Source organism: Aneurinibacillus thermoaerophilus, assembly GCF_900099925.1.
GTDB lineage: Bacteria > Bacillota > Bacilli > Aneurinibacillales > Aneurinibacillaceae > Aneurinibacillus > Aneurinibacillus thermoaerophilus.
Genome location: NZ_FNDE01000031.1, coordinates 1 through 46,331 on the forward strand (window position 1 = coordinate 1; position 46,331 = coordinate 46,331).

Below are 46,331 nucleotides of genomic sequence, written 5' to 3' on the forward strand. Positions count from 1 at the left end.
CGGCGTCTTTGTCGACGATGATGGCGTCTTTTCCGCCCATTTCGGCAACAAGGCGCTTCATCCAGATTTGACCCGGCTTCACTTTAGACGAACGTTCATGAATGCGCAGGCCCACCGCGCGAGAACCCGTAAAGCTAATGAAGCGTGTTTTCGGGTGATCAACCAGGTAATCACCAATCACTTCCGGACGGCCTGGCAGGAAGTTGACCACGCCCACCGGAAGACCGGCTTCCACCAGCAGTTCATAAAACTTATAAGCAATCACAGGCGTTTGGCTGGCCGGCTTCAGGATCACGGTATTTCCTGTTACAATCGCGGACGTTGTCATTCCTACCACAATCGCCAGCGCAAAGTTCCACGGCGGAATAATAAAGCCAACGCCAAGCGGAATGTAGTCCAGATGGTTGTCTTCGCCCGGAAGATGGACGAGCGTCTGACGGCCACGGTCTTGCAGTTCGATCATTTGTCGGCCATAGTATTCCATAAAATCGATCGCTTCCGCTGTATCAGCGTCCGCCTCCGCGCGGCTTTTGCCGGCTTCGAGCATCAACCAGGCGGAGAATTCATGCTTTCTGCGGCGCAGGATGGCTGCGGCTTTGAAAAGATACCCCGCACGTTCTTCGGCCGGAACGCGAGACCATGTTTTGAACGTTTCCCATGCTGCGTTCATCGCTTTATCGGCCAGCGCCTGATCGGCAGCGGCTACGCGGCCAATTACCTCATGTTTGGCGGACGGGTTTATCGATACGATTTTGTCTTCGGTCATGATTTCCTCGCCGCCGATCACGAGCGGATAGTCGCGGCCAAGCTCAGCCGATACTTTCTCCAGCGCTTTGTTAATCGCTTTCATATTCTGTTCATCAGCGAAATTGGTAAACGGTTCAGGACGATATGGAATCATCGGAACAACCTCCTGTTGTGTAATCCTTCCAGATTTTATGTTTGATTCAAAATGAGTTCATTCTACTTTTGTTTGTATTGCAACAAGCATGCCAAAATTAAAATTACTTTCTTCATTCAAATTTTTTTCACTTAACTGTTAAATAAGTGTTAAAAAATATACAAATATGTAAATCGAATAGCATTTAATTTAAACAATTATGTAAACCTATTCCCTTTTCCTCCCCGTTCCATTGGAGACAATAACTTTCTTTCTAATTAGCAACCTGTTATACTAAAGTGTACATGTTTTATATGCATCCGATTCAATATATCAACATCCTTTTGTGGTTTGGGAGAAACGCTTCCCACACTACGATACAAATATCTAAATACATATTAAAAAGTGATGTATATAGTTCGGTTTGAAAGAAGGTCACTTTCATGGCAAGAATACTTATTTCAGGGTACTACGGATTTGACAACGCTGGGGACGACACGGTGTTGTACGGAATTATTACATCCCTTACAAAACATATGCCTGACGCGCAGCTTGCCGTCCTATCAAATACGCCGGCTGAAACACAGGCCCTGTTTGGAATCCCAGCATTTAACCGCTGGCGAATGAGCGCGATTATTCAACAATTGAAAAAATCCGATCTTCTTGTCATGGGAGGCGGGAGCCTGTTACAAGATGCAACAAGTCCCCGCAGCGTCATCTATTATCTCGGAATCGTCATGATGGCGAAAATGCTTGGAAAACCAGTCATTTTCTACGCGCAAGGAATCGGACCTATCACGCGGGCCATCAGCAAGCGATTGATCCGTGCGATTGTAAACCGTGTCGACGTCATTACGGTACGTGATGAACAATCGGGAGAAGATTTGAAATCGTTCGGAGTCGTCAAAGCCCCGATATATGTCACAGCGGACCCGGCAGTAACCATTAACCCCAGCCAGGTGGATACATCATTCGGACAAAATATAATTAAAAAGTATAAACCCGGCACTACCAAACCCGTAATGGCTATCTCGGTACGCGCTTGGAAGAATGAGCAACAATATAAAACCGCCATTGCCCGTTTCGCTGATGAAGCGCTGCGCAGGGGATGGGAAGTGTTTTTTCTTCCGATGCAGAATCCTGCCGACTTGGCTCCTTCAGCAGATATTATTAGACTAATGGAGGAACCAGGCGCTGTATTGATTGAAGAAAAAATGAATTTCAAGCAAATTTTTAGCTTTATTGGCGCGTCTCAGTTCGTGCTCGGAATGAGGCTCCACTCGGTCATTTTGGCCGCGGTCATGAACATTCCATTTGCAGGAATTTCTTATGACCCGAAGATGGATCGTTTTGTGCAACGCCTTGGTATGGAATCAGCGGGTCACATTAAGGGTTTGGAATACGAAACTCTGCTGGCTAATGTAGAACCTTTGCTAAATGACTTGACAGGCACACAAGAAAAAATCCGCCGCAATATTGGAGCTCTTATACAGGAAGCGGAGAAAAGTAGCCTCCTTGCCGTGGAACTTCTAAAACGGCGGCACAAGTAAAAATATGTCGAATGCAAGCGCGAAATTTCACTTCTTTTGCCTGTTTACCACTACTTTTGTAAGACGGGCAGGAATCAGCCAAAAAACAAAGAATTCCCCCTTCACATAGCAGTTTACCTGTGAAGGGGGAATTTTTATGAAGAAGTATGACCAGGCCAATGTGCAGATTTTGTTCGACCTGTTTTCCTGGAAAAAACGCGCCGGCGAAATCATTCGCTTCGAAATCACCGCGCGCGGCCGTTATTGGATCATTTCCTTTGTTTCCTGCAGCACGACATCATCCCACGAGCATCGGTTTGCAAGCTTTATAGGCGACAGCCATGATGAACTGTACACCTGGGCGCTTAATCTTCTGACCGAATTTACTTTGACATTTGATAAAAATGCAGCGTCTTTTCCAACCCCTGTCGCAGTGAATATTGAGGCTTCCAACCAAGCTTTTCTGTAGCTTTTGTATTATCCAAATAACTGTTCACAATATCGCCTTCGCGCGGGGCCTTGTATTTAACCGCGAGCGTCGTGCCAAGCACCTCGTTCATAAGTTGAATAAGCTGATTTACGCTTGTTTCCTGATTCGTGCTAATATTGAGGATTTCGTTATCTCCCCCAGCCAGAGCCATAATATTGGCTCTGGCTACGTCTTGTACGTACACAAAATCCCGCGTCTGTTCCCCGTCGCCAAATACAACTAATTCCTGGCCGGCCAGCGCACGGTCCACAAAAATGGATACAACGCCCCCTTCCCCTTTCGGATCCTGTCTTTCCCCGTATACATTCGCATAGCGGAACGCCGTATATGTTAGGCCATACAAATGGCGATATACATCAAGATAAAATTCTGGCACATACTTGGATACACCATACGGCGACAACGGATGTTTCGGATGTGCCTCATCGATCCCCATGTATTGTGGCTCCCCGTATACAGCCGCAGATGATGCGTATACAAATTTTCGAACGCCATACTGACGTGCCGCTTCCAGCAAATTGACCGTACCGACAATATTGGTCATTGCGTCTCCTACCGCATTTTTTACCGATACAGGAACAGAACTTTGCGCCGCCTGGTGAATGACAAAGTCCGGCTTTTCATTTTTAAAAACCTGTTGTATATCCGGTGACGCGATATTCATTTCATAGAATGCAGCCTGAGGGTTAAGCTGCATTTTTTTTCCTGTCGACAAGTCGTCGATGACGCATACCTCATACCCAGCCTCTAACGCCTGATCAACAATATGGGAACCAATAAAACCGGCCCCGCCCGTTATCAACACTTTCATTTTCTATTATCCCCTTTTTCTTTTTACTATTTTTCCAGAAAAACGTCCAATAATTTGTACTGCCAGCGGTTCGCGCATCATAACAAGCGTCGCGAAAAACACGCCTGCTCCCGCCGCAATCAAAAAGATAATATACATTTTTTGAACCCAAACTCCTTGAAACACAAGCAAAGAAGTCGCTGCATACAAACCAACTCCCATTACCGCAGCGGCAACCACCGTTTTCCCTGCCGTCATCCAAAACTCGCGTTGTACAAACGAGCCGATAGACCTGCGCAAAAAGAATGCAAGCAACAGCATGTTGGCTAACGAGCCGAGCGATGTGCCAAGCGCTACCCCTCCATGACTAAGATACGGAATCAACGCAAGGCTAAAAACAACATTGATGATAATACCCACAACGGCAGCGATAACCGTAATTTTCGTGTTTTCCATCGCATAAAATGCGCGGGTCAATAAATCGCGCACCGCCAGGAAAAACAGTCCTATTCCCATATATAACAGCGCCGTAGCCGTCAATTCAATGGACTGCAGATTAAATTCTCCGCGAGGCCCCGTGTAAAAAAGAAGCGAAACCAGTTCGTCCGGAATGATGGCCATCGCGACAGTAACCGGAACCAACAAAATAAACAAATACCGCATCCCTTCGGTAATGGACTGTTTCATCTTGTCTAATTCGCCTTTAGTAAAATATTCAACAAGATAAGGGTATATCGGTAGCGTAAACGCCGCAACAAAAATTGCCATCGGAAGCTGGTAAATCGTATTAGCATATCCAAGCGCCGCCACGCGTCCCGGGCCCAGTCCGGAGGCAAGCACCGGATAAATAAACGTATATACTTGCGTGATCAATGAGCCAAGCATGATTGGAAGAAATCGTTCACCGATTTTCTTCATTTCCTCGTCTTTCCAGCGGAAATCTGGTACAAACGAATACTGCTCTTTTTTGATGGAATATGCCATGGATAAGGCCGCGAACAAGAAGCCGAGCGTCGTGCCAATGGCTACACCATAAATATCGTAAAACGGAACGAACAACAGGTACGCCGCGCACACCACCACAGAGTTCACAACCGTGCTCATCTGTGGAATAAAAAATTGCTGATGCGCGTTCAACGTTGCCTGAAACACGCCAATGAGCGCGATAAATACGGCAGAAGGCCACATCATCTGAAGCATCCTCGTTCCCATTTCCAATTGCTGAGCGCGCTGCTCGGGCGTAATCGCTTCAGAGTTTTGCTGCATAAACGTCATTACCTGCATAATCTCGCGCGAAAATAGCATGCCGAACACCATAATGACAAAGTAAATCAGCGTAGTTACGGTCAACATTTTGCGGAACAGCGCCTGCGCTTCTTCCCGCCTGTTCTCAACCAGCATGCTTTTAACCGAAGGAACGAAAATGGCGTTTAATGCCCCTGGCACGAATAAGAAAATCATCGTTGGAATCGCGAACGCATATCGATAAGCGTCCACCGCGAAGCTGGTGCCAAAATGATAAGCGAGCAACGTTTCGCGAAGCAAGCCGACGACCCGCCCCACAAGCGTGACAATGATAATTACTGCTGCCGAGCGAAGTACGGTTTGTGCCATATGTACATATTCTCCTCACTACCTTCAATCTGTCTTATATCGCTTCCACATAAAAACACGGCTTCTTTCATACTATACCTGAATTGTGAAAAATCAACCCTCTTACATTGAACATCCTGCCACAGATGCGATATAATTGATACGATTTCATCGTTTAGCATGATGTTTTTAGTTGCTCTAGGGTCAGGAAGTGAACAGAGGATGTCCAAAATGAAAATATTGCATGCAATCGGCGGAGGCGAGTTTGGCGGCGCGGAGCAACATATTCTTGAATTGCTTGAAATTCTGTCCAGACACTCGGTCGACCCTGTCGTTGTATGCTTTTATAACGCTACCTTTGCCGAAGAATTGCGCAAACGAAACATTCGCGTTATTGTGCTCGATACATACGGACGTTTTGATTTCCGGTTGGTTAAGGGACTTGTCCGCGTGTTTCAGGAAGAGAAGCCGGACCTTATCCATTCCCATGGCGTTAAGGCAAATTTCTTCTGTCGAATCGCCGCCCGTTCCCTTCCCCGTGTGCCTATTGTCACGACGATTCATAGCGTATTGCGGTATGATTACCCAAATCCGCTGGCTTACTTCCTCGCCTCACGCATGGAACTGTGGACACGCAAATGGAATGATCATTATATCGCTATCTCAAATTCTATCAAGCAATCGCTTGAATCGGACGGTGTGAAGCCAGAAGAAATTACGCTTATCCATCATGGGATTCCGATTGAAGAATTTGCAATCGAAGAAGATGTAGCAACCATCCGCCGCGAACTGGGAATTCCCGAAAACGCGTTCGTGATCGGTACCGTCTCCCGCCTTGTTGCGGTAAAAGGATTAAACGATTTGATGCAGGCATTTATCCTGCTGGCAAAAGACTACCCTCATATTCATTGGCTGGTTATCGGTGACGGTCCGGAAAAAACTGTACTGCAAAACATGGCACGTGAAGCGAACGTGAGCGAACGCGTGCATTTTGCCGGTTTCCGCAAGGATGTGCCGCGCTGTCTGCAAGCGATGGACACTTTTATCAGCCCATCTTATTCTGAAGGTCTGGGCCTTTCGCTTTTGGAAGCGATGGCCGCCAAAAAGCCGGTAATTTCTACCATGGTTGGAGGAATCTCAGACTTTTTGGTTGACTACTTGAACGGATTGGTGATTTCAACGAAAAATCCGGAGGAAATCCGGCAGAATGTTGTGATCTTGATGGAAGACGAAGGACTGCGCACGAAGCTTGCGGAGGCAGGATACAAGACCGTAAAGGAAGAATATACGCTAACGCACATGGCGATGAAAACGAAAGAATTATACCGGAAACTTATCCGCGCAAAATAAACCCGCTTATCAGAGCGGGTTTTTCGTTGATGGAGTAAGAAGGGATGGTAATATCTTCGATTGTTTCTTACAACGACCAGGCTGTTGTGTAAAAGAAGTTTTGTATGATATCCTAGTGAAGGTTATGCTGGATGATTTTTTTTCATACCAAATAGGAGGAAGCATTCCATGAAAGCAATTGATCAAAAAGGACGAATTTTTGGTGTAATTAACATTTTGGATTTATTTCTTATTTTGCTTTTGATCGCGGCGCTGATTTTCGCTGGATTAAAATTCACAAAAAGCGAAGAAATTGCCATAGGGCCGACAACGCAAAAAGAAGTAACCTATGTCCTCTATAACAGCGCTGAGCACCCGTTTGTCGTCGATCAAATCAAAAAAGGCGACATCATTAAAGATAAAGACAAAGGCTTAAAAATCGGCGAAGTCGTTAACGTTGAGAAAAAGCCCGGAAAAGTGGCGGTTACAACCGCGGATGGCCGCATGGTTATGTCTACCGTCCCAGAAAAGTACTCCGTCTACATCACGGTGAAAACGAAAGCAGCCATCTCCGGTTCAACGGCTGTCGGTGAAGGGGACAATCCCCTGCTTGCGGGCAGCAAATTGACGATCAAAGGCCCACGCTACATGATCGAAACGCTTCTGACCGAAGTAAATTTAGGTGATAAATAATGAATGCGCGCGCTTTTTCTTTTACGTTAAAAGACGCGCTGATTACTCTGTTGCTTATCGCTGCCGCTATTATTATCTCGTTGAAAGCCTCCATGGCCGGTAAACTGATCATACCGTCAAAAGAGATGACCGTTGTACTCCGAATTGAAGGGCAGGAGCCTTCTTTTCATAAGTCAATCAAACCAGGTGACAAAATTTTTCAGAAAGGTCAACTTGAGCCATTCGGAACGGTCGTTGACGTTAAAACGAGGCCTGCGGAAAAATATTTGCCAGACGTCAACGGAAACTATTATTTGCGTTCATTTGACGCAGAAGAGGACGTTTATTTAACGATTAAAGCGCCTGGATTCGTCTCGTTGGACGGAAGACCGATTATTGATAACACATTCTTCCATGCGAATTTGTATTTGCCTGCTCATACAAACCAGGCTGTATTCGCGTCAAGAGTAATCAGCGTAAAATAAGAAGGTGAAAACTTGAAAAAAACGTCTTTTTATGAGTGGCTGACGCATAAAGTTATAGACGGGCTGATAGGGCTGATAGAAACATTCTCAGAAAAAGCGGGACAGCATTCCTTGCTGGCGCGCTTTAAGGCTAAATGTGAAAGCATCCAATGGCAATACGTGTTCTGGACACTATTTATTATGGTGTTCCTGCATGTATATGTTCTTCTTTTCCTAGAGAATATTGTGCTTATCATCGCCCTTGACCTTATTGCGGGAGGCTTGCTGCTTTTCCTTGGGCCAGAGCGAGTATGGCTTATCATCCGGACAAGCATCCCCGGTCGGTTGCTCATGCAATTGTTCGACCCAAATAAGTAGAGAACCGGGAGTTCGATAATAATGACGAAAACACGTCTTCTCATGGCGCTTGTGGCTGGCGTGCTGCTTGCCACAGGCATTGCGCAGTATAAAATAGCAATGGCCGGCGAGTTCGTGTTGATGGGGGCGTTTCTAGCGATTACGCTCTATAGAACGGAGTACGGATTGTATTTATTCGCTCTCTCGCTTCCCATTCTGACATATCGCCCGCTGTTGGCTCTCATTCTATTACTTGTGCTCATATTGTTCGTAACCAAGCAAAATTATGCGCAGATGAAAGCCAATCTAAAAAATCATCTGAATCTAGCTGTATTTTTATTTGTGGCTATTTTGCTTGTCACGGCGCTCACTTCAGTGAACGTTATGGAAAGTTTAACCCAATTTTTACTTTATTATTTTGTAAGTTTCGTGCTTTATTTGCTGCTTGTCATGAAGGTAGATTCGCGGGATGTGCTGTACCGCTTTATCGTCTGCCTGATCATCTCGGCAAGCCTCGTTTCGCTCTATGGTATATACCAATATTTCTTTACGATTGACTATACGAAAGCCGCGTGGATCGATGTAAGCAAAAACGAAGGCGCAAAACGAATTTGGGCTACGTTCGAAAACCCGAACCTATTCGTTCAATATTTGATTATGATTTTGCCGTTCAATTTTGCGCTCATTTTTTATGCGAAAACATGGGGCAACCGTATCTTATTTTCCCTTCAATTTGTACTCATTGCGCTTGCCGCATTCTTAACGTTGTCACGCGGCGGCTGGGTTGCCATGTTCGTAGCTTTAGTGATTGTTGCTACGATGATTAACCGTCGTCTGCTGGTTATAGGCTTAATTGCCGCAGCCATTAGCGTAAACTATTTGCCTGACTCGATTATTGACCGGATTCAAACAATTGTAAAGCCGAAAACCGACTCTTCAAGCGATTTCCGACTGCAAATTTGGAAAGCGGCTGTACCTATGGTTAAAGATTATTGGGTAACCGGGATCGGTTCTGACTTAACGACATTCAAAAAAGTATACGCTGATTACATGATGCCTGGCGTGCGTGCCAACCATCTTCACAATATTTATTTGATGAACTTTGTAACCGGAGGGATTTTGACCATTCTCCTGCTCTTCTATATGTTTTACCAGAGCTTGCGAACCGCGGTCGTTACTTTGTTCATAAATGACAAAAAAGACAGTCTGCTTTCTTATGTCGTCAAAGGGGGGATCGCCGCGGTTATCGCGATTGGCACCGCCGGTTTGACGGAAGATGTTTGGCACCAATACCGTGTAGACTTCATGTTCTGGATCGTACTTGCGATTTTGTCTGCTGCCTATAATTTAGCGCGTGCAAGGGAGGAACAACCGGAAAAATGAGAAAAACAAAGTCAATTGCCGAGATCGGTGTCTATCCCCCCCCAGCCGGGGGGATTTCTGTTCATGTGGAACGTCTGTGCGATACGCTTGAACAGAAGCAAATTCCTTTTATCATCTACGACGGCAATGGAGAAAACGGAGAAAAAAAGCGGGCCGTTGTGCCGATTCCAGAGATTGAAAAATGGGCATGGAAGTACTTGTGGCAAAAAAACGAAGACATCATCCATAATCATTTCTTGCGCTGGCAAATACGCTTTACGCTGTCCCTGTTAAAACTCAAAGGCAAAAAGATCGTTCATACCGTTCACAGTTTGCGCAATGATGGCACACAACTGGGACTTGCGCAAAAGGTAATGGTGTTTCTTACCGGCCTGCTGTCAGATCATTTTGTGGCCGTAAGCGAAGAAGTGAAAGAAAAGCTGCTGGAGCTACGCATTCCAGAACGGAAGATCTCCGTCATTCCGGCGTTCATTCCGCCAACCACTGACCTAGAAAGCGATATAAAAAAAATTCCCGACTATGTGCTGAAAACATTCACTAAATACCCGCAGGTAATTGTTGCAAACGGTGGCGTAGGCAATCTTTATAATGGCGAAGAATTATACGGCCTTGATTTATGCATTGACATGTTTACTAAATTGGCGCGTGAAAATAAGAAGCTGGCGTTCGTATATTGCATCACACATATAGGGGAGCAGGCCTTGCTGGAACAATATACGGAACGTATCGCGGCGCATGGCCTCGAAGAAAGGTTCTTGCTGGTGCAAGAGAAAATCCCGTTCTATCCGCTTATTCAAAAAGCCACACTATTCGTTCGGCCGACCGCGAGTGACGGAGATGCCATATCCCTAAGAGAAGCGATATATCTTGGTACACCAGCGATCGCAAGCGATGTAGTCAAACGCCCGAACGGTGTCATTACATTTGTCAACCGCGATGCAGATGATTTTACAAAAACGTGCCGTGAAGTGCTGTACGCACCACCTACCGATTTGCTTCAGTACAGGCAAGAACAAGAGCGATACGTAGAGCAACTGCTTGATATCTTGCTATAACAACATCCGCCTTTTCTTCCTCGACTTCGTTGATTTTCTACGAGGATGCGTTATCTGTCGATACCGCTTCAGCAAAAGTGGCGACCGCTTTTTCACTTTTACAGAAAATGCTGCCCTTCATCCCACGATGAAAACCGTGGAATGAAGGGCGACGTTGCTCGGGAATCCCTTCATGGGGATGCTTAGAGCAACCATTTCCTGTAGAATCAAATTCCATGAGCAGTGCTCATCCTACTGGTCACATGTTCCTGTGGATGTCATGGTATGAGGTTCTGGTAGCGAGCGGAAACGGACTGCGGACGCTAACGACCCAAGAATCCCGCGTCTTCAGCTGTGTGGAGCTTCAATTTATTGCTTTTTCCGTCCGGCTTCGATAAGCAAACGAGCCAGTCTGCGGACACCTTCCTCAAACTCCGCCGGCGACGCGTAAGCGTAAGAAATCCGCAACCGCTCCCTTTCTCCAGGATCATAAATATTTCCCGGGTTTAACAGAACACCCTGCCTGAGCGCAGATTCGAACAACTTTTGAAGCGGCGGTGCTATGAGAAGGCGCAACCAGACGTAGAAACCACCGGCTGGCGCTTCCCAATCGGCCAGCCCTTTCATATATTTTTCAAGAACTGTAAGCGCCATTTCTCGCCGTGTTCTTAACTGTTCACGAATACGTGTAAGATGCTCCCCATATAATCCGCTTGTTAACCATTCTTTTGCCACCCACTGTGACAACGAGCTCGAACCGTAATCGGTTTGCATTTTAATATCGGCCAGCCTCCGAATTACCGGCTCCGGTCCGATAATCCACCCGATTCTCAATCCGGGGCTCAGCGTTTTCGAAAGGCTGCCTATATAAAGGACAAGCCCGTTTTTATCGCGCGCTTTCAACGACGCTGGCGGTTTTTCATCCAACCAAAGTTCCCCGTAAACATCGTCCTCGATAATAGGCAATCGTTCATGTTCACAGGATAGCATAAGCTGCTGCCTTGCTTCTTCCGACATTACTTTTCCGGTCGGATTGTGAAAAGAAGGAATCGTATATAATAAAGCCGCTTCGTGTTTGTGCTTATAATGTGACAAACGCGCTGGAATCATTTCCGGCTTTTTGATTTCCGGGATACCAGCAAGTCTTATCCCTGCCGACTGAAAAACACGCATGGAACAAAGGTAAGAAGGTTTCTCAAGCAAAATGGCTGAGCCGCGAGGCAATAAACCGATCGAAATGAAGTGCAGCGCCTGAAGCGCGCCGGACACGATGAGAATCGCAGAAGGCGAAGCCTGTATGCCAAATAGGCGTACGTGCTGACTCACGGCTTCCCTGAGCTCATATAACCCCAAAGGCTCCTCATATCCCAACGGTCTCATTACTCTCGCCGTTCTTTCCAATACAAGCGCCATCATTTCAGAGGGAAACATGTCCGGCGACATCTCTCCCGTGCCAAGCCGAATCGTTCCTGGGACAAACTCTGCTTCATTGATCCGTTGAATCATGGAAAGATTCGGCCGATGTGCCCCGGCCTCGACGTACGCTCGCCAATCCGGGGGAGCGGAGGCCGCCAGCAGCGTCCATGTATTATTTATAACCCTTGTTCCACTTCCCCTTTTTCCTTCGATTAATCCTTCTGCCGCCAATTCAGCAAACGCGTTCGTTACTGTGCTTCGGTTGACGCCAAACTGCTCCGCCAACGTTCGTTCCGGCGGAATTTTATAACCTATGGGCCACTCTCCACGTGCGATTTTTCCCCTTATATAGTGGATAATTTGCTTGTATAGAGGAACACCGCTTTGTCCATCCGGTTTCCACTCCACATTTTTCATCATGCTCTTCTCCTTCTTCTTCTCGCTGCGGCACACAATTGGCCGGCTCCTGTTTGCTTTCATTGGCTGGAGACACCTTTTGCTTAAGCCTATATAATCAAATTATCATATTTCAAAGGAAGGTGAAGAAAGACGTGTTACAAGCATTCTTACACGGAATGCTTCTAGCGTTTGGGCTCATTCTGCCGCTAGGGGCACAAAATGTTTTCGTATTTACGCAAGGAGCGACCCAGCCTTCGCTTGTGCGAGCATTACCGGTTATACTGACGGCTTCTCTCTGCGACACTCTTCTGATTGTACTGGCGGTGCTGGGCGTCTCCCTTATCGTGCTTACATTCAGTTGGTTAAAAACACTTCTGTTTGCGGCAGGTATTCTTTTTCTATTGTATATAGGATGGATTACATGGCGAAGTGACAGCCATATAAAAAACGGCGAACAGATGAGTCTGCCGCCGAAAAAACAAATCATGTTCGCCGTCTCCGTATCGCTGTTAAATCCGCACGCCATTCTTGACACGATCGGTGTTATCGGTACAAGTTCACTCGGATATACAGGCGGAGAAAAATGGGCGTTCACTCTTTCTTGTATTCTGATCTCTTACCTCTGGTTTTTCAGCCTAGCCATCGCTGGCCGTATTCTCGGAACGTTTGATAAAACAGGGCGCTGGATGAAAGCGGTAAACCGCATATCCGCGTTGCTCATCTGGGGTGTTGCCTGCTATATGGCTATACAATTGCTTACCATTTAGCCGCAAGCAGCTCTTCCATCAGTTCGCCCAGCATCCGCGCTTGTACTTGACGGTTGTAAATCGCCAGATCCCCGTCTTCGGCGCGCCGCAGAATCTCGCCAGCCCGATCCGCCTGGCAACCAGGGTTTTCTTTCCATTGTTCATACATACGCAAAAACGCCTGCTTAATCTCATCTTTATTGAGCGGGTTTACCACTTCGCCTAAATGAAACTTGCGGATAATCTTCGTCGATTCGCCTTCGACGGACAGCGCCAAAATTGGGTGCCCGATGGCCATGTATTCGTATAGCTTGCCCGGAATGTATACACCGGAACCGGGAGCGGTATCCCCGATCAGCATGAGCACATCGGCCCCTTTCATCATTTCCAGCGCTTTTTTATGCGGAAGATTTCCTTGGATGTCCACGATGTCCTCCAGGCCGAGCCGCCGCACACAATCAATATTATCGCTGTACCCCGGATAATCGAACACCCCGGCAAAGCGCAGCACAATGCTGGCACGATCCACTTTCCCCTCCTGAATAAGTTCAGCAACCGCCTGCAATAAAAGGCGTGGATTCCGCTCTTTATAGAAGATGCCGGGGTATGCAAGCGTAAATTTCCCGTCTTCAGGCGGCGTAGCAATATCCAGGTAATCATTAGGATCGAATCCGTTATGAATAACCTCCATACGCTTGATTTCCTTACCAAACTTCTTCATAAAGTTCTCGGCGAATCCGTGTGTCACTGTCGTAATCGCATCCGCTTCTGCCATAACGCTACGCTCCATCCTTTCTTCCCATGCTTCGCGCCACGCCACCCCGGAACGATGCATGTTCTGTGTCCACGGATCGCGGAAATCAGCAATCCACACAACGCCTGTCTTTCGCTTCAAGCTGCGACCTACCAGATGATTTGTGTACGGCCCGGATGTGGAAAACATGATCGGAATATTATGTTTTTTGATCACTTCTTCCCCCAGCTTCACCGCAAACGGCATCCAGCCAATCATATCATCAGGAATCATTAACGTGTTTTTAATTTTTTTCAGCATCGGCACAACTTTCTGCCTTACCGCCTGCCTCAGTCCTTCGCCCGTTTTAACCGCCGCTGCTTCCTGACTCCTATCGCGTTTTGGAGATTCTTTCTGCGGCGGGCGCATCTTTTGCACCGGATTCCACTCTTGCGCTCGATGTATGATAACGTTCTCCGGAAGCTGACGCAAAAGGGAATCATCCCGTGTTGCATAGTATGTATCATCCACGGTCAGCACGTGTACTTCCCAGCCATCCTCGGCCAGGTATTTTGCCATTTTGAGGGCACGGGGCACTCCGCCGCCGCCAATGGGCGGAAAGAGATACGCCACCAGCAACATTTTTCTGCTCGCCTTCATTCCGAAACATCCTTTCATATAGGAAAAACTCGCGGGCGTTGCCGCTCGTCCTTTTTCCTCAAAAAAGTACGGGCGGGCACGCTCTGCGAGTTTTTTTCAGTCAAAATAAAGGAAACCGTGTCTTATACCCCATTTCCTAAATACGAACTAGCACCGCTTTTTCCGCTACGCCGCGTGGCACGCGGTTCTTACTATCTAGAATCACCGGATTATCGTTCATCCACCCGATAAGTTGGTTCCAATCAATGTCAAGAAATTCCTTCTGCGCAGTAACATAAATGAGCGCATCCGCATCCTCTACCGCTTCCTTCAGGCTGGATGCTTTATAATCATACGTTGCTGGTACGGCTGGATCGTACGCCACCACATCCGCACCCGCTTCTTTAAGCAATTGAACGAGGTGGTGCGGCGGGCTAATCCGGTCATCATTCGAAAAATCTTTCATTGCAAGACCCAGCACGGTGATTTTACTTGCGGCCAGCGTTTTGCCTTGCTTGTTCAATTCGGCTTCCGCCATGTCCACCAGAACTTGCGGTACGCTGTCATTAATCTGGCGCGCCATTTCAAGCAGTTTAAGGTCAACCCCCAACTCTTTCGCCTTCGGCAATAGATAATATAAAGCATTCGGCAGGCAGTAGCCGCCGACGCCCGGGCCCGGTGTCAGCAGATTTACGCGGGTATGCGTATTGGCCACACGGATTAATTCAAACGTATCGATACCCGCTTTTTCCGCAAAACGGGCAAACTGCTGCACCATCGCAATATTAACATCACGTTGGACGTTTTCGATTACTTTGGACGTTTCCACAACCTTAATGTCAGAAATCGTAATTTCCGCTTCCGTCACAAACGCCAATACTTCGCGGGCGCGCTGCGTGCTCGCCTCATTCACGCCGCCTAGCGCAAGCGGCATATGGATAAATTCTTCGAATGCCCGCCCTTCCGCAATCCGCTCCGATGCATATGCGAGATAAAAATCCTCACCGGCTACAAGCCCGCTCTTTTCAAGCAACGGCTTGACAACTTCCTCCGTCGTACCCGGAATAACCGTACTGCGGAGAATAACTGTATCCCCTTTTTTCAACACTGCTGCCAGCGATTCGCACGCAGATATCAGGTAATGCATCTGCGGATCGCCATTTTTTACCGGGATACCAACAGTAATGATGTAGTTATTTACTCTAGCAGCCGCTTCTTCATAGCTGGTTGTCGCGATAAATCTTCCAGCCGCAAGCTGATCCTGAAGAATTTGCGCCAGCGATTTACCTTCGAAGTATTCCTGATGGTGGGATTTCCCTCTATTAATTTCTTGCACAAGCACTTCGCTTATATCAATACCTACTACATTCGCCCCTTTGCGGGCATAGCTTAATGACAACGGCAGGCCGATAAAACCTAGGCCGACAACCGCAATATCCAAAGATTTTCCCATGATAATCTCCTCCGACCTCTCGCTATCCAAACATAAACGTAATTATTTTATCACAAACATAAGAAAAGAGCGATCGTTACCTCTCGCCTTTACATCTTCGCTTTATTTATTATTGAAACACCGCAAAATATAGAATGCCGAAAAAAATAAAAAGTAACGCACATAAAGACAAAATCTTGGCCAATCTATCCAGCATCCCGATCCCTCCTACGGCATCGTGTTTGTGTCCACAGACACCCTGCCGTTATATATAGGCAAATTGTCTCATCGCATAATACTTGCACCGATAACATAGGATACGCCTATGGAAATTACCATAGACAATAAGCCAACGGCGCGATTATCAGCTGCAATTTCCTCATCAACTTTGAACATCGGCGTCAAAAACTCAAATACGAAATACGCAACAAGCAACAGCAACGAACCATATGAACTCCATAAAAGCGTATGGCCAATGCCTTCCTTATGCTCAATCGAATACCTAATAATGTTACAGATTCCAAAAATTTTTCCCCCCGTCGCCATAGCGACTGAAACATTGCCGCGTTTAATCTCGTCCCAATCTTTATATTTGGTGACCATCTCAAATACAGCCAGAAAAATAATAACTGCAAGCAAGGCGGCAGCGAAATAAGCGGCAGTCAACACGTAAGAATTAGAGAAAATAACCAACCCTTTCCCTCCTCCACTGTTAAAAGAATAGTGTCTATTCCTTATTATTTATATATCATACGAAAAAAAAAAGCGGCAGTTTCAGCCGCCGCTCTCTCCGCTATTTCAATTCCACAATCGTGGCGCCAAGCCCACCTTCGCCCTGCCCGCCCCAACGGAACGATTTCACAAGCCGATGGTTACGCAAATATTTCTGCACGCCGAGCCCCAGAGCGCCTGTTCCTTTGCCATGAATAATGGACACTTGATTCAATCCGCTGAGCACTGCCTCATCCAGATACTTGTCAATCCGGATAATGGCTTCTTCTACCGTATGGCCGCGCACATCAAGCTCCATGCGTACCGGTTCGCGCGCAGATGTAATGCGCGTAATCTGCTGGGTCGCTTGCGGCCTTGCCGATTTAAGCTTTTCCAAATTATCGGCTTTGACATTCATTTTAACAATACCAATTTGTACCTGGAACTCGTTGTCGCTCACCTTGCCAACAATCTCACCTTTCTGGTTGAACGACAGCACGCGCACTTCATCTCCCACTTCCAACGGCTGCTGATTAAGCGGCACATTCTTCGGCTTCTGCTTTTTCCTTTTGCGCAGCGTGGGCACCGCCTCTTCCAGTCGCTTGCGCGCTTCAATTAGCTTGTGCTCCTTAATATTGGCGTGCTCTTCTCTCGCGAGCCTCCGCAGGTCAAAAATAATCTGCTCTGCTTCTTTGCGCGCTTTCTCCACAGCGGCACGCGCCTCTTCTTCCGCCTGCCGGTATAACTGTTCCTTTTTCTCCTCCAAAATGGCTAACTCGCGGGCAAGCTCCTCGCGCGCAAGCTCCAATTCCGCGCGCAGATGTTCGACCGTGCGCCGTTCCGCCTCCGCTTTACGCTGATTTTCCTCCAGTGAAGCAATCATCGTATCAATTTCAGTTTCTTCCGTTTTCACGAAATCGCGCGCCTGCTGTAAGATTTTTTCCGGCAGGCCAAGCCGAGAGGCGATGGCAAACGCATTGGAACGGCCTGGGATGCCGACAAGCAAACGGTACGTTGGACGCAACGTTACTTCATCAAACTCCACGCTCGCGTTCACAATCTGCGGACGATCATAGGCATACGCTTTCAGTTCGCTGTAATGCGTCGTTGCCACGAGACGGGCGCCGCGCTGATGTACATAATCAATAATCGCCATCGCGAGCGCCGCGCCTTCCGTCGGGTCCGTTCCCGCGCCCAACTCATCGAACAACACGAGGCTGCGATTATTCACATGTTGAAGAATATGCGAAATATTGGTCATATGGCTCGAGAACGTACTTAAGCTTTGCTCAATGCTCTGCTCGTCCCCAATATCAGCATAAACCCCTTCAAAAATCGTCATCTCAGTGCCTTCTTCAGCCGGAATATGAAGTCCCGCCATCGCCATAAGCGAAAACAGGCCGACGGTCTTGAGCGAAACGGTCTTCCCCCCCGTATTCGGGCCGGTAACAACGATGGCTGTATAGCTCTTGCCCAGTTCAATGTCGATCGGAACAACCTGCTCGGCTGGAATAAGCGGATGACGACCTTTCTTAATGCGGAGATAACCTTTATCATTCATCACCGGCTGTATCGCCTTTAGCGCTTGTGCATATGAAGCCTTAGCGAAAATAAAGTCGGCTTCTGCCAAGCATTCCATATTATGCAGCAACACCTCGGCTACTTCCGCTACTTTCGCCGAAAGCGCGCTCAAAATCTTCTCCACTTCACGCGCTTCTTTTAGCTTTAACTCACGCAATTCATTGCTGATATTGACGACAACCTGCGGCTCAATAAACAGTGTCGCACCCGATGAAGATTGGTCGTGAACAATGCCACCGAACACATGACGGTATTCCTGTTTAACTGGAATAACAAAACGGTCATTACGAATCGTAACGATCGGATCCTGCAACATTTTTTGCGTATTGCTGTTACGGATCATCTGCTCAAGACGCTCACGGATACGTTTTTCGGCGCCGCGAATTTGCCCCCGTATTTGCGAAAGAGCTGAACTCGCCGAATCAACAACTACACCGTTTTCATCGATCGCGCGGTTAATTTCATTTTCCAGGCCTGACAGCCGTTCGACCTGACTTACCAATTCTTTCAAAAGCGGAAGAGATTCTTCTTCTGTAATCGAGGCGATAAATGTTTTTAGGCGTCCGCCACCGTACAGCGTAGACGCGATGTCAAGCAATTCAGTCGTATTAAGCACTCCACCCATGCTCGCTCGTTTACACGCCGAGCGGATATCGCGAATACCGCCGAACGGCACACTTCCACGCAGCCGCAGAACAGTCGTCCCCTCACGTGTCGCTTGTTGGCGACGTTCCACCTCTTCTAGCTCCGCCACAGGAGTTAATTGCTCTATTTTTTCTCTTCCCAGCGAGGAAGAAGCGTAATCCGCAAGCTGCACAATAATTTTATCAAATTCAAGCGTTGACAACGTACGTGCTTCCAACAGAAAACCCCTCTCTACTATAAGTGTGAATAGGGGAGCCTCTTCTTTCTCTCATCCTCTATTCGCAATATGGTGGCTACTTTTCGCCCCTTTGCTATTATATCATTGGCTGCAAGAAGATTTCTCGCTATTACGCTTATCTTCCGGCTTTACTTGTATTTTTTTTCTGAAAATGCCAGGACAACCAGCAAAAAACGGCGATTGTCAAAGGATAAAGCATGGACCAGCCCGTAAACGGAAAGACCGCCGCTGTTAGTAAAAAGGAAAGCCAACTAATGCCCATACCTAATCGGCTGTCCCGCAGCAAGCGGATACCGGCCGCGCAACCGCCTAAATAAGTCAGAATAAAGGTTGCGTTCGGCAATTGGATTAATGTCTTCAAAGATATGATTTCTGTGCTATATAATGTCAGCACAAGCGCAAAACATGCGGCTAGAAACAACAGTCCACCCACCGGAGTGCCCTGCCGCGCTGAAAGGCGGCTAAACCATTCCGGCGCCATCCCTTCTTTCGCCAGCGCATAAGCGAGGCGGGAAGCCGCTCCTATATACGCGATAATCGTCGCTGTACAAATAAATATTCCTGTAATTCCCACTACAATAGCTCCGCTCGTTCCAAACAATCGTTCAATAATCAGCACCAGTGAAACAGAAGAAGCGAAGGCACCGTAGCTCCCGGTGCCAACGGTAGCGAACGCGGTAAAAAAATAAAGCAAGCCAACAATCACCGCAGCGACCGATACGCCTTTCACTGCTTCGCGCTGCGGATCCACAAACTCTTCCGATAAATGCGAGACCGCTTCCCAACCGATGAAACACCAAAATAAAAGCGCAGCCGCTTGCCCGACACTTGCCCAGCCATGCGGCATAAACGGCACAAAGTGAGCTTTCTCAATAGAAGGAACGGCACCCACGACAGCAGTCAACAGTACGGAAGCAATTGCCGCCACAACCGCCACCTGTACCATACCTGCCACTTTCATGCCAAGGAAATTGACCAGCAGCGCACACCCCAGCATGATAGCAGCAGTAGCAATCACCGCACCCCGGCTTAGCCCAAATGCCGCCGCCATATATCCGGCGCCTGTCAGAGCAGCTACCGGGGCGCCGATCGGCACCGCCATCAAGAAAAACCATCCGATGAGCGAACCGGTTTTCGGATGAAATGCGCGGCTGACAAAGTACGCGACCCCGCCCGCGTTCGGAAAACGGGCAGACAGCAAGCCCATCACCAGCGCCATCGGCAACACTAACACCGCCATGATTGCCCAGGCTAGCAAAGATGCCGGTCCAGCTATTTCTGCTGCAAGTCCCGGTACCAGTAAAACGCCAGAACCGAGAACCGCTCCGATATAAAGTGCCACCGCTTGCGGCAAGCCAATTGATTTTTTTAACTTTCCTGTCGTTTCCATTTCCTGTTATCTCCTTTTTTCATCATATATCTTGCTTTCTTTACCATCGTAACTGATAATAATATCATCGGTAAAACAGATGATTCCGATGAAAATCTATCAATAAAACCGATGAAAAAAGGAGGAACAATGGAACTCCGTAATCTACATACATTCAAGGTTGTCGCCGAGGTAAAAGGATTTACAAAGGCGGCGGAACTGTTGTCGTACGCGCAATCAAGCGTAACCGCCCAGATTCAATCGCTTGAAGAAGAACTGAAGACCCGTCTGTTCGATCGTCTCGGAAAAAAAGTCATACTAACCACCGCCGGAGAGAAACTTCTTTCCTACGCAACCCAAATCCTTGAACTGCATGACGCTGCCATACAAGCAATTACATCTGACTCCGTCCCGGCTGGAACACTGATCATCGGCGCACCGGAATCGCTCGCCGCTTTTCGGTTGCCGGCCATTATCCGCGAATACACAACCCTTTATCCACAGGTAAAAATTATTCTTAGACCCGGAGTCTGTTGGGAACTGCGGAGCCTAGCGCGCAACGGCGAGCTTGACGTGGTATTCTTGCTGGAGCCGGAAGCGCAGGAAGCCGATCTCTATATTGAGACGCTTGCAACCGAAAAAATGGTAATTATTGCACCGCCGGAACATCCATTGGCTACAGGTAAGAATATTAAAACACCGGAACTAAAAAACGAAACATTTCTGCATACGGAGCCCGGGTGCAGCTATCGCACACTATTTGAAGCACATCTTAACAGTTGTGGCGTGTTTCCCGGTTCTGACCTTGAGTTTTGGAGCATTGAAGCGATTAAGAACTGCGTTATGTCAGGACTCGGTCTCTCATTTCTCCCTTTGATTACAGTCGAAAAAGAAATCATGGAAGGAAAAATAGCTGCGCTCGACTGGGACGACAGCGCCTGCCGCGTAGCCACACAAATGGCGTATCATAAGAAAAAATGGCTGTCTCCCGCATTAAAAGAATTTCTATCGCTTGTAGGTCAGCATGCAAAACGCTGGCGGCAACAAACATAAATGAGCGAACTCAAAATCCGTATTGCCAAACCCCCTGTTTTTTCGTCTAAAAAATAATTCTAAAAAAAGCCGCTGCGAAATGATGTGCCGCAGCGGCTTCCCGTTCTTCTGTTCATTATAATAAATTGGAGGATCGACCCGTAGACAGTGGACTTTGTATCATTTCTTTTATCCATTGGAACAAATCAGAGGAATACGATGTAGCGTATGAAGCGAGCAAAGACCCGTTTATCGTTTCTTGCACAGCCTCTACAGGCAACAGAGAGGCGACGATAAGAAGCACAAACAAAATAAGCCCATTTTTAACAAGGCCGATCACCCCGCCTGCCAGGTTATTAACAACAGAAAGTCCCGGCAGCCGCGCCGCACTATCCAAAAAGCCACCCACAAACCGAACCGCAAGCCCTGTAGCAAGCGCAAGCAAAACAAAGGCCGCAACATTATAAATGGCCTGTTGAATAAATGGGAATCCGGCCACTTCAGAAAATGTACCGTTCACCTCCGCTTTAGCAAACGGAAACCACTCCGCGAGTCGTACTGCAACCGGACGATAACACAAAAATGCGACAAGAAACGAAGCAATCATGCTGACGATGCGTACCAGTTGTCCTACGAGTCCTTGTCTGTACCCTCGCCATCCGCTAAATAACAATACCACGATCAGGACAATATCAAGAATGTTCATGCTGAATCTTACTCCTCGTTCATTTCGTTCTTCTCTTCCCCGTCTCTGTTCTCCCCTTCCTCTTCTTCTGTCTCTTTCGCCGTTTTCTCCAAAAGTTTAATCAGTTCCTCATATTCCATGCGCAAGCGAAAATATTCATCCGCCATATTCAGCGCGGCGAGTACCGCCAGTTTATTCGTATCAAGCCGGGGATTCGCTTCCGAAATCTTCCGCATCTTGTCGTCCACATACCCGGCGATCATCCGCATATGGGAAGAGCTGCTATCTCCTTTCATCGTGTAGTATTGTCCGTATATTTCAACTACCACTCTTTCTTTGTTCTGTCCTGACACAATACGTCCTCCTCACGTCCTTTTCCATAACTATATTCTACACAATAACACAAATAAGGAAAGCTCGGAAAATGAAAAGGGCCACAAAAATGAGAACAAAAAAAGGAGGCAATCGCCTCATGCGTTCCTCCTTTTTATAAATATACAACCGTTCATTGTCTACCCGCGCAATTCGGCGCCGCACTCCTCCGCGAGCGCTCTGACCACTTTGTCATGCACAGCCTGTACTTCCTCATCCGTAAGCGTCTTTTCCGGATCGCGATACGTGCAGGACAGCGCCACGCTTTTCTTATTCACGCCCAGTTTGTCATCCACGTACACGTCGAAGATACGCACAGATTCCAGCCATTCCCCGGCTGTTTCCTCAATGATATTTTGCAGCGTGCCCGCGCTTACATTACGGTCCACAACAACCGCAATATCACGGCTAATAGCCGGGTATTTGGGCAGCGGCATCATGCCCTGGTGCATGGTTGCAAGCTCCATCAGCAAATCAGCATCCAGTTGGAAGACGTACGTTTCTCCTACATCGTACTTCTGCTCCGCTACCGGATGCACTTGGCCAAGATATCCCGCCGTTTTTCCCTGCAAAACAACATACGCTGTTCTGCCCGGATGCATGCCAGCCAAATCTTTCGCCGGACGATACTCGATTCCGGTAATGCCGAGACGATTGAAAAGAACATCTAGAATGCCTTTTACCAAATAAAAATCAACCGGTTCAGCTTTTTGCTGCCAGTGCGGCCCGACCCAGTTGCCAGTCAGCAAGCCGGCAAGCGCCAGCTTTTCTTCAGGCAGCTTTGTCAATGTTTCTTCATCAGTCAAAAACACTTTGCCAAGTTCAAACAACGCCAAATCACGCTGTTTACGGTTCATATTATACGCAGCTGTCTCCAGCAAATGCGGCAACAAATTCGTACGCAATACGCTTCGTTCTTCACTCATCGGCATCGCCAGCGGAATTGGCTTCGTTTCCCGATATACAGTCGCAAAGTCGAAAGCGATATCCGGATGGGTAAAAGAATATGTGTTAACTTCATCCAATCCCGCACCGTTAAGGACTTGGCGAATGGTTCGGCGCAGCATCTGCTCACGGGTAAGCAATCCTTGCGTATTGTCACCGTACGGCATCGTAGTCGGAATATGGTCGTATCCGTACAAACGGGCCACCTCTTCAATCAAATCCACTTCGCGCGTAATATCCTGACGGCGTGTCGGAACAGTCACAGTAATCACTTCGCCTTCCGTCTTATACGTGAACGCCAAACGTTCAAAAATCGACGTTACATCCTCCAGGGAGAGGCTGGTACCGAGCAAATCGTTTAGACGAGACAAACGCAATACGATTTTTTTGTCTTCTGGCGCCTCGATGATCTGATCAGACACGCCTCGTGCAACTTGACCGCCTGCCAGTTCCACCATCAAAGCGGCAGCACGATTCAGTGCATATTCCACGCCTTTCGGATCGACTTCTTTTTCGAAGCGCAGGCTCGCTTCGGAGCGAAGGCCAAGTTTACGCGCGGTTTTGCGAATGGAAGAGGCAGCAAAATGGGCGGACTCTAACAAAATTGTGTCCGTTTTGTCCGTCACCTCTGAGTTGGCGCCACCCATTACGCCCGCAATACCGAGCGGTTTAACACCGTCCGTAATCAGCAGCATTTCCTCATCCAGCGTACGTTCTACATCATCTAGCGTTACGATTCCTTCGCCTGGCTTAGCAAGACGAACCACGACGCGCCCGTTCTCCACTTTCGAGTAATCAAATGCATGCAACGGTTGCCCTGTTTCTAGCATAACGTAATTTGTAATGTCTACCACATTGTTAATGGGACGCACTCCAGCTGCCATCAGCCGATTCTGCATCCAGATCGGGGACGGGCCGAGCTTAACACCGGAAACCAAACGCGCCATGTAACGACGGCAATGATCCGGCGCTGTAATTTCCACTTCTACTTTGCCATCAATTGGCTCTCCTGTCTCAGCAACAGCTATGTCCGGAAGTTTTACCTTTCGGCCAAGAATAGCGGCCACTTCGTATGCTACGCCGATCATGCTTAAGCAATCCGAACGGTTCGGCGTCAGGCCAAGTTCCAGAACTACATCATCAAGACCAAGAACCGGTTCTATCGGTTGACCAACTTCCAAATCTTCCGGCAGCACAAGAATCCCTTCCTGGATTTCCTTCGGCATCAGCTTATCATTGATGCCAAGCTCTTTTGCTGAACAAATCATGCCATTTGATTCTACGCCACGCAGCTTCGCTTTTTTAATTTTGAAGTCTCCCGGCAGTTTGGCGCCCACCAAAGCGACAGGTACTTTCTGGCCGGCCGCCACGTTTTTGGCGCCGCAGACGATTTGCAATCGTTCGCCGTCCCCTACGTCCACCTGGCATACGTTCAGCTTATCTGCATCCGGGTGCTTTTCTTTTTCGGCCACGTAACCGACCACCACTTTGCTTACGCCCTTATTTACATATTCGACCGCTTCGACTTCGATGCCGCTGCGGGTTAACTTCTCTGCCAGCTCCTCCGGGGTAACGCCGGAGAGGTCAACATATTGCGCTAACCAATTATACGAAACCTTCATCGTTTTCCATCCTCCTTATACCCGGTTGAATTGCTTCAAGAAGCGTACATCGTTCGTGTAGAAATGACGAATATCGTCAATACCGTACTTTAAAAGCGCGATCCGATCGATTCCCATCCCGAAAGCAAAACCTGTGTATTTCTCGGAGTCGTATCCTGCCATTTCCAGCACGCGCGGATGCACCATGCCCGATCCTAAAATTTCAATCCAGCCCGTATGTTTACATGTCCGGCACCCTTTGCCGCCGCACATGCTACAAGATACATCAACTTCCGCGCTAGGTTCCGTAAACGGGAAAAAACTCGGACGCAGGCGAATTTGCGTATTTTCCCCAAACATCTGACGCGCAAAGCTGAGCAATACTCCTTTTAGATCACTCATGCGCACGTTTTCGCCCACCATTAATCCTTCTACCTGATTAAATACATGGGAGTGGGTCGCATCATCGTCATCACGACGATATACGCGGCCGGGACAAATAATCTTAACCGGAACCTTACCTTTCATTTTTTCCATTGTGCGAACCTGAACCGGCGAGGTATGAGTACGAAGTAATATTTCTTCCGTAATATAGAACGAATCCTGCATATCACGCGCCGGATGGTCTTTCGGTAAATTCAGAGTTTCAAAGTTATAGTAATCGGTTTCGACTTCCGGACCTTCGGCTACTGTAAAGCCCATGCCTAAAAAAATATCCTCGATTTGCTCTGTTACAAGCGTAAGTGGGTGGCGGTTGCCAATATGAACGGTACGCCCTGGCAGTGTTACGTCAATCGTTTCACTTGCCAGCTTCGCTTCCACTTCCGCCCGCTCGGCCGCCTCTCTTTTCTCTTCCAGCTTGCTTTCAATCGCTGCACGTACTTCATTGCCTAACTGTCCGATCACCGGTCGTTCTTCCGGGGATAATTTGCCCATACCACGCAAAATTTCGGTTAACAAACCTTTTTTGCCAAGATATTTTACCCGCAATTCCTGCACCTGCGCGGTTCGCTCGATTTGTTCCAGCTCTTTTAGCGCTTCAGCTTTCAAAGCTTCCAGTCTTTCGCGCACAATATATCCCTCCTTAAAATACACACTGTTTATACGAAAATAAAAAAACTCTCACCCGGTAAGGGGCGAGAGGTCGCGGTACCACCCTTGTTCAAGAACAGGCCAAATCCTGCTCTTATCTCATTGCGCTGATAACGGACAGCTTCCGGCATTCCCCCTACTTTACCATTCAGGGGCCGACTCGGGAGTGAATTCGGTGAATGGCCAATCTCAAGAATGCTTCCAGTCGCGGCATTCTCTCCCTGGGAGCGCCTCTTTCACGTACTTGTCTCCGTCATTGCCTTTCTCAATGATATTTGCTGTAAGAACTATTTTAGGACTGATTATATAGTATGTCCGGCAAATAAGCAAGGGTGCAAAAATTACACTCATGATTTTTTTCCTATCTTAATAGTGATTTTTGTCATATACTATATATATATCTTTTTTAAAAAAAGTATTTATGTATCAGTAAAAGATAGGAAATTTGGAGGGAAGGGAGAAGCACATGAACCGACTAGAAACAATCCTTTATGACAAAAAATTCTCGTGTGCCCACTGCGGACATAACTTTACCAGCAAGAAAACGCGTCTGCGCCGCAGCCATCCTTACAAGCGCGATCCCGACTTCTGCGAATACTATGAAGAGCAGTCGGAAAATCCTATTCTATATCATGTTGTTGTCTGTCCGCGCTGCGGCTACTCATTCAACGACCAGTTCCGCAAAAAAGTGCCACAACAAATCGCACAGCTTATCGAAGAAAAAATCACCGCTAACTGGACGCAGAAAGATTATACAGGCATTCGCACGATTCCGGAGGCGATCGTCACTTACAAACTTGCGATTTTCACAGCCAATGTCTGCAAAGAGCCACATTGTGTTATCGCTGGACTCTGTCTGCGTCTCGCCTGGCTATACCGTTATCTGAAGCATACAGAAAACGAACGCCGCTTCCTCAAGCTTGCCCTAAGCGAGTATGAGGCTTCCTATGAGCGGGGAGACTACGTGAGTACAAGCCTATCCGAAATCCGCTTAACATACCTGATTGGCGAACTACACCGTCAGCTCGACAATTACGCTAAAGCGCTTTACTATTTTTCCAAAGTTGTCGAACATCCGCTTCGGGCAAATGAACCGCAAACGGTACGCATGGCCCGTGATCAGTGGCAAAATATGCGGGAAAAGATGAAGCAGCAGGAAAAAAAAGTAAACAATAAAACGTAAAGAAAGGGGACGCTTCTATTGCCTACGTTGCCTCACTGCCTCATACATAAGAACCGAGCCTGCGATAGCAGCATTTAATGATTCAGCCTTTCCGTAAATCGGAATGATCACGTTCTGATCCGCCAATGCGAGCACCTCATCCGAAACCCCGCTTCCCTCGTTTCCTATAACTAAAATGGCCGCTCCCCTATAAGATACATCAGTGTACGGCTTCGCCTCCCGCAGGCTTGTTCCAATAATCCGCAATTCTGGCTGTTGCTGCTTTGCTCGTTCTATGAACTGCGGCAAAGACTCCCGCCATACTGGAAGATGGAACAGCGAACCCATCGTTGCACGGAGCGTTTTGCTATTATACAGATCGGCGCTTCCCTCTCCGAGAATAACGCCATTAAAACCGGCGGCGTCCGCCGTACGGATAAGCGTGCCGACATTTCCCGGATCCTGCAGCTTGTCCAACGCAAGCCACAATCCGCCATTCTGAAGCATATCAGGTTTGTTCTCCCTTATCTTCGCCACAGCTATAATACCCTGCGGCGTTTTTGTTTCCGCCACCTTTTCCAATACCGGACGCGTGACATAGGTAAGGGAAAGCTGTCTGGCGCGCTGAAAGATAGCAAGCCATTCCGGGATATCCAGCCCTTCTTCAAGCAATATCGCCTCCAGCTGCGCACCCGCAAGGCAAGCTTCCTCCACAAGATGCAAACCTTCCAGCAAAAAAAGGCCTGTTTTTTCCCTTTCTTTGCGCGTATGTAATTTCGCCCACTGCTTTATACGTGGGTTTTGTACCGATGAAATGACTTCCATTTATGAACTCCTATCCATTAGGACTCTTCCTCAAACTTTTTCAAATCGTCGTTATGTCCGATCACGATTAAAACATCGCCCTCTTTAATAGAGTCGGACGCGCTCGGGGCAATGTTAAACGAATTGCCGCTCTTGATTGCCATAACGTTCACACCGAACTTCGCGCGAATATCTAGCTCCTGCAAGCTTTTGCCGTCCATCTTTTCAGGGGCTGCCACTTCAGCGATACTATAATCTTCTGCCAGTTCCACAAAATCAAGTACGTTCGGCGAAACTAAGTTGTGAGCCAACCGTAACCCCATATCTCGTTCCGGGAATACGACGCGGTCTGCGCCTACTTTGTACAACACCTGTCCATGGCGCTCATTCTGAGCTTTAGCTACGATCATTTTAACGCCCATCTCTTTGAGAATAAGCGTGGTTAAAATACTCGCCTGAATGTCCGCTCCAATCGCCACTACAACAACATCAAAGTTGCGGATACCGACTTCACGCAGCGCCTGCTCGTCCGTTGAATCGGCCTGAACCGCATGCGTCGCAATATTAATGTGATCTTGAATGCGCTCCTCGTTTTCGTCAATGACCATGACGTCATATCCCATGTTGTAGAGCGCTTGGGCCACACTGGCGCCAAATCGCCCCATCCCAATTACCGCGTAAGATTGACCCGCCATAAATTCCACCCTTTCTCTAATTCGTCCTTTATTATAACATTCTCCTTCTATTGTTTTCGAGAGGGATGAAAATAAAACATTCCGGTGAAACTACAAAACGAATCTATTTTTATCTCGGTAGGGAGTGTGAATAACATGAATATTTCCGACCTTGATTTGCGTGCAGCGATTATGCATAATATGCATGGTTCTTCTAAGGAGGACGTGCGGCACACGATCGTGGACGCTATCAGCAGCCGTGAGGAAAAGACGCTGCCGGGATTGGGCGTTCTTTTTGAACTGGTATGGCAGCAAGCGAACGAGCAAGAAAAAGAAAAAATGATTGAAGCGATTTACCAACAGGTGCAATGAGAAAAAAGGGGTGTCCCAAGTGATGGGGCACCCTTTCGCGTTAACACATATACGCATAGAAAAGCAATAAGCAATCTATATATTGTATTCTGTTTGGGATTAATCCCCCTTTTGAAACCGCCTCGTTTTGCTTAATATTCCTGACGTTTAATTTTTTCAACAGTGTCTTGATCAAGTTTTTTGATGACTTCAACAATAAGTTTGACCGCATTATCGATATCATCGCGGTGCAGGATAGCAGCATGGCTGTGAATGTAGCGGGTAGCAATACCAATCACGACCGAAGGTACGCCTCTGCCGTTCAAATGCATGCGACCGGCATCTGTGCCACCGCGTGCCATGGCATCATATTGAAACGGGATATTGTGCTCTTCCGCTGTCTCTACAACCAGCTTGCGCAGGCTCGGGTGTCCGATCATAGAGGCATCGTATAGCAAAATCTGTGGCCCTTCACCAATTTTGGACATCGCTTCAGATTCTTTTACTCCTGGCGTATCTCCCGCAATGCCAACATCAACCGCAAACGCGATATCCGGATTTACTGCATAAACGGATGTTTGAGCGCCGCGTAAACCGACTTCTTCTTGAACTGTTCCCACGCCATATACTGTGTTCGGATGATCAACTCCTTGTAGCTGCTGTAGCGTCTGAATCGCCATAGCGATACCAACGCGGTTATCCCATGCTTTTGCCATCATTAACTTCGGATTTTTCATAACGGTGAACGGACAAATCGGAACGACCGTATCACCTGGACGGACGCCGAATTCTTCGGCTTCTTCTTTGCTGGAAGCGCCAATATCAATGAACATATCCTTGATTTCCACTGGTTTTTTGCGCGCTTCCGGCGGCAAAATATGGGGTGGAATCGAGCCAATAACACCTTCAATTATGCCGTTGCGCGTTTGCACAGCAACCCGCTGAGCCAGCATCACCTGTTCCCACCAGCCCCCGAGCGGTTGAAACTTCAGAAATCCTTTGTCCGTTATCATCGTAACCATAAAGCCGACTTCATCCAGGTGTCCGGCTACCATAATCTTTGGCCCCTTGTTTCCTTTACGCGCCAATAAACTTCCCAAGTTATCCGTTGTTACTTCATCCGCATACGTCTCTATATATTTGCGCATCACTTCGCGCACCGCGCGCTCATGACCCGGCACACCCGGTGTTTCAGTCAATTCTTTATACATCGCTAACATTTTGTCTTCCATAATCATTCCTCCATTCCTTCGTTTGCGCATACAATCCAAGCTTTCCCTTTCTTCATCCATATTATCGCACAATTTCAACACATACTAAAAGATAAAGGAGGAATGAAATTGGCAAAACGTGTGTTTTTTAACTTTTTGTATAAAGTTGTGTTATTTCCGGGCGTTCTTTATCTCTTGTCTGTCACTTTTCCTTCTCAGTTAATGTTCGAAAACATCAATCACTGGCTGGACGTTAGCCTGCTGCTGCTTGTCATTGGGCTGATAGCGGATGAAGTTGTGCTCGGCATATACGGTATCTACAAAGCAACACTGCAAGGTACTTTAGCGATAGCAGTTATCGTCTATCTATCCGGTTGGCTATTCCCGCAGAGCAAAATTACGCTACTCGGAGGCGTTATAGCTGGAATTTCCCTCGGAACGGTAGAGCTTATTATGCATAGGTATATCCGCGTCAACCAGAAAAAACATAAACGCAAAAACTCCTAACATCCAGCCTTCTTCTTTCGACAGAACACACAAAAATTTTTCTGCAAAAGAACGAATAATTTAACAAAATTCTGATAGTTATTTAATATACAGAGTTCTCATCTTTCAATTCCTACGCAGAAACGTTCACTGCCAAAAATCAAACGGAAAGAGGGATTGGTATGAACACTCTGTTAAAAATTGCTCTTGTTCTGGTGATTATTGGCGCGCTTAACTGGGGACTCGTAGGCTTTTTTCAATTCGACTTGATAGCTGCAATCTTCGGCGGACAGGGTACAATCATTTCCCGTATCATTTACTCCCTGATAGGACTAAGCGGACTATATACCATTACACTCTTGTTTACGTCTGAAAAAGCGAGGATGTAGATAAACCGCATTGAAATTTCCCCCGTATTTCAAAGGGGCTGTACCAAAAGTCATGAAAAATGACTAATTGGGACAGCCCCTTTGTTGCATTGCTGACGTACTAGTAATTATTTTGTTTCTACTGTCACATTTTAGCATATGTGATTCGTTATATAGGGTGAAGGGGGTGAGCGGTTTGGATGACAATACTCTACGTCAGATTATCGCTGACATATTGGAGGGGAATACCGAAAAGTTCGAGAAAATCATGCAATTATACCAAAAACCGATTTTTCTTTATTGTTATCATATGCTAGGCAATTATGCTGAAGCCGAGGACAGCGGACAAGAAGTATTTTTGAATGCATTTCGCTCTTTGAATAAGTACAACCCGGCTATACCGTTCGGCACTTGGTTGTATAAAATTGCCTATAATCAATGTATTGATGTGATTCGTAAGCGAAAACTTGCAAAATATCTCCCCTTTTTTTATCAGGATGAGAAGGAGAATAAACATGTAGATTTACAGATTGAAGCCAATTATTTTGATGAATACATACAACAGGCGATGTCAAAATTATCGGCAGAAGAGCGGAACTTGTTAATTTTACGTTGTGTTGAGGATAAAAGTTATGAAGAAATTAGCCTTATTCTTAATCAAAACAACGCTACTCTTCGAAAAAAATACGAGCGTTCAGCTGCAAAATTCCGTAAGCACTATGCTCAAGTGAAGGGAGTGAAACCGTATGACATTGGACAAGGATCAGGATTTAAGAGAACTTTTTCATGACCTACAGCTTCCCGATGTTGACTTGACTGGAAAAGTGATGGAGAAGTTGTATGCTGAGCAGAAAAAAAAGGAGCGATTTTTTGTGAAATATAAAGTGAGTGTAATGGTAGTGGCAGGAATGCTTTTGACGGTATCTTCAGCTTTTGCTTTTAGCTATCAGACATTGACCAACAAGCAAGGTAAAGTTGTTTTTGAGGAGAAAACACTGGAAGAGGCAAACTATACCTCGCCTTCATTGGATGAACAACTCCGCGCGCTAAAAGCTAGAGATTTTGCGAACAAGGTGTTAAAAGCGGGGACAGCCGGTGTCTTTTATGTCGTCTCGAACATTCCAGATATGAAAACGTACACCTTAGACAAACCTCTAACCTTTACCGACGTGTCCGCACTCCGCACCAAAATGAAAGGGCAATCGGTCAAAATTTTTGACAGTTTGCCAGGAAAGCACAACTTCGAACATGCAACGGTCTTCTTTACCCCAATTACTGACGTGAATCCTCCTACCCCGAAAGAACAGACGGCTATAGCAGAAAAGCTGCGGAAACAGGCAGAGGAATCGAAACAAGAATATGCGATGCTGCCGGTGGAGATGTCGAAAGATCATTGGCGGATCCTTAGCACATATAAAAAAGGCGGGAGTGCTATACAAGTTGCAATGTCCAGAACAAGTGGAAAAGAGACTTTTCTCGTTCATAAAGAGTGGGGCTCAAAGCGGGAAAAATTTGTTGTAAAGGGAGTAGAAATGATATATACAGACTTCGGTACAGGACACAATATCCAATGGATTTATGACGTTCCAAACAGTACGCATACGATTCGATACCATATCGAAACAGGAAAACAAATAAACAAAAAAGACTTGATTAAAATCGCCGAATCGTATCTGGATTAATCGATTGATGCATACGAAAAGGACCGCTCTGCTATGAACTTAAAAAAGTTAGCTACCTGTCTCTGGAAGTCAGGTGGAACGAAGCGTAAGTTTCCTATTTTTTCTTTGTTTTTTCATCAAAAAGTACAAAAACTCCCTTAGCAGTGTAATTTGCAAGGGAGTTTGTCTTCAGTCTGAGACCTGCCGCTCTTTTTGGCAGGTCTTTTTTACGGTCGTTTCCATGTGGAAAAAGGCGGGCGGCAACGCCCGCGAGATTTTCATACTGTCATTTATTTAACAGATCCCATGTTTACTTCTCGCATCGGAACATAGTAAGTGTCGGGGCGCTCGCGCTCTTCCGGATTATAATAAACGATTAGCAACGTTTCCTCTTCTTTGATTTCACCTGTTTGCAAATATGTGTTCATATTGAACGGTAAAATCTCCAGCATCGTATGTTTATGAAGCAATTTCTCGTCAAGCCCGCGCACCACAAACGCTTCTCCGGCAAGTTCTGGACGCTGGGCGAGCAACTTCATCAAGCGGGAATGTTCCGATTTCCCGACTTCGTATTTCCACCATGTTTTACGTGGTTTATACTTATAATTCATAAAGAAATCGTACTTCATCAAACCTTCGATTATCGGCAGTTTTTCTGTGCCGCGCTCACGCAAAAACATGTGCAAACGAGTGAATAAATCCTCAAGCTGATGCCCAATACGCGCCCAACCTTTTGATTCCCAAAAATTACCGAATTCTTGAAAGAAATCAAACGGCGAAGCAAACTCCCGTTCAATAAGATACAGTAACGTGCGATCCATGCGGTGCGCGTTCCAATATTTTTCTAATACATCTTCTACCCGTTTAATCCGGACAATGTCGGAAAACGGCAGAATACGGTTCTCCAAAATTTCATAAGGCGCATGATCCATATACTTGTATTCATACTTATCCGCATTTAACCGCATTCCCGTGCCGCGCAACATCTTCAAAAACCCAAGCTGCAATTCTTCCGGACGCAACGCAAACACATCATTGAACGTTTTACGGAATGACAGGTAATCTTCTTCCGGCAAACCTGCAATTAAATCAAGGTGCTGAGCAATTTTGCCACTTTCTCGAATCTTGGTCACGGTACGCGCTAACTTGGTGAAATTTTGCCGACGTTTTACAATTTCATTCGTTACGTCATTAGTCGATTGAACACCGATTTCAAAGCGAAAGATACCGGGCGGCGCCTGTTCGGCCAAATAATCGAGCACTTCCGGGCGCATGATATCGGCGGTGATTTCAAACTGGAATACACAGCCGCCATGATTTTCAATTAAAAACTGAAAAATTTCCATCGCGTAGTCACGCTTGATGTTAAACGTCCGGTCAACAAATTTAATCAGCTTTGCGCCGTTTTTAATTAAATGCAGCAAATCTCGTTTTGTCCGCTCAATATCAAAATAGCGCACACCTACTTCAATGCTTGACAGGCAAAATTGGCAAGAAAACGGACATCCCCGGCTTGTTTCAAAATACGTGACACGGTTTTTAAGATTCGGAATGTCTTCTTCAAAATAAAACGGAGACGGAATCCGATTCAAATCGAGCTTTGGACGCGGCGGGTTGATAATAACTTCCTGACCTTTGCGGTATGCAAGCCCATATACGAAATGGTATTTTTGCTCTCCCTGAATTTCTGAAAGCAGGTGGTGGAACGTTTCTTCCCCCTCGCCAACAACAATAAAATCAACTTCCTGTAAGCGATTCATCCAATAGTCGACATCATACGATACTTCCGGTCCGCCAAGCACAATTTTTACATCTGGCATGATCTTTCTCAGCATAGAAATAACTTTAATCGTCTCTTCGATGTTCCAGATATAACAGGAAAAGCCAATTACATCCGGCTGGCGCTGGAATAAATCAGACACGATGTTCATTGCCGGGTCTTTGATCGTATATTCAACGAGCTCCACTTTAAAGTCGTTCTGACAAAATGCCTTCAAATAGCGAAGTGCCAACGAGGTATGGATATATTTCGCGTTCAATGTTGTTATAAGCACATTCATGAATAAGCTCCCTCATCATTCATAAATTTCTGTGTGATAGTATAGCATTTTTTTGCATCCTTTTTCTAATCAATCCGTATAAAAAAGTGAATGGATACTTTTGCAAGAAGAGAGGGACTTGCATGTTACGATTATTGTTGCTGCTAGCCATTATTGCGTTCATTGTCTGGTGGTTTCAATATATATTCAATCCAAAACGCAAACTGGAAAGTGCGCTGGAAAAAAAGCGGACATTTTTTCTGGATGACAGGAACAACGTACGCCGTAACTTCTTGTTAACATATAAAGGAGTTTTATTTGAAGGGGAAAAATATTTAGGAAATACGGAAGATAAGTTTACGGTAACAAAGATTTCTATCTGGTCCAGGCAGCCGGAGCGGCTGCACGGTTTGACGCGGAACGATTTTTTCGAGATCGCAGAGATTATCGCCGAAAGCTATCCGGATGCCGAAATCGAGTGGAAAACACCCATTAAAGAGTTTTTACATGATGAATAAACTTGCTTATTTTTGGCGTGTTGATTAATCAGTTTTAGGAAGACTATAATCACCATAAGGAGGACTTAACAAAAATGATCATTTTTGATCAAACATGGCTTATAAAGATAGCTGCAAAAAAGCGAGAGTATTAGCTGTAACGCTAACCTCTCGCTTTTTTATGCCTCTAAGCCTGCACGTATACTTCGTGCATAGCGGCGATAATTTTATCAGCCATTTCTTTCGTGCTGACGGCTTCTTCTTTACTCTTAGCGATATCGGCCGTGCGCACGCCGGAATTCAGCACCTTGTGCACGGCTTTCTCAACTGCATTCGCCGCCCGCTCCATACCAAACGAATATTTAAGCATCATTGCCGCAGAGAGAATCGTGGCAGTCGGGTTTGCTATTCCTTTTCCGGCGATATCAGGCGCCGAACCGTGCACCGGTTCATACAAGCCGAAGTTACCGTCCGCCAACGAAGCGGATGGCAGCATGCCGATAGAGCCTGTCAGCATGGACGCTTCATCGCTCAAAATATCACCGAACATATTTTCCGTCACAATCGTATCAAACTGCTTCGGCCAGCGGAGCAGTTCCATCGCGCAGGAATCGACGAGCTGATGGCGCAACTCAACATCCGGATAATCGTGCGCAACCCGATCCACCACTTTGCGCCACAGACGGGAAGATTCCAGTACATTCGCTTTATCTACAGACGTAAGCTTTTTACCCCGCAAGCGCGCCACTTCAAACGCACGGCGCACAATCCGTTCGATTTCATATTCGTGGTAGATCAATTCATCGGATGCTACTTCTCCATTCTCCGTTTTATAGCGCTTCTTCTCACCGAAATAGAGTCCGCCGGTCAATTCACGAATCACCATCAAATCAACGCCCCTGACCACTTCTTCTTTCAATGCCGACACTTCCACCATGCAGTCGAGCATGAAAGCCGGACGCAGATTCGCGTACAGGCCAAGCGCCTTGCGAATACCGAGCAGGCCTGTTTCCGGCCGGAGATGCGCCGGGTTGTTATCCCATTTTGGACCGCCTACCGCGCCAAGCAATACAGCGTCAGAACGGCGCGCTTTCTCCAGCGTCTCCTCCGGCAACGGCGTGCCATCTTCATCAATAGCACAACCGCCCAAGCGTGCGTATTCAAACGTAAACGTAACATCTTCCAGCTTTTCTACAGCTTTTAACACATGTATCGCTTGCTCGATAACTTCCGGCCCGATCCCATCGCCAGGCAACACAGTAATAGTAAACGTTTGGCTCATGCTTCGTTCCTTCCTCTCTTACATTACGACTTCCACGGCGTCACCGCGGCGTACAATCAATTTATTCAACGCGCGTAGATACGCTTTGGCGCTCGCTTCCAGCACATCTGTGCTTACACCGCGTCCCTGTACTGTGCAATCCCCCTGGGAAAGGCGTACGTACACTTCGCCAAGCGCATCTTTTCCTTGAGTAATGGATAAAATCTTGTAGTCTTCTAATACTACTTCTTCATTCGTTACGCGATCAATCGCCTTATAAATGGAATCGACGGAGCCGTTGCCGCACGCAGCTTCTTCAAGTACCCGCCCATCTGCGGTACGTACGCGCACACTAGCGGTCGGAACGGAATGGTTGCCGTACGAAAGTTGAATGTTTTCAAGAATATATGTTTCTGGAATATTGGTAATTTTTGCATCTACCAGCGCGATGATATCTTCATCACTGATATCTTTCTTTCGATCGCACAATTCTTTAAAGCGGAAAAATGCGTCATCCAGCTCTTTTTGCGTTAAATGATAACCCAGTTCCTGCAATTTATCTTTGAAAGCATGGCGGCCAGACAGCTTACCAAGCACAAGACGGTTGGATTTGACACCGACACGTTCCGGACGGATAATTTCATAAGTCGTTACTTCTTTCAATACACCGTCCTGGTGAATGCCAGACTCATGCGCAAACGCGTTGGCCCCCACTACCGCTTTGTTGCCCGGTACAATCATACCGGTTAAGCGGCTGACCAGTTTACTTGTGCGCGCGATTTCTTCCAGTTTCAAATTTGTGATCGCCTGATAGAAATCTTTGCGCGTATCAAGCGCCAGCGCCACCTCTTCCAACGCAACGTTCCCCGCGCGTTCACCGATCCCGTTAATCGTGCCTTCCACCTGGGTGGCTCCGGCCTGGATGGCAGCCAGTGTATTGGCAACCGCCATGCCAAGATCGTCATGGCAGTGACAGCTTAACTTCACGTTCTCAATACCGTGTACATTGTTTAATATCTGGGTAAAGATATTGGCATATTCCGCAGGCATCGTGTATCCTACCGTGTCCGGAAGATTGATAATTGTTGCACCTGCATCCACGACCGCCTGCACCACTTCAATCAGGAATGGAATCTCGGTACGAGAAGCGTCTTCGCAGGAAAACTCAACCATATCAAAATATTTCTTTCCATACTTTACCGCTGCCACCGCACGCTCAACAATCTGTTCCTTCGTCATGTTCAATTTATACTTGCGATGAATCGGAGACGTAGCAATAAATGTATGCAAGCATGCGGATTCGGCATCACCCAATGCCTCCCACGCTTTGTCAATATCTTTCTCCGACGCGCGGGACAAGCTAACAATCGTCGAGTTCTTCACCCGTTTGGCAATTTCACGAATAGCCTGTAAATCTCCTGGGGAGGCAGCGGCAAACCCTGCCTCAATCCGGCTTACCCCCAGGCGCTCCAGTTGCAAAGCAATTTCCAGTTTTTCTGCGGCGCTTAAGTTGACCCCTGGGGACTGTTCACCGTCCCGCAGGGTGGTATCAAAAACTTCGATTGTACGCATGCCCTATGGCCACCTCCACAATTTTTATTGAGCTTATTTCTTAATCCAAGCCATCATTTCGCGCAGCTGTTTGCCAACCTGCTCGATTTGATGCTCTTTCTCAATGCGGCGACGTGCGCTGAATGCGGCGCGGCCAGACTGGTTCTCCAGAATCCAGTTTTTCGCAAACGTACCGTTTTGAATTTCTTTCAATACTTTCTTCATTTCTTTCTTCGTTTCTTCCGTAATAATGCGCTGACCTACGCTGTAATCGCCGAACTCAGCTGTATCGCTGATTGAGTAGCGCATGTATTCCAGACCACCCTCGTACATAAGGTCAACGATAAGTTTGAGTTCATGCAAACACTCGAAGTATGCGATTTCCGGGGCATATCCTGCTTCCACGAGCGTTTCAAATCCCGCTTTTACAAGTTCGGCTGTACCTCCACAAAGCACCGCTTGCTCGCCGAACAGGTCTGTTTCTGTCTCTTCACGGAATGTTGTCTCTATAACCCCGGCACGCGTGCAGCCGATACCGCTCGCATACGCAAGACCAAGCTCTTTCGCTTTACCTGTACCGTCTTGATATACTGCCAGAAGTCCCGGAACGCCGAATCCTTCCATGTATACCCGGCGAACCATGTGGCCCGGGCTCTTCGGAGCTACCATTACTACATCCACACCGGCTGGAGCGACGATTTGCTGGAAGTGGATATTAAAGCCATGCGAGAAAAAGAGTGCGGCACCTTCTTTCAAATTTGGCTCAATTTGCTCTTTATATACTTTTGCCTGCATTTCGTCCGGCAGAAGAATCATAATCAAATCGGCGCGGGAAGCCGCTTCATCAACAGTGTAAACCTCAAAGCCATCGTTCTCCGCTTGTTCCCAAGAACGGCCTTTGCGAAGACCGATCATAACTTTCATGCCGCTGTCGCGCAGGTTTTGCGCTTGCGCGTGTCCCTGGCTTCCATATCCGATAATGGCAATCGTTTTGCCTTTCAAAATTTCTTGATTTGCGTCTTTTTCATAATACATCTTAATCATCGAATCTTCCTCCCAAATTATGTGTAATATTTTTATATATAAATAGATTGATAGCGATCCATTATGCTTTTGCCAAGATAGCTCCGCGGCTAATCGCAGTAATTCCGGTGCGGGACAACTCTTTAATTCCGTACGGTGTTAACAGATCAATTAACGCATCAACCTTTTCAGAACTACCCGTTACCTCAATCACAAGGGACGATACCCCCACATCGACAATATTTGCGCGAAACGGCTCAATAATACCATTAATCTCAGAACGCGTGGCCGCTGTCGTCCCCACTTTAATCAGCGCAAGCTCGCGAGCTACCATAGGGCCACTACTCAGATGCTGCACTTTTAAGACGTCAATTAATTTATGAAATTGCTTCATAATCTGTTCGATTGTTTTTTCATCACCGCGCGTTACGATAATCATGCGTGACAGGCCCGGTTCTTCCGATTGGCCAACCGTAATGCTGTCGATATTGAAGCCGCGCTGACCCATTAAACTGGCTACCCGGGTCAAAACCCCCGGCTGGTCGTTTACGAGAATTGAGATCGTATGTTTCTGTTCCATGTTACTCTTCATCTCCCAGCACCATTTGATCAAGTGTGTTTCCGGCTGCTACCATCGGATAGACGTTTTCTTCCGGCTCTACCACAAATTCCACAAGAACAGGCCCTTTTGTATTCATGGCTTCCTGCCACACCCGCTCCGCTTCTTCTTCCGTTGACGCTCGCAAGCCTTTAATGCCGTACGCGTCAGCCAACTTCACAAAATCCACGCTCGTGCTCAAATCAATCTGGCTGTAACGATGCTCATAGAACAGCTCCTGCCATTGACGTACCATGCCAAGGCATTTGTTATTGATGATGACAATTTTGATCGGCAAATTATGGTTTGCAACAACCGCCAGTTCTTGCTGGTTCATCTGAAAGCCACCGTCGCCGCTTACCGAAATAACCGTCTTATTCGGATGGGCGAACTGCGCACCGATGGCCGCCGGGAATCCGAATCCCATCGTGCCAAGTCCTCCAGAAGAGATAATCGAGCGCTGGCCGCTGAACTTGAAAAACTGAGCCACCCACATCTGATGCTGCCCAACGTCAGTCGTTACAATCGCGTCGCCGCCTGTGGATTCGTACATAATTTCGATGGCTCGTTGCGGTTTCAACATCCCTGTCGGACTTGGTTTATACGAGTACGGATGTTGCGCGTTCCAAGCATGAATCTGTTCCACCCAGGCATCGCTGTCGGCCCGCTCTACCTTCGGAAGAGCAGCAAGCAACACATTTTTCACGTCACCAACAATCGGGATATACGTTTCAACGTTTTTGCCGATTTCCGCCGGGTCAATGTCCACGTGAACAATTTTGGCATTAGGTGCGAATTCCTTCGTCCGTCCCATCGTAATCCGATCATCGAAACGCGCGCCTAGGTTAATCAATAAATCCGTGTTAAGCAATGCCATATTGGAAGCGTAAGAACCGTGCATCCCCGGCATGCCCGGACAGAGACGGTGCGTTCCTGGGAAGCCGGCCAGCCCCATAAAAGTTGGAATAACCGGAATATTAGCTTTTTCTGCGAATTCTAATAATTCTTTTTCCGCCCCAGCGGCAATGATACCTCCGCCAGCCAGAATCACCGGTTTTTTCGCTTCAGAAATGGCATGGAGCATGCGCTCGATCTGTAAACTGTTCGGTTTAACAGTAGGATTATAGGTGCGAAGCTTTACCGTTTCCGGATAATAGAACGGAGCCTTCGCATTGCTTACATCTTTTGGAATATCAATGAGTACAGGGCCCGGACGTCCAGTAGTCGCGATATGGAACGCTTCTTTCACAATGCGCGGCAAGTCTTTGACATCTCGAACAAAGTAGTTATGCTTCGTAATCGGAAGTGTAATGCCCGTGATGTTCGCCTCCTGAAACGCGTCTGTGCCGATAAGATGCTGGGCAACGTTTCCCGTAATGCAAACGAGCGGTACCGAGTCCATATACGCGGTGGCGATTCCCGTTACCAGATTGGTAGCTCCCGGACCGGAAGTAGCGATGACGACACCCGGCTTTCCGGTTGCACGCGCATAGCCATCAGCCGCGTGAATAGCTCCCTGCTCATGGCGCGTCAAAATATGTTTCAGGTGACTCGAATAGAGCGAATCGTAAATCGGAAGGACAGCGCCGCCCGGGTATCCAAAAACATACTTCACACCTTCCAACAGAAGACAGCGCAGTAACATATCGGAACCCGTCATTACTTCTCCCATTTCGATAGGCGGCAACGAAGCTTTTTGATTCTCAATCATCGCCGTATCTGTGCTCATGATAGTTCCTCCTTTAAGACTTTCTCTCTCCATTGTTAAAATAATCTAAAAATTTATGCTGGACAGAGTACAACTTTATGCCTCCGCCCGTCATACCAGAAAAAAGAGTAAAAAAGAAAACCCTTTCACCCCCCTGACTCTCCTTGAGCGTCAGTCTGGGGCGAAAGAGTTTCGCGGTACCACCCAAAATTCATTGCCGCCTCACGGTCGGCAACCTCGGCGAGTCAGCGTTCGTCCGCCGACTCTAACACGTAACGCGTGTTCCACGGCCCATCCCTACTGGAATCGCTTCGTTCAGGATAGCAACTCAGGGGTGAGATATATACAGCATTCTTATCCGGCTTCCACCATCCCGGACTCTCTAGGAAGAAGAGGCCATATACGTGTCCCCGTCAACGTTATTCTTCATTATTCTTTCAATTTTCAATCTGAAGAACTATTAATCATTTATGATATTACATGCAATTATAGACAGGGATGAAAAATGTGTCAAGCCAAAAATTTAAGAAACTTTATAAACTTTTTTAAACGACTAAACTGCTGATTCCATGGAATGTTCGGCTTTTAGAATTTTACCTTCCGTCTCCTGTCTGCCCATTCCGTTTAAAATAATATTCAACACGATAGCGGTAAGACTTCCCGTTACAATCCCACTTTCCATTACCAAGCGCACGCTTTCCGGAAGCTGGGAAAATATCGCTGGCGAAATAGATACCCCCAGGCCAAGGCCTACAGATGTGGCAATAATAAACATATTCTCGATCCGCTGGAAATTTACGCGCGACAACTGACGAACGCCAGAAGCCATTACCATCCCAAACATCGGAATCATGGCTCCTCCAAGAACAGGGTTAGGAATCACTGTCGTCAGCGCCGCTACTTTCGGTAGAAGACCAAGAATCATAATAATGATGCAGGCAGCGATCACTACGCTTCTCGCTTTTACTCCGGTCAAAGCAACCAGTCCTACGTTTTGTGAATAGGTTGTATACGGAAACGCTTGAAAGATACCGCCGATAACCTGAGTGATTCCTTCTGCCCGTAACCCGCGTTTAATGTCATTCCCGTCAATTTTCTTGTCGCATACTTCAGCAAGCGCAAAGAAAACGCCCGTCGATTCAATCATACTCACAATTCCTACCAGAACCATACTGATAATAGCGGATACATGGAAAGTAGGCATACCAAAACGGAAAGGTTCAACCATGTGGAACCAGTCGGCTTTTTTTACGGTTGAAAAATCTACAAGACCCATAAACGAAGCGACTGACGTACCGATCACTAACGAAAGCAATACGGAAATTGACTTTAAATATCCTGTGAAAAAGCGATTCATCAACACGATAGATAAAAGCGTGATACCCGCCAAAAACAGGTTGGTTAAGCTGGCGAACTCCGGTGTGTTCGGTTGTCCGACAATGTTGCCCATAGCTGCCCCAATCAGCGATGCTCCAATGATAATCACCACAGACCCCGTTACCACAGGCGGAAAAAATTTGATGATTTTATCCATAAACTGAGCCAGAATCATAACGATTACGCCAGCGGCGATAATGGCCCCGTATATAGCCGTAATTCCCTGCAATTTACCGATAGCGATCATCGGTCCTACTGCCTGAAAAGCACACCCCATCATAATAGGAAGCTTAATTCCAAAATATTTTCCGCCAACAACCTGGAACAGAGAAGCAATCCCACAAGCAAACAAATCAATAGAAATAAGATATGCGATTTGTTCGGGCGTCATACCAATCGCCGGTCCGACAATTAGCGGAACGACAACCGCTCCTGCATACATGGCTAGTACATGCTGAAAACCAAGCGTTCCTATCTCCCAAAGCCCTAACTTTTTCTCCAAGAGAATTCCTCCTAAAAATCGCAAGTATGAAAAAACCTTTAAACACTTGAACCGTTCCTCAGCTTTGATGCTTTACGCATTCCTCAGCAAACTGCACTTCCCCGCCTGCAAACGTGGCGATACGGGCCAGCGATTCGACACGGAATCCGCTCTCACGCAGACGCTTTCCGCCGTCCTGGAACGCTTTCTCAATCACAATGCCGATCCCTACAACTTCGCTGCCAGCCTGTTCTACGATGCGGGCAAGTCCCATGGCCGCCTCCCCGTTTGCAAGAAAATCGTCGATGATTAGAATTTTTTCACCTGCTCCAAGAAACTTTTTCAGCACGGTTACCTCGTTTGTTTCGTTCTTCGTAAAAGAATGAACTTGCGTCACATACGCTTCTTCATTCATTAACGCCGACTTTTTCTTGCGAGCGAATACCACCTTCACATTCAGCTTCAACGCTGCGGTCAGCGCGGCCGCAATCCCTGAAGATTCGATAGTAAGAACCTTGGTCACCCCTGTATCCGCGAACCGACGGGCGAATTCTTCCCCGATTGCCATCATAAGCTCCGGGTCAATCTGGTGGTTCAAAAATGAATCAACCTTAAGCACTTTGTCGTTCAGTACATGTCCCTCTTGACGGATTTTCTCTTTGAGCAACTCCATGTGTATCCTCCCTTGCGTCATGCGTAAAAAAAATCGGAGGTCTGTTTTCGCTCGCAGGGAGCGAAAACAGACCTCCGGATCCTAAAATTGCCTGATCACCTGATCAGACCACAATCCATCTCATAAGATCAGTCATGCTTTCACCCGTAGTCAGATTGTTTACGGCAATCTGGTAGAGACTTGCGAGCCATATTCCCGCGATTATACGAGCGTCGTTAATGTTCGTTTTTTGCTGACGGAGTCATTATACATAATCCGCATGAAAAAATAAAGTCCGGATTTACAAAAAATCCGAACTTTTTTTTAGATATTTATTGAATCATTCGCTTTCTTTTCTTATTTTACCGCAAAAATCAGAACTTACTGCGATTTTGCAGATTCCGCGCGGCGCAGCGCCAGGATCGCCAGTGTGCGCACCATAGCTCCTGTGCCGCCCGCAGGGGACAAGTCGCTTGCCTTATCCGCCCATGCAGTACCCGCAATATCAAGGTGCACCCATGGCGTATCTTCCGCAAATTCACCAACAAACAGCCCTGCCGTGATCGTACCAGCATTGCGTCCACCCGTATTCTTCAAATCAGCAATCTCGCTTTTGATTTGTTCTTTGTACGGCTTATAGCCAGGAAGTCTCCAGAGCCGTTCACCAGCTTCGCCAGCCGCTTCCATTACTTCTTCCATCAACGCTTCGTCATTCGTCAGTGCGGCCGTCGTACACGTGCCAAGCGCAATAAGAGCCGCTCCCGTTAGTGTAGCAAGATCAATCAAATAATCCGCACCCATTTTTCGTGCATAGCTCATACCATCGGCAAGAATGAGCCGACCTTCCGCATCCGTGTTGAGAATTTCCACCGTTTTACCGCTCATTGTCGTAATAACATCACCTGGCTTTAACGCGGAACCGCTGGGCATGTTCTCTGTCGTCGGAATCACAGCAGCGATATTGATGGCTGGTTTTAGCGTACCAATGGCTTCCATTGCACCAAGCACAGAAGCCGCTCCCCCCATGTCACCTTTCATTTCTTCCATGCCTTGTCCCGGCTTCAAGGAAATACCGCCGGAATCGAACGTGATTCCTTTGCCGACAAGTCCCAGCACATTCTCCCACTTTTCCGTTCCGCGATACTTAATGGCAATTAACTTCGGCGGTTCAACCGAACCTTGGCTTACGCCCAGCAACCCGCCCATGCCATATACCTCCATGTCGGCTTTATCGAGGATTTCCACTTCCATACCATGGCGCTCAGCGATTTCTTTTGCTTTTTCCGCAAGCACAGTGGGCGTCAAATAATTGCCGGGCATATTCACAAGATCGCGCGCCAGGTTCGTGCCGCGTGCCAGCGCTTCGGCAATATACGCCCCTTCCTTAGCATCGTCAATGTTCTCTTCCGGGCACAGCACAGTCATTTCTTCAAGGGAGGGCCTGTCTTCCGCTTCTTTGTGATAGCCAGGAAAACGGTAATTGGCAAGTAGTGCTCCCTCCACAATCGCATGTGTCGCGTCATATGCGCCAAGCATCTGTGCCTCACCATCCAGCACAAATACAATCCTGGTTACTTGTGCTTTCAGCGCCTCCTTTACGGCGCGCGCCGCAACTTCACGCAAATCTTCAAACGTCAATTCGTCTTTCTTTCCAAGACCGATGGTCATAATGCGGCGTATGCCCAGCTTTCCAAACGTATGTATGAACTGTACGCTTTTTTGCTTGCCGTTGATTTCCCCGTCCACAAACAATGCAGACAGCGCTCCTCCCATTTTTTCATCAGCTTCTTTTAAAGAGACAGGTAGCACGGTTTGACCTTCAAAAATCCCGACGATAGCACATTGAGCAGAAAAATCTTGCAACTTTCCACTTTTCACTTCTATTTTCATCGCTTTGCACCTCCAATGAAAATTTTATCAATAAATGTACTGTAGTTGAGCAATTTTCATTACAATAATTACCATGTAAAAAGAGACAAACGGAGTACCCCTTATGCCACATGAAGCTGTTTTTTAACGACATCAATGGGAATATCTTGTTTCGCTGCATCGTAAATAAACTCCACGAGGCTATGTCCTTTCTTCTTTCGAAGGAAGTCAAGCCCGGTAGAGAAATCGCTGTTGGATTCGACCATACTGTACACATAAGCGAGTTGCACCAAGATCCAATACCGTTTCACCGCCCGACGTTGACGAACGCGGTACCCATCGAGCTTCAGCTGGTCTTTCGCTTGTCGAAAAAAGCATTCGATCGACCAACGCTGGGCATA

The 46,331-nt window shown here is 47.0% G+C and carries 44 protein-coding genes, 1 riboswitch and 1 other annotated feature; of the genes, 17 read left to right on the forward strand and 27 right to left on the reverse strand.

The features are described 5' to 3' along the window. A partial coding sequence (locus BLR88_RS13830; RefSeq protein WP_139184982.1) for an aldehyde dehydrogenase family protein occupies positions 1–901 on the reverse strand: 901 nt, incomplete at its 3' end. A 422-nt stretch (positions 902–1,323) separates the two neighbouring features. On the opposite strand from BLR88_RS13830, the gene csaB reads away from it, so the two are divergent. Next, the gene (gene csaB / locus BLR88_RS13835) at positions 1,324–2,430 is read left to right on the forward strand and encodes a polysaccharide pyruvyl transferase CsaB (RefSeq protein WP_057897808.1); all 1,107 of its coding nucleotides are present in this window, start codon (positions 1,324–1,326) and stop codon (positions 2,428–2,430) included. A 136-nt stretch (positions 2,431–2,566) separates the two neighbouring features. After that, complete coding sequence (locus tag BLR88_RS13840) at positions 2,567–2,878, forward strand: hypothetical protein (protein WP_091260929.1); 312 nt, start codon at positions 2,567–2,569, stop codon at positions 2,876–2,878. Here BLR88_RS13840 and BLR88_RS13845 read toward each other — a convergent pair. Then, positions 2,793–3,710 (reverse strand): SDR family oxidoreductase, encoded by a 918-nt coding sequence (locus BLR88_RS13845; protein WP_057897807.1) that lies wholly within the window; start codon positions 3,708–3,710, stop codon positions 2,793–2,795. The two genes, BLR88_RS13840 and BLR88_RS13845, sit on opposite strands and share 86 nt — an antisense overlap. Before the next feature lie 6 nt (positions 3,711–3,716). Then, on the reverse strand, positions 3,717–5,303 hold the full coding sequence (murJ, locus tag BLR88_RS13850; protein WP_057897806.1) for a murein biosynthesis integral membrane protein MurJ: 1,587 nt from the start codon (positions 5,301–5,303) through the stop codon (positions 3,717–3,719). Positions 5,304–5,513: 210 nt separating this feature from the next. Between murJ and BLR88_RS13855 the strand changes: the two genes are divergently transcribed. From BLR88_RS13855 to BLR88_RS13880, 6 genes are all read left to right on the forward strand, one after another. Further along, positions 5,514–6,632, forward strand: coding sequence for a glycosyltransferase (locus BLR88_RS13855; protein WP_162264997.1), 1,119 nt, complete (start codon positions 5,514–5,516; stop codon positions 6,630–6,632). A gap of 168 nt (positions 6,633–6,800) precedes the next feature. Continuing rightward, on the forward strand, positions 6,801–7,304 hold the full coding sequence (locus BLR88_RS13860) for a DUF4330 domain-containing protein (RefSeq protein ID WP_057897804.1): 504 nt from the start codon (positions 6,801–6,803) through the stop codon (positions 7,302–7,304). Continuing rightward, entirely contained in the window at positions 7,304–7,768 is a 465-nt protein-coding gene (locus BLR88_RS13865) for a DUF4330 family protein (RefSeq protein ID WP_057897803.1), read from the forward strand. Before BLR88_RS13860 ends, BLR88_RS13865 begins: the two co-directional genes overlap by 1 nt. Positions 7,769–7,780: 12 nt before the next feature. After that, positions 7,781–8,125, forward strand: coding sequence for a hypothetical protein (locus tag BLR88_RS13870; RefSeq protein ID WP_057897802.1), 345 nt, complete (start codon positions 7,781–7,783; stop codon positions 8,123–8,125). A gap of 21 nt (positions 8,126–8,146) precedes the next feature. Further along, entirely contained in the window at positions 8,147–9,487 is a 1,341-nt protein-coding gene (locus BLR88_RS13875; RefSeq protein WP_091260931.1) for an O-antigen ligase family protein, read from the forward strand. After that, positions 9,484–10,542 (forward strand): glycosyltransferase family 4 protein, encoded by a 1,059-nt coding sequence (locus BLR88_RS13880; RefSeq protein WP_091260932.1) that lies wholly within the window; start codon positions 9,484–9,486, stop codon positions 10,540–10,542. The genes BLR88_RS13875 and BLR88_RS13880 overlap by 4 nt, the downstream gene beginning before the upstream one ends. 37 nt (positions 10,543–10,579) lie before the next feature. Here the strand turns inward: BLR88_RS13880 and BLR88_RS13885 are convergent, their stop codons facing one another. After that, on the reverse strand, positions 10,580–10,759 hold the full coding sequence (locus BLR88_RS13885) for a hypothetical protein (RefSeq protein WP_091260934.1): 180 nt from the start codon (positions 10,757–10,759) through the stop codon (positions 10,580–10,582). 131 nt (positions 10,760–10,890) lie between these two features. After that, positions 10,891–12,417 carry an aminotransferase-like domain-containing protein gene (locus tag BLR88_RS13890; protein WP_322787671.1) on the reverse strand — a complete coding sequence of 509 codons (1,527 nt, stop codon included), beginning with the start codon at positions 12,415–12,417 and terminating at the stop codon, positions 10,891–10,893. A gap of 71 nt (positions 12,418–12,488) precedes the next feature. Between BLR88_RS13890 and BLR88_RS13895 the strand changes: the two genes are divergently transcribed. Next, the gene (locus tag BLR88_RS13895) at positions 12,489–13,103 is read left to right on the forward strand and encodes a LysE/ArgO family amino acid transporter (protein ID WP_091260936.1); all 615 of its coding nucleotides are present in this window, start codon (positions 12,489–12,491) and stop codon (positions 13,101–13,103) included. On the opposite strand, the gene BLR88_RS13900 is transcribed toward BLR88_RS13895, so the two are convergent. The 5 genes from BLR88_RS13900 to BLR88_RS13920 all read right to left on the reverse strand — a co-directional run bounded on the left by BLR88_RS13900 (position 13,093) and on the right by BLR88_RS13920 (position 20,451). Then, positions 13,093–14,475 carry a glycosyltransferase family 4 protein gene (locus BLR88_RS13900; RefSeq protein WP_091260938.1) on the reverse strand — a complete coding sequence of 461 codons (1,383 nt, stop codon included), beginning with the start codon at positions 14,473–14,475 and terminating at the stop codon, positions 13,093–13,095. The genes BLR88_RS13895 and BLR88_RS13900 overlap by 11 nt on opposite strands. A 136-nt stretch (positions 14,476–14,611) precedes the next feature. Beyond that, on the reverse strand, positions 14,612–15,907 hold the full coding sequence (locus BLR88_RS13905; protein WP_091260940.1) for a nucleotide sugar dehydrogenase: 1,296 nt from the start codon (positions 15,905–15,907) through the stop codon (positions 14,612–14,614). Between the two features lie 264 nt (positions 15,908–16,171). Next, a complete protein-coding gene (locus BLR88_RS13910) occupies positions 16,172–16,579 on the reverse strand; it encodes a DUF350 domain-containing protein (protein ID WP_057897794.1) in 408 nt (135 codons plus the stop codon). Between the two features lie 100 nt (positions 16,580–16,679). Then, on the reverse strand, positions 16,680–19,040 hold the full coding sequence (locus tag BLR88_RS13915) for an endonuclease MutS2 (RefSeq protein ID WP_057897793.1): 2,361 nt from the start codon (positions 19,038–19,040) through the stop codon (positions 16,680–16,682). A 136-nt stretch (positions 19,041–19,176) separates the two neighbouring features. Further along, positions 19,177–20,451: an amino acid permease gene (locus tag BLR88_RS13920; RefSeq protein WP_091260942.1), complete on the reverse strand. Its 1,275-nt coding sequence runs from the start codon at positions 20,449–20,451 to the stop codon at positions 19,177–19,179. A 129-nt stretch (positions 20,452–20,580) separates the two neighbouring features. Between BLR88_RS13920 and BLR88_RS13925 the strand changes: the two genes are divergently transcribed. Beyond that, positions 20,581–21,483: a LysR family transcriptional regulator gene (locus BLR88_RS13925; protein WP_091260945.1), complete on the forward strand. Its 903-nt coding sequence runs from the start codon at positions 20,581–20,583 to the stop codon at positions 21,481–21,483. A gap of 115 nt (positions 21,484–21,598) precedes the next feature. Here BLR88_RS13925 and BLR88_RS13930 read toward each other — a convergent pair whose 3' ends face one another. The 4 genes from BLR88_RS13930 to pheS all read right to left on the reverse strand — a co-directional run bounded on the left by BLR88_RS13930 (position 21,599) and on the right by pheS (position 26,136). Further along, positions 21,599–22,168, reverse strand: a complete 570-nt coding sequence (locus BLR88_RS13930) for a CvpA family protein (protein WP_057897790.1) — start codon at positions 22,166–22,168, stop codon at positions 21,599–21,601. Between the two features lie 8 nt (positions 22,169–22,176). Beyond that, the gene (gene zapA, locus BLR88_RS13935; RefSeq protein ID WP_057897789.1) at positions 22,177–22,500 is read right to left on the reverse strand and encodes a cell division protein ZapA; all 324 of its coding nucleotides are present in this window, start codon (positions 22,498–22,500) and stop codon (positions 22,177–22,179) included. 159 nt (positions 22,501–22,659) lie between these two features. After that, positions 22,660–25,086: a phenylalanine--tRNA ligase subunit beta gene (gene pheT, locus BLR88_RS13940; RefSeq protein WP_091260947.1), complete on the reverse strand. Its 2,427-nt coding sequence runs from the start codon at positions 25,084–25,086 to the stop codon at positions 22,660–22,662. A 15-nt stretch (positions 25,087–25,101) separates the two neighbouring features. After that, positions 25,102–26,136, reverse strand: a complete 1,035-nt coding sequence (gene pheS, locus BLR88_RS13945; RefSeq protein WP_057897787.1) for a phenylalanine--tRNA ligase subunit alpha — start codon at positions 26,134–26,136, stop codon at positions 25,102–25,104. A 487-nt stretch (positions 26,137–26,623) separates the two neighbouring features. On the opposite strand from pheS, the gene BLR88_RS13950 reads away from it, so the two are divergent. Next, the gene (locus tag BLR88_RS13950) at positions 26,624–27,340 is read left to right on the forward strand and encodes a DUF2225 domain-containing protein (RefSeq protein ID WP_057897786.1); all 717 of its coding nucleotides are present in this window, start codon (positions 26,624–26,626) and stop codon (positions 27,338–27,340) included. A gap of 15 nt (positions 27,341–27,355) precedes the next feature. On the opposite strand, the gene BLR88_RS13955 is transcribed toward BLR88_RS13950, so the two are convergent. Together BLR88_RS13955 and BLR88_RS13960 are read right to left on the reverse strand one after the other, a co-directional pair. Then, complete coding sequence (locus tag BLR88_RS13955; protein WP_057897785.1) at positions 27,356–28,144, reverse strand: TrmH family RNA methyltransferase; 789 nt, start codon at positions 28,142–28,144, stop codon at positions 27,356–27,358. Positions 28,145–28,161: 17 nt separating this feature from the next. Further along, positions 28,162–28,818, reverse strand: coding sequence for a potassium channel family protein (locus tag BLR88_RS13960; RefSeq protein WP_091260949.1), 657 nt, complete (start codon positions 28,816–28,818; stop codon positions 28,162–28,164). A 135-nt stretch (positions 28,819–28,953) separates the two neighbouring features. On the opposite strand from BLR88_RS13960, the gene sspI reads away from it, so the two are divergent. Beyond that, complete coding sequence (gene sspI / locus BLR88_RS13965; RefSeq protein WP_057897784.1) at positions 28,954–29,169, forward strand: small acid-soluble spore protein SspI; 216 nt, start codon at positions 28,954–28,956, stop codon at positions 29,167–29,169. 131 nt (positions 29,170–29,300) lie between these two features. Here sspI and BLR88_RS13970 read toward each other — a convergent pair whose 3' ends face one another. Then, positions 29,301–30,380, reverse strand: coding sequence for a M42 family metallopeptidase (locus BLR88_RS13970; RefSeq protein WP_408863254.1), 1,080 nt, complete (start codon positions 30,378–30,380; stop codon positions 29,301–29,303). A 108-nt stretch (positions 30,381–30,488) separates the two neighbouring features. On the opposite strand from BLR88_RS13970, the gene BLR88_RS13975 reads away from it, so the two are divergent. From BLR88_RS13975 to BLR88_RS13990, 4 genes are all read left to right on the forward strand, one after another. Further along, positions 30,489–30,866, forward strand: coding sequence for a DUF2512 family protein (locus BLR88_RS13975; protein WP_057897782.1), 378 nt, complete (start codon positions 30,489–30,491; stop codon positions 30,864–30,866). 161 nt (positions 30,867–31,027) lie between these two features. Then, positions 31,028–31,234: a DUF378 domain-containing protein gene (locus BLR88_RS13980; RefSeq protein ID WP_057897781.1), complete on the forward strand. Its 207-nt coding sequence runs from the start codon at positions 31,028–31,030 to the stop codon at positions 31,232–31,234. 175 nt (positions 31,235–31,409) lie between these two features. Beyond that, on the forward strand, positions 31,410–32,003 hold the full coding sequence (locus BLR88_RS13985; protein ID WP_057897780.1) for an RNA polymerase sigma factor: 594 nt from the start codon (positions 31,410–31,412) through the stop codon (positions 32,001–32,003). Further along, the gene (locus tag BLR88_RS13990) at positions 31,960–32,895 is read left to right on the forward strand and encodes a DUF4367 domain-containing protein (RefSeq protein ID WP_057897779.1); all 936 of its coding nucleotides are present in this window, start codon (positions 31,960–31,962) and stop codon (positions 32,893–32,895) included. Before BLR88_RS13985 ends, BLR88_RS13990 begins: the two co-directional genes overlap by 44 nt. 269 nt (positions 32,896–33,164) lie before the next feature. Here BLR88_RS13990 and BLR88_RS13995 read toward each other — a convergent pair whose 3' ends face one another. Then, a complete protein-coding gene (locus BLR88_RS13995) occupies positions 33,165–34,934 on the reverse strand; it encodes a B12-binding domain-containing radical SAM protein (RefSeq protein WP_091260951.1) in 1,770 nt (589 codons plus the stop codon). Positions 34,935–35,056: 122 nt separating this feature from the next. On the opposite strand from BLR88_RS13995, the gene BLR88_RS14000 reads away from it, so the two are divergent. After that, positions 35,057–35,431, forward strand: a complete 375-nt coding sequence (locus tag BLR88_RS14000) for a hypothetical protein (protein WP_057897777.1) — start codon at positions 35,057–35,059, stop codon at positions 35,429–35,431. A 166-nt stretch (positions 35,432–35,597) separates the two neighbouring features. Here the strand turns inward: BLR88_RS14000 and leuB are convergent, their stop codons facing one another. From leuB to BLR88_RS14045, 9 genes are all read right to left on the reverse strand, one after another. Beyond that, the gene (gene leuB / locus BLR88_RS14005; RefSeq protein WP_057897776.1) at positions 35,598–36,692 is read right to left on the reverse strand and encodes a 3-isopropylmalate dehydrogenase; all 1,095 of its coding nucleotides are present in this window, start codon (positions 36,690–36,692) and stop codon (positions 35,598–35,600) included. Between the two features lie 18 nt (positions 36,693–36,710). Then, the gene (locus BLR88_RS14010; protein WP_091260953.1) at positions 36,711–38,243 is read right to left on the reverse strand and encodes a 2-isopropylmalate synthase; all 1,533 of its coding nucleotides are present in this window, start codon (positions 38,241–38,243) and stop codon (positions 36,711–36,713) included. Positions 38,244–38,276: 33 nt separating this feature from the next. Next, positions 38,277–39,266 carry a ketol-acid reductoisomerase gene (gene ilvC / locus BLR88_RS14015; RefSeq protein WP_057897774.1) on the reverse strand — a complete coding sequence of 330 codons (990 nt, stop codon included), beginning with the start codon at positions 39,264–39,266 and terminating at the stop codon, positions 38,277–38,279. A gap of 61 nt (positions 39,267–39,327) precedes the next feature. Next, positions 39,328–39,825, reverse strand: a complete 498-nt coding sequence (gene ilvN, locus BLR88_RS14020; protein WP_057897773.1) for an acetolactate synthase small subunit — start codon at positions 39,823–39,825, stop codon at positions 39,328–39,330. Between the two features lies 1 nt (position 39,826). Further along, positions 39,827–41,554: a biosynthetic-type acetolactate synthase large subunit gene (gene ilvB, locus BLR88_RS14025; RefSeq protein WP_408863348.1), complete on the reverse strand. Its 1,728-nt coding sequence runs from the start codon at positions 41,552–41,554 to the stop codon at positions 39,827–39,829. A gap of 171 nt (positions 41,555–41,725) precedes the next feature. Next, positions 41,726–41,977: a binding site (T-box leader), on the reverse strand. A 127-nt stretch (positions 41,978–42,104) separates the two neighbouring features. Then, entirely contained in the window at positions 42,105–43,430 is a 1,326-nt protein-coding gene (locus BLR88_RS14030; RefSeq protein ID WP_082705877.1) for a nucleobase:cation symporter-2 family protein, read from the reverse strand. A gap of 58 nt (positions 43,431–43,488) precedes the next feature. Further along, entirely contained in the window at positions 43,489–44,082 is a 594-nt protein-coding gene (locus tag BLR88_RS14035; RefSeq protein ID WP_057897771.1) for a xanthine phosphoribosyltransferase, read from the reverse strand. A 127-nt stretch (positions 44,083–44,209) separates the two neighbouring features. Continuing rightward, positions 44,210–44,311, reverse strand: a riboswitch (purine riboswitch). Positions 44,312–44,442: 131 nt separating this feature from the next. Continuing rightward, positions 44,443–45,951, reverse strand: a complete 1,509-nt coding sequence (locus BLR88_RS14040; RefSeq protein ID WP_057897770.1) for a leucyl aminopeptidase — start codon at positions 45,949–45,951, stop codon at positions 44,443–44,445. 101 nt (positions 45,952–46,052) lie between these two features. Continuing rightward, the coding region (locus BLR88_RS14045) for a transposase (RefSeq protein ID WP_139184984.1) at positions 46,053–46,331 on the reverse strand (279 nt) is incomplete at its 5' end.

Bases quoted from the DNA above. Each gene is read 5' to 3' on its own strand.
- BLR88_RS13860 (WP_057897804.1), top strand. From the start codon at position 6,801: ATGAAAGCAATTGATCAAAAAGGACGAATTTTTGGTGTAATTAACATT.
- BLR88_RS13840 (WP_091260929.1), top strand. From the start codon at position 2,567: ATGAAGAAGTATGACCAGGCCAATGTGCAGATTTTGTTCGACCTGTTT.
- BLR88_RS13955 (WP_057897785.1), bottom strand. From the start codon at position 28,144: ATGGAAGTCATTTCATCGGTACAAAACCCACGTATAAAGCAGTGGGCG.
- BLR88_RS13845 (WP_057897807.1), bottom strand. From the start codon at position 3,710: ATGAAAGTGTTGATAACGGGCGGGGCCGGTTTTATTGGTTCCCATATT.
- BLR88_RS13905 (WP_091260940.1), bottom strand. From the start codon at position 15,907: ATGGGAAAATCTTTGGATATTGCGGTTGTCGGCCTAGGTTTTATCGGC.
- BLR88_RS13960 (WP_091260949.1), bottom strand. From the start codon at position 28,818: ATGGCGGGTCAATCTTACGCGGTAATTGGGATGGGGCGATTTGGCGCC.
- BLR88_RS13970 (WP_408863254.1), bottom strand. From the start codon at position 30,380: ATGGAAGACAAAATGTTAGCGATGTATAAAGAATTGACTGAAACACCG.
- sspI (WP_057897784.1), top strand. From the start codon at position 28,954: ATGAATATTTCCGACCTTGATTTGCGTGCAGCGATTATGCATAATATG.
- BLR88_RS13900 (WP_091260938.1), bottom strand. From the start codon at position 14,475: ATGAAGGCGAGCAGAAAAATGTTGCTGGTGGCGTATCTCTTTCCGCCC.
- ilvB (WP_408863348.1), bottom strand. From the start codon at position 41,554: ATGATTGAGAATCAAAAAGCTTCGTTGCCGCCTATCGAAATGGGAGAA.
- csaB (WP_057897808.1), top strand. From the start codon at position 1,324: ATGGCAAGAATACTTATTTCAGGGTACTACGGATTTGACAACGCTGGG.
- BLR88_RS13875 (WP_091260931.1), top strand. From the start codon at position 8,147: ATGACGAAAACACGTCTTCTCATGGCGCTTGTGGCTGGCGTGCTGCTT.
- BLR88_RS13990 (WP_057897779.1), top strand. From the start codon at position 31,960: ATGACATTGGACAAGGATCAGGATTTAAGAGAACTTTTTCATGACCTA.
- BLR88_RS13980 (WP_057897781.1), top strand. From the start codon at position 31,028: ATGAACACTCTGTTAAAAATTGCTCTTGTTCTGGTGATTATTGGCGCG.
- BLR88_RS13950 (WP_057897786.1), top strand. From the start codon at position 26,624: ATGAACCGACTAGAAACAATCCTTTATGACAAAAAATTCTCGTGTGCC.
- BLR88_RS13885 (WP_091260934.1), bottom strand. From the start codon at position 10,759: ATGGAATTTGATTCTACAGGAAATGGTTGCTCTAAGCATCCCCATGAA.
- BLR88_RS13925 (WP_091260945.1), top strand. From the start codon at position 20,581: ATGGAACTCCGTAATCTACATACATTCAAGGTTGTCGCCGAGGTAAAA.
- BLR88_RS13865 (WP_057897803.1), top strand. From the start codon at position 7,304: ATGAATGCGCGCGCTTTTTCTTTTACGTTAAAAGACGCGCTGATTACT.
- BLR88_RS14010 (WP_091260953.1), bottom strand. From the start codon at position 38,243: ATGCGTACAATCGAAGTTTTTGATACCACCCTGCGGGACGGTGAACAG.
- BLR88_RS13890 (WP_322787671.1), bottom strand. From the start codon at position 12,417: ATGAAAGCAAACAGGAGCCGGCCAATTGTGTGCCGCAGCGAGAAGAAG.
- leuB (WP_057897776.1), bottom strand. From the start codon at position 36,692: ATGAGCCAAACGTTTACTATTACTGTGTTGCCTGGCGATGGGATCGGG.
- ilvN (WP_057897773.1), bottom strand. From the start codon at position 39,825: ATGGAACAGAAACATACGATCTCAATTCTCGTAAACGACCAGCCGGGG.
- BLR88_RS14035 (WP_057897771.1), bottom strand. From the start codon at position 44,082: ATGGAGTTGCTCAAAGAGAAAATCCGTCAAGAGGGACATGTACTGAAC.
- BLR88_RS14040 (WP_057897770.1), bottom strand. From the start codon at position 45,951: ATGAAAATAGAAGTGAAAAGTGGAAAGTTGCAAGATTTTTCTGCTCAA.
- BLR88_RS13920 (WP_091260942.1), bottom strand. From the start codon at position 20,451: ATGGAAACGACAGGAAAGTTAAAAAAATCAATTGGCTTGCCGCAAGCG.
- murJ (WP_057897806.1), bottom strand. From the start codon at position 5,303: ATGGCACAAACCGTACTTCGCTCGGCAGCAGTAATTATCATTGTCACG.
- BLR88_RS13995 (WP_091260951.1), bottom strand. From the start codon at position 34,934: ATGAATGTGCTTATAACAACATTGAACGCGAAATATATCCATACCTCG.
- BLR88_RS13880 (WP_091260932.1), top strand. From the start codon at position 9,484: ATGAGAAAAACAAAGTCAATTGCCGAGATCGGTGTCTATCCCCCCCCA.
- BLR88_RS14000 (WP_057897777.1), top strand. From the start codon at position 35,057: ATGTTACGATTATTGTTGCTGCTAGCCATTATTGCGTTCATTGTCTGG.
- ilvC (WP_057897774.1), bottom strand. From the start codon at position 39,266: ATGATTAAGATGTATTATGAAAAAGACGCAAATCAAGAAATTTTGAAA.
- pheT (WP_091260947.1), bottom strand. From the start codon at position 25,086: ATGAAGGTTTCGTATAATTGGTTAGCGCAATATGTTGACCTCTCCGGC.
- BLR88_RS13855 (WP_162264997.1), top strand. From the start codon at position 5,514: ATGAAAATATTGCATGCAATCGGCGGAGGCGAGTTTGGCGGCGCGGAG.
- BLR88_RS13930 (WP_057897790.1), bottom strand. From the start codon at position 22,168: ATGAACATTCTTGATATTGTCCTGATCGTGGTATTGTTATTTAGCGGA.